This is a genomic window from Erwinia aphidicola (genome assembly GCF_014773485.1).
GTDB classification, from domain to species: Bacteria; Pseudomonadota; Gammaproteobacteria; order Enterobacterales; family Enterobacteriaceae; genus Erwinia; species Erwinia aphidicola.
Genome location: NZ_JACXBP010000001.1, coordinates 742,335 through 799,288 on the forward strand (window position 1 = coordinate 742,335; position 56,954 = coordinate 799,288).

The 56,954-nt window shown below is 58.6% G+C and carries 52 protein-coding genes and 1 pseudogene (2 of these 53 cut by a window edge); 36 read left to right on the forward strand and 17 right to left on the reverse strand.

Annotation, left to right across the window (positions count from 1 at the left end; all coding sequences use genetic code 11):
* Nucleotides 1-154: the 3' portion of an ABC transporter substrate-binding protein gene (locus tag ID864_RS03480; protein ID WP_048916037.1), read on the forward strand. Its footprint begins 1,439 nt before the window's first position; the window shows 154 of its 1,593 coding nt (coding positions 1,440-1,593); its start codon lies off the left edge, out of view; it ends in the stop codon at nt 152-154.
* 272 nt (nt 155-426) lie between these two features.
* On the opposite strand, the gene ID864_RS03485 is transcribed toward ID864_RS03480, so the two are convergent.
* Complete coding sequence (locus ID864_RS03485; protein WP_191149399.1) at nt 427-1,350, reverse strand: LysR family transcriptional regulator; 924 nt, start codon at nt 1,348-1,350, stop codon at nt 427-429.
* A 159-nt stretch (nt 1,351-1,509) separates the two neighbouring features.
* On the opposite strand from ID864_RS03485, the gene ID864_RS03490 reads away from it, so the two are divergent.
* Nucleotides 1,510-2,934: a M20 family metallopeptidase gene (locus ID864_RS03490; RefSeq protein WP_048916039.1), complete on the forward strand. Its 1,425-nt coding sequence runs from the start codon at nt 1,510-1,512 to the stop codon at nt 2,932-2,934.
* On the forward strand, nt 2,931-4,202 hold the full coding sequence (locus tag ID864_RS03495; RefSeq protein ID WP_191149400.1) for an MFS transporter: 1,272 nt from the start codon (nt 2,931-2,933) through the stop codon (nt 4,200-4,202). Before ID864_RS03490 ends, ID864_RS03495 begins: the two co-directional genes overlap by 4 nt.
* Before the next feature lie 93 nt (nt 4,203-4,295).
* Here ID864_RS03495 and ID864_RS03500 read toward each other — a convergent pair whose 3' ends face one another.
* Both ID864_RS03500 and ID864_RS03505 read right to left on the reverse strand, forming a co-directional pair.
* A complete protein-coding gene (locus ID864_RS03500; RefSeq protein ID WP_180276803.1) occupies nt 4,296-5,336 on the reverse strand; it encodes an acyltransferase family protein in 1,041 nt (346 codons plus the stop codon).
* Between the two features lie 455 nt (nt 5,337-5,791).
* The gene (locus tag ID864_RS03505; protein WP_099754982.1) at nt 5,792-7,684 is read right to left on the reverse strand and encodes an aliphatic sulfonate ABC transporter substrate-binding protein; all 1,893 of its coding nucleotides are present in this window, start codon (nt 7,682-7,684) and stop codon (nt 5,792-5,794) included.
* Between the two features lie 271 nt (nt 7,685-7,955).
* On the opposite strand from ID864_RS03505, the gene ssuD reads away from it, so the two are divergent.
* The 9 genes from ssuD (at nt 7,956) to ID864_RS03550 (ending at nt 18,533) form a co-directional block, all read left to right on the forward strand.
* On the forward strand, nt 7,956-9,134 hold the full coding sequence (gene ssuD / locus ID864_RS03510; protein ID WP_133623685.1) for an FMNH2-dependent alkanesulfonate monooxygenase: 1,179 nt from the start codon (nt 7,956-7,958) through the stop codon (nt 9,132-9,134).
* A gap of 12 nt (nt 9,135-9,146) precedes the next feature.
* Nucleotides 9,147-10,241, forward strand: a complete 1,095-nt coding sequence (sfnG, locus tag ID864_RS03515) for a dimethylsulfone monooxygenase SfnG (protein WP_048918380.1) — start codon at nt 9,147-9,149, stop codon at nt 10,239-10,241.
* A complete protein-coding gene (locus ID864_RS03520) occupies nt 10,234-11,616 on the forward strand; it encodes an FAD/NAD(P)-binding protein (RefSeq protein WP_191149401.1) in 1,383 nt (460 codons plus the stop codon). The genes sfnG and ID864_RS03520 overlap by 8 nt, the downstream gene beginning before the upstream one ends.
* An 87-nt stretch (nt 11,617-11,703) precedes the next feature.
* Nucleotides 11,704-13,113 carry an LLM class flavin-dependent oxidoreductase gene (locus tag ID864_RS03525; RefSeq protein ID WP_191149402.1) on the forward strand — a complete coding sequence of 470 codons (1,410 nt, stop codon included), beginning with the start codon at nt 11,704-11,706 and terminating at the stop codon, nt 13,111-13,113.
* Nucleotides 13,110-14,123 carry a methionine ABC transporter ATP-binding protein gene (locus ID864_RS03530; protein WP_099754580.1) on the forward strand — a complete coding sequence of 338 codons (1,014 nt, stop codon included), beginning with the start codon at nt 13,110-13,112 and terminating at the stop codon, nt 14,121-14,123. Before ID864_RS03525 ends, ID864_RS03530 begins: the two co-directional genes overlap by 4 nt.
* A 53-nt stretch (nt 14,124-14,176) precedes the next feature.
* Nucleotides 14,177-14,824: a methionine ABC transporter permease gene (locus tag ID864_RS03535; RefSeq protein WP_191149484.1), complete on the forward strand. Its 648-nt coding sequence runs from the start codon at nt 14,177-14,179 to the stop codon at nt 14,822-14,824.
* On the forward strand, nt 14,821-15,705 hold the full coding sequence (locus tag ID864_RS03540; RefSeq protein WP_191149403.1) for a MetQ/NlpA family ABC transporter substrate-binding protein: 885 nt from the start codon (nt 14,821-14,823) through the stop codon (nt 15,703-15,705). Before ID864_RS03535 ends, ID864_RS03540 begins: the two co-directional genes overlap by 4 nt.
* A gap of 166 nt (nt 15,706-15,871) precedes the next feature.
* Nucleotides 15,872-17,335: an MFS transporter gene (locus ID864_RS03545; RefSeq protein ID WP_191149404.1), complete on the forward strand. Its 1,464-nt coding sequence runs from the start codon at nt 15,872-15,874 to the stop codon at nt 17,333-17,335.
* The gene (locus tag ID864_RS03550; RefSeq protein ID WP_048918457.1) at nt 17,328-18,533 is read left to right on the forward strand and encodes an acyl-CoA dehydrogenase family protein; all 1,206 of its coding nucleotides are present in this window, start codon (nt 17,328-17,330) and stop codon (nt 18,531-18,533) included. The genes ID864_RS03545 and ID864_RS03550 overlap by 8 nt, the downstream gene beginning before the upstream one ends.
* A 70-nt stretch (nt 18,534-18,603) precedes the next feature.
* Here ID864_RS03550 and ID864_RS03555 read toward each other — a convergent pair whose 3' ends face one another.
* Entirely contained in the window at nt 18,604-19,515 is a 912-nt protein-coding gene (locus tag ID864_RS03555) for a sulfonate ABC transporter substrate-binding protein (RefSeq protein WP_224750400.1), read from the reverse strand.
* Between the two features lie 191 nt (nt 19,516-19,706).
* On the reverse strand, nt 19,707-21,146 hold the full coding sequence (gene aldA, locus ID864_RS03560) for an aldehyde dehydrogenase (protein WP_191149406.1): 1,440 nt from the start codon (nt 21,144-21,146) through the stop codon (nt 19,707-19,709).
* 381 nt (nt 21,147-21,527) lie between these two features.
* Here aldA and rhaT point away from each other — a divergent pair, with 381 nt between their 5' ends.
* Nucleotides 21,528-22,562: an L-rhamnose/proton symporter RhaT gene (rhaT, locus tag ID864_RS03565; protein ID WP_191149407.1), complete on the forward strand. Its 1,035-nt coding sequence runs from the start codon at nt 21,528-21,530 to the stop codon at nt 22,560-22,562.
* A 42-nt stretch (nt 22,563-22,604) separates the two neighbouring features.
* Here rhaT and rhaR read toward each other — a convergent pair whose 3' ends face one another.
* Both rhaR and rhaS read right to left on the reverse strand, forming a co-directional pair.
* Complete coding sequence (rhaR, locus tag ID864_RS03570) at nt 22,605-23,468, reverse strand: HTH-type transcriptional activator RhaR (RefSeq protein ID WP_099754575.1); 864 nt, start codon at nt 23,466-23,468, stop codon at nt 22,605-22,607.
* 11 nt (nt 23,469-23,479) lie between these two features.
* Nucleotides 23,480-24,304, reverse strand: a complete 825-nt coding sequence (gene rhaS / locus ID864_RS03575) for an HTH-type transcriptional activator RhaS (RefSeq protein ID WP_099754574.1) — start codon at nt 24,302-24,304, stop codon at nt 23,480-23,482.
* A gap of 304 nt (nt 24,305-24,608) precedes the next feature.
* Between rhaS and rhaB the strand changes: the two genes are divergently transcribed.
* From rhaB to rhaM, 4 genes are read left to right on the forward strand one after another with little or no spacing between them, the layout of a single operon-like run.
* The gene (rhaB, locus tag ID864_RS03580; RefSeq protein WP_048918452.1) at nt 24,609-26,081 is read left to right on the forward strand and encodes a rhamnulokinase; all 1,473 of its coding nucleotides are present in this window, start codon (nt 24,609-24,611) and stop codon (nt 26,079-26,081) included.
* A complete protein-coding gene (locus ID864_RS03585; RefSeq protein WP_048918451.1) occupies nt 26,078-27,334 on the forward strand; it encodes an L-rhamnose isomerase in 1,257 nt (418 codons plus the stop codon). Before rhaB ends, ID864_RS03585 begins: the two co-directional genes overlap by 4 nt.
* A 10-nt stretch (nt 27,335-27,344) precedes the next feature.
* On the forward strand, nt 27,345-28,187 hold the full coding sequence (gene rhaD / locus ID864_RS03590) for a rhamnulose-1-phosphate aldolase (RefSeq protein ID WP_099754572.1): 843 nt from the start codon (nt 27,345-27,347) through the stop codon (nt 28,185-28,187).
* The gene (gene rhaM / locus ID864_RS03595; protein WP_048918449.1) at nt 28,177-28,491 is read left to right on the forward strand and encodes an L-rhamnose mutarotase; all 315 of its coding nucleotides are present in this window, start codon (nt 28,177-28,179) and stop codon (nt 28,489-28,491) included. Before rhaD ends, rhaM begins: the two co-directional genes overlap by 11 nt.
* A gap of 115 nt (nt 28,492-28,606) precedes the next feature.
* Here rhaM and ID864_RS03600 read toward each other — a convergent pair whose 3' ends face one another.
* A complete protein-coding gene (locus ID864_RS03600; protein WP_191149408.1) occupies nt 28,607-29,791 on the reverse strand; it encodes a sugar transporter in 1,185 nt (394 codons plus the stop codon).
* Nucleotides 29,792-30,035: 244 nt separating this feature from the next.
* On the opposite strand from ID864_RS03600, the gene glsB reads away from it, so the two are divergent.
* The 3 genes from glsB (at nt 30,036) to ID864_RS23850 (ending at nt 31,430) form a co-directional block, all read left to right on the forward strand.
* Complete coding sequence (gene glsB / locus ID864_RS03605; protein WP_048916044.1) at nt 30,036-30,962, forward strand: glutaminase B; 927 nt, start codon at nt 30,036-30,038, stop codon at nt 30,960-30,962.
* A 175-nt stretch (nt 30,963-31,137) separates the two neighbouring features.
* Nucleotides 31,138-31,314 carry a hypothetical protein gene (locus tag ID864_RS03610; protein ID WP_166643179.1) on the forward strand — a complete coding sequence of 59 codons (177 nt, stop codon included), beginning with the start codon at nt 31,138-31,140 and terminating at the stop codon, nt 31,312-31,314.
* Nucleotides 31,308-31,430, forward strand: coding sequence for a hypothetical protein (locus tag ID864_RS23850; protein WP_263575952.1), 123 nt, complete (start codon nt 31,308-31,310; stop codon nt 31,428-31,430). The genes ID864_RS03610 and ID864_RS23850 overlap by 7 nt, the downstream gene beginning before the upstream one ends.
* Before the next feature lie 42 nt (nt 31,431-31,472).
* Here ID864_RS23850 and ID864_RS03615 read toward each other — a convergent pair whose 3' ends face one another.
* Nucleotides 31,473-32,891 carry an MFS transporter gene (locus tag ID864_RS03615; RefSeq protein ID WP_099754737.1) on the reverse strand — a complete coding sequence of 473 codons (1,419 nt, stop codon included), beginning with the start codon at nt 32,889-32,891 and terminating at the stop codon, nt 31,473-31,475.
* 117 nt (nt 32,892-33,008) lie between these two features.
* Here ID864_RS03615 and ID864_RS03620 point away from each other — a divergent pair, with 117 nt between their 5' ends.
* The 4 genes from ID864_RS03620 (at nt 33,009) to ID864_RS03635 (ending at nt 36,069) form a co-directional block, all read left to right on the forward strand.
* Nucleotides 33,009-33,863, forward strand: a complete 855-nt coding sequence (locus ID864_RS03620; RefSeq protein ID WP_048916046.1) for a helix-turn-helix transcriptional regulator — start codon at nt 33,009-33,011, stop codon at nt 33,861-33,863.
* Between the two features lie 61 nt (nt 33,864-33,924).
* A complete protein-coding gene (locus ID864_RS03625) occupies nt 33,925-34,803 on the forward strand; it encodes an NAD(P)-dependent oxidoreductase (protein WP_048916047.1) in 879 nt (292 codons plus the stop codon).
* Nucleotides 34,804-35,013: 210 nt separating this feature from the next.
* The gene (locus ID864_RS03630) at nt 35,014-35,475 is read left to right on the forward strand and encodes an Rrf2 family transcriptional regulator (RefSeq protein WP_048916048.1); all 462 of its coding nucleotides are present in this window, start codon (nt 35,014-35,016) and stop codon (nt 35,473-35,475) included.
* A gap of 252 nt (nt 35,476-35,727) precedes the next feature.
* Nucleotides 35,728-36,069, forward strand: coding sequence for a helix-turn-helix domain-containing protein (locus ID864_RS03635; RefSeq protein ID WP_048916049.1), 342 nt, complete (start codon nt 35,728-35,730; stop codon nt 36,067-36,069).
* Between the two features lie 39 nt (nt 36,070-36,108).
* Here ID864_RS03635 and ID864_RS03640 read toward each other — a convergent pair.
* Nucleotides 36,109-36,432: pseudogene (locus ID864_RS03640) on the reverse strand (ABC transporter permease); the annotation flags it as partial.
* 457 nt (nt 36,433-36,889) lie between these two features.
* Between ID864_RS03640 and ID864_RS23925 the strand changes: the two are divergent.
* The 6 genes from ID864_RS23925 (at nt 36,890) to ID864_RS03670 (ending at nt 41,085) form a co-directional block, all read left to right on the forward strand.
* Nucleotides 36,890-37,099: a hypothetical protein gene (locus ID864_RS23925; protein WP_336224347.1), complete on the forward strand. Its 210-nt coding sequence runs from the start codon at nt 36,890-36,892 to the stop codon at nt 37,097-37,099.
* Between the two features lie 87 nt (nt 37,100-37,186).
* On the forward strand, nt 37,187-38,206 hold the full coding sequence (locus tag ID864_RS03650) for an AI-2E family transporter (protein WP_048916051.1): 1,020 nt from the start codon (nt 37,187-37,189) through the stop codon (nt 38,204-38,206).
* 48 nt (nt 38,207-38,254) lie between these two features.
* The gene (locus tag ID864_RS03655) at nt 38,255-39,220 is read left to right on the forward strand and encodes an AEC family transporter (RefSeq protein ID WP_191149409.1); all 966 of its coding nucleotides are present in this window, start codon (nt 38,255-38,257) and stop codon (nt 39,218-39,220) included.
* 121 nt (nt 39,221-39,341) lie between these two features.
* On the forward strand, nt 39,342-40,259 hold the full coding sequence (locus tag ID864_RS03660) for a sugar ABC transporter substrate-binding protein (RefSeq protein WP_048916053.1): 918 nt from the start codon (nt 39,342-39,344) through the stop codon (nt 40,257-40,259).
* Between the two features lie 96 nt (nt 40,260-40,355).
* Nucleotides 40,356-40,817 carry a ribonuclease domain-containing protein gene (locus ID864_RS03665; RefSeq protein WP_048916054.1) on the forward strand — a complete coding sequence of 154 codons (462 nt, stop codon included), beginning with the start codon at nt 40,356-40,358 and terminating at the stop codon, nt 40,815-40,817.
* A 1-nt stretch (nt 40,818) separates the two neighbouring features.
* On the forward strand, nt 40,819-41,085 hold the full coding sequence (locus ID864_RS03670; protein ID WP_048916055.1) for a barstar family protein: 267 nt from the start codon (nt 40,819-40,821) through the stop codon (nt 41,083-41,085).
* A gap of 48 nt (nt 41,086-41,133) precedes the next feature.
* Here the strand turns inward: ID864_RS03670 and ID864_RS03675 are convergent, their stop codons facing one another.
* The 4 genes from ID864_RS03675 to ID864_RS03690 all read right to left on the reverse strand — a co-directional run bounded on the left by ID864_RS03675 (nt 41,134) and on the right by ID864_RS03690 (nt 48,767).
* On the reverse strand, nt 41,134-43,524 hold the full coding sequence (locus ID864_RS03675; RefSeq protein WP_191149410.1) for a virulence factor SrfC family protein: 2,391 nt from the start codon (nt 43,522-43,524) through the stop codon (nt 41,134-41,136).
* Nucleotides 43,521-46,505 carry a virulence factor SrfB gene (locus ID864_RS03680; protein ID WP_099754739.1) on the reverse strand — a complete coding sequence of 995 codons (2,985 nt, stop codon included), beginning with the start codon at nt 46,503-46,505 and terminating at the stop codon, nt 43,521-43,523. The genes ID864_RS03675 and ID864_RS03680 overlap by 4 nt, the downstream gene beginning before the upstream one ends.
* A gap of 2 nt (nt 46,506-46,507) precedes the next feature.
* A complete protein-coding gene (locus tag ID864_RS03685; RefSeq protein ID WP_048916057.1) occupies nt 46,508-47,914 on the reverse strand; it encodes an SrfA family protein in 1,407 nt (468 codons plus the stop codon).
* Between the two features lie 226 nt (nt 47,915-48,140).
* Nucleotides 48,141-48,767, reverse strand: coding sequence for a Vat family streptogramin A O-acetyltransferase (locus ID864_RS03690; protein WP_048916058.1), 627 nt, complete (start codon nt 48,765-48,767; stop codon nt 48,141-48,143).
* A 130-nt stretch (nt 48,768-48,897) separates the two neighbouring features.
* Here ID864_RS03690 and ID864_RS23930 point away from each other — a divergent pair, with 130 nt between their 5' ends.
* Nucleotides 48,898-49,620 (forward strand): hypothetical protein, encoded by a 723-nt coding sequence (locus ID864_RS23930; RefSeq protein WP_191149411.1) that lies wholly within the window; start codon nt 48,898-48,900, stop codon nt 49,618-49,620.
* Between the two features lie 74 nt (nt 49,621-49,694).
* On the opposite strand, the gene mqo is transcribed toward ID864_RS23930, so the two are convergent.
* Entirely contained in the window at nt 49,695-51,350 is a 1,656-nt protein-coding gene (gene mqo / locus ID864_RS03700; protein WP_048916059.1) for a malate dehydrogenase (quinone), read from the reverse strand.
* Nucleotides 51,351-51,937: 587 nt separating this feature from the next.
* Here mqo and ID864_RS03705 point away from each other — a divergent pair.
* The 4 genes from ID864_RS03705 to ID864_RS03720 all read left to right on the forward strand — a co-directional run bounded on the left by ID864_RS03705 (nt 51,938) and on the right by ID864_RS03720 (nt 53,880).
* The gene (locus tag ID864_RS03705) at nt 51,938-52,096 is read left to right on the forward strand and encodes a hypothetical protein (RefSeq protein ID WP_180276731.1); all 159 of its coding nucleotides are present in this window, start codon (nt 51,938-51,940) and stop codon (nt 52,094-52,096) included.
* A gap of 22 nt (nt 52,097-52,118) precedes the next feature.
* The gene (locus tag ID864_RS03710; RefSeq protein WP_191149412.1) at nt 52,119-52,640 is read left to right on the forward strand and encodes a sigma-70 family RNA polymerase sigma factor; all 522 of its coding nucleotides are present in this window, start codon (nt 52,119-52,121) and stop codon (nt 52,638-52,640) included.
* Nucleotides 52,637-53,437 carry an anti-sigma factor family protein gene (locus ID864_RS03715; RefSeq protein ID WP_191149413.1) on the forward strand — a complete coding sequence of 267 codons (801 nt, stop codon included), beginning with the start codon at nt 52,637-52,639 and terminating at the stop codon, nt 53,435-53,437. The genes ID864_RS03710 and ID864_RS03715 overlap by 4 nt, the downstream gene beginning before the upstream one ends.
* 167 nt (nt 53,438-53,604) lie before the next feature.
* Entirely contained in the window at nt 53,605-53,880 is a 276-nt protein-coding gene (locus tag ID864_RS03720) for a YdgH/BhsA/McbA-like domain containing protein (protein ID WP_191149414.1), read from the forward strand.
* A gap of 76 nt (nt 53,881-53,956) precedes the next feature.
* Here ID864_RS03720 and ampC read toward each other — a convergent pair whose 3' ends face one another.
* The gene (gene ampC / locus ID864_RS03725; RefSeq protein ID WP_191149415.1) at nt 53,957-55,105 is read right to left on the reverse strand and encodes a class C beta-lactamase; all 1,149 of its coding nucleotides are present in this window, start codon (nt 55,103-55,105) and stop codon (nt 53,957-53,959) included.
* A 135-nt stretch (nt 55,106-55,240) separates the two neighbouring features.
* On the opposite strand from ampC, the gene ampR reads away from it, so the two are divergent.
* Nucleotides 55,241-56,164 (forward strand): LysR family transcriptional regulator AmpR, encoded by a 924-nt coding sequence (ampR, locus tag ID864_RS03730; protein WP_191149416.1) that lies wholly within the window; start codon nt 55,241-55,243, stop codon nt 56,162-56,164.
* A gap of 159 nt (nt 56,165-56,323) precedes the next feature.
* Here the strand turns inward: ampR and ID864_RS03735 are convergent, their stop codons facing one another.
* Nucleotides 56,324-56,954 carry the 3' portion of an SDR family oxidoreductase gene (locus ID864_RS03735; RefSeq protein WP_048914692.1) on the reverse strand. 170 nt of this gene lie beyond the right edge of the window, so 631 of the gene's 801 nt are visible here — the last part of the coding sequence; its start codon lies off the right edge, out of view — the gene reads right to left on this strand; its stop codon occupies nt 56,324-56,326.

Below are 56,954 nucleotides of genomic sequence, written 5' to 3' on the forward strand. Positions count from 1 at the left end.
GATGTACCGGGAGGCGCAGCAGATCATGCACGACCAGGCCCCAGCGGTGATGATTGCGCACTCAACCATTTTCGAACCGGTGCGCAAAGAGGTGAGCGGTTACGAAGTCGATCCCTTCGGTAAGCATATTTTTTATCAGGTAGAGATGAAATAAATAGCGGCTTGAGCGAAAAGCCGCAGCGTCGCGGTTTAAGCCCACAGCGAGCACGATGATAGTGGGGGATGGGCTCGGCCTGAGGTAAGCCGGACGTCACGCGGCAGGGATGCCGCGTGCCGAGGCCCGCAGGGAGCGTCTTTTGCCGTTCCTGCGTGCTCAGGCTGAGCTCTGACCGGTTTGCGGACGTTTAGCGAAAGCAGTCATTTTCGGGGATCGCTCAGGAGGCGACCTTGTTTTTCGCTCGCCCCGCCAACGGCACTGCACCCACATCACAGACTAAACTGCGCTCTGATCTCCATATCCTGCTGCTTTAACTCCATTCGCACAAAATCCACAAACAGCGACAGCGCTGCCGACGGCTGGCGCCCAATTGCCGTCTGCATCTGCAGCGAACGCTGGCTCAACTGGTCCGGTCCCACCGATTTCAGCACCAGCCCGTGCTCCAGCGCCTGATACATCACGGTGAAGTGGCTACTGATGGTGATCGCCTGCGGTGTATGTAGCAGGAAGGTGTAAAGGGAGCTGAAGTTATTGCAGGTCAGTACCGGCTCGATAAAGGTGCCGCTCATACGGCAGGAGAGGTCGAACAGCTGGCGCACGGTGAAGTTGGCATTGGGCAGCGCCAGCGGGTACGCCAGCAGGTCACTCAGCTTCACCTCCTGCTGCGCCAGCGGGTGGCTGCTATGCAGCACCAGCAGAACCGGAGCAGGCCAGGATGCCGCCACCTCGACACCGCGCTCCGGGTGCAGGCTGAACTGGAACGCCACGTCACACTCGCCGCGCCGCAGGATCTCCGCCACTTCCAGCGAGCTGGCTACCGTGAGCTGGAAACTGACCCCGGGGTGCAGCAGGCGAAACTGGGTAAACAGCATTGGCAGCAGGCTGAAAGCCATTCCGTCGGTGCAGGCTACCCGCAGCGCAGTGCGCCTGACGGCTTTTAGCCCTTTAATCTCTGCAATCGCGTGCTCCATATCCATCATGCTTTTTCGCACGTGGTTTTCGAAAATCTGCCCGGCATCGTTCAGCACCATGCCGCGCGCGTGGCGCTCAAACAGCGGAGCGCCAACGCGCTCTTCCAGCCGCTGGATCTGGCGGCTGATCGCCGATACCGCCACAAACAGCTGCTGGCTGGCGGCGCTGAGTGAGCCGCAGTTCACCACCGCCAGAAAATAGCGGATTTCACTGCTGTGCATGGTAGTGCCTCCTGCTGGTGCATGTGCTTTTAAGGTGCAGCGCATCGTTGCTTTAAAAGCAAAGCCCGTTTGATATTTTGATGATTGTAGCAAAGCACGATTGTCGCTTAAAACTAAATGGCAAACACAAAAAATAAACAGATAAAACGGACAACTATCATGACAGGTGAACAGGCAGTCGCGCAGGCTACGGCGTATTTTGACAGTGGGGAATTTAAAACGGTGCTGGCACGGCGCGTGGCGCTGCGCAGTGAAAGCCAGCGCGACGACCGTGATGCGCTGATCCAGAGCTATCTTGATGATGAGATGGTCCCCGCCATGCAGGCGCTGGGCTTCAGCACGCAGCAGCTGGCGAACCCGCAGGCGCCGCAGCGCCCCTTCCTGCTGGCAACCCGCATTGAAGACCCGCAGCTCCCCACGCTGCTGTGCTACGGCCACGGCGATGTGGTGTTTGGTGACGATGAAAACTGGCGCAGTGGGCTGAATCCGTGGCAGCTGCTGGAAGAGGGCGACCGCTGGTACGGGCGCGGCAGCGCCGACAACAAAGGGCAACACTCGGTGAACATTGCCGCGCTGGAGCAGGTAGTAGCCGCGCGCGGCGGTCGTCTTGGCTTTAACTGCAAGTTTCTGTTTGAGATGGGGGAAGAGATCAGCTCCCCGGGCCTGAAGGAAGTGTGTCAGCGCCATGCCGACCTGATGAAAGCCGATATCTTTATCGCCTCCGATGGCCCGCGCCTCAGCGCGGAGCGGCCAACGCTATTCCTCGGTTCGCGCGGTGCGGTGAACTTCCGCCTCAGCATCCACGCGCGCGATCGTGATTATCACTCCGGCAACTGGGGCGGTCTGTTGAGCAACCCGGGTACCCAACTGGCCAACGCGCTGGCCTGCCTGGTTAATCAGCAGGGCCAGCTGCAGGTTGCCGCCCTGAAGCCGCCAGCGATTAGCGCCGCAGTAAAAGCGATCCTCAGCGATATTGATGTCGGCGAAGGCGACGGACCGGCCATCGATCCCAGCTGGGGAGAATCCGGCCTGACGCCAACCGAGCGCCTGTACGGCTGGAACACGCTTGAAGTGCTCTCTTTCCTCACCGGCAATCCGGCGCGGCCGATGAACGCCATTCCCGGCAGCGCGACGGCGGTCTGCCAGCTGCGTTTTGTCGTCGATACCGACTGGGAAAATATCGCCAGCCACCTGCGCACACATCTGGATGCGCACGGCTTCCAGCAGGTTGAGGTCGAGGTGCTGCGCGGCTCTCCGGCCACGCGCCTTGACCCGACCGATCCGCTGGTGGGCTGGGCGCTCGGAGTGATGGCGCAGACCAGCGGTAAAAAACCGGCGCTGCTGCCCAACCTTGGTGGTTCACTGCCGAATGATGTCTTTGCGCAGACGCTCGGCCTGCCGACGCTGTGGGTGCCGCACTCTTATCCCGCCTGCGGTCAGCACGCGGTGGATGAACATATGCTGAAATCGATCGCCCGCGAGGGGTTACAGATGATGACGCGCTTATTCTGGGATTTAGGCGAGCAGGGCAGCGATCTGCTGGCGCGCCATCGTGCGCACCGTGCACAGGGGGCAGGCCAGTGAGCAGCTTAGTTCAGCCTCAGGCGGCGGCGCAGCCGAACCTGTATAAAACGCTGTTCGCGACCTGCGTCGGCAATGCGCTGGAGTGGTTTGATATTGCGGTGTACGGCTTTTTCGCCAGCTATATCGCCCACGCGTTTTTCCCTACTGAAGATCCGTCAGTCTCCATGCTGCTGACTTTCGGCAGCTTTGGCGTATCGTTTCTGATCCGTCCGCTGGGGGCAATTGTTCTCGGTGCCTATGCAGACCGCGTCGGGCGTAAAAAAGCGCTGCTGATGTCGATCATGTTGATGATGGTCGGTGGGTTAATCATCACTGTGATGCCGTCTTATCAGAGCATTGGCCTGCTGGCACCGCTGATGATTTTGCTGGCGCGCCTGATTCAGGGCTTCTCGGCGGGCGGCGAATTCGGCAGCTCTACCGCCTTTCTGGTGGAGCACTTTCCCGAGCGTCGTGCCTTTATCGCCAGCTGGCAGTTTGCTACCCAGGGGGCAAGTACGCTGATGGCCTCGGCGTTTGGCTTAGGGCTGACCTCGTGGCTGACTGAAACGCAGATTCAGGACTGGGGCTGGCGCATTCCGTTTGCTTTCGGCCTGATTATCGGCCCGGTTGGCCTGTATATTCGCCGCCACGTGCATGAGCCGGCCAGCTTTGTCGCCCAGGAAAAGTCCCACGCGCCGCTGAAAGACCTGATGAGCCGCCAGAAAACGCTGCTGCTGCTGGCAATGGGGCTGATGGTGATCTCCACCGGGGTCAACTATATGCTTAACTATGTGCCGACGTATGCCACCAAAACGCTGCATCTGCCGGGTTCTGCGGCCTTTACCGCAACGCTGGTTGCCGGAATTATTCTGACGGTGGTGACCCCGCTGATGGGGCTGTGGGCGGAGAAAGTCGGGCGCGTGCCGCTGATGTGGGGGTCATTAATCCTGCTGGCGCTGACCATCTATCCGGCTTTCCGCATGGTGGTGAATAACACCACGCCGACCACCTTGATTCTGCTGGTTGGCTGGATGGCGCTGCTGAAATCGGTCTACTTCTCTACCGTGCCGTCGATGATGGCCGATCTGTTCCCGATTACCACCCGCGCCAGCGGCATGGCAATCAGCTATAACGTGGCGGTCACGGTGTTCGGAGGTTTTGCGCCGCTGATCTGTACGCTGTTGATCAGCGCAACCGGCAGCAGCCTGGCGCCGAGCTACTATCTGATCCTGCTGGCGTTATTCAGCGCGGTGGCGTTGATAAACAGCCAGCGCCGGGTAGGGCGCTAAAACAGCAGGGGCGACTGAAATGCTCGCCCCTGTCACAAACCCTAAACCTGTAGGGGTTGACCCTTTTTTTCGGTCAACCCACATTGCAGATACCTAGGAGGTTTTCACTCTGAACACCATGGTGGCGCGCTTCTCAATCAGCCAGTAGATCATATAACCGACCACCGCTGAGGCCACGCTGAGGATCACCATCGCCAGATACATCGTGGCGGTACTGGCCGCGGGCATAAACACATGCAGTACCTTCTCCAGCGCCCCCATAAACAGACGGTGGCACAGATAGATAGAGTACGAAGCCAGACCCACGGCACTCACCACTTTGGTCATGGTGGTTTGGCGAACCGCATTAAACTCCAGTCCGGTCAGCAGGAAGAAGCTCAGCGTCAGCACCAGCAGCTGAAGCACGCCCTGCAGCCACAACGTAGAGAAAGTCAGCAGGGCGACAATCAGCACCAGCGACAGCGCGCTATGGGCATAACGCTCCGGCATGCGCTTTTGCAGCATAAAGCACATAATCCCGCTCAGGAAATAGAGCATGATATCGTTAGTATAAAACAGGAAGTAGCTCTGTTGAGAACTGCCCAAATATCCCATCAGCATCAATACAGCAATGGAGACAAAAATAAAGATCAGGCCGGTACTGCGGCGGAATAATAGCCCGATGGCAAACACCAGATAAAACAGCATTTCGTAGCACAGCGTCCAGCCAACGGATAATACCGGCGTGAGCGTATCGAGTTCTTTAATGTAAACCGAAGGAATAAATAACAGAGAAAGAATATCATCCAGCGGCGTTAACACAGTTGATGGGAACCAGCCGGGATTAATTACCCATGCGATAATCGTCAGCAGAGTAAACAGATAATACATCGGCAGAATACGCACCAGCCTTTTCTTGACAAACATCGCCATCTTACCGCGGCCAAAGTCCTCCCAGTGCACGCACGCCATCAGGTAGCCGCTGATCATAAAGAACAGCAGTACGCCAAGCTTGCCTACCGCGCCGCCATAGCCGAACAGCCCGGAAAAATAGCCCGGACTTAATTTGGCCGCAAAGCTTTCTGCATGACAGACGACCACCAGCATACAGGCCACGGCCCGTAGATAAGTAATCGACAGGATATTAGTTTTCACAGCCATTCCCCCTTGGGATTTAATCCCCCCTGCATAAATGATGCAAGGGGGATTAAAGTAACGATAGAAAAAATAAAGAAGAAAAACGAAAGGGTATTAATATTTTCAGGTCTTATAAGGAAATAATTTCCCTGGTGTTGTAATCGCTCGTACGACAGTTAACGTGCTGTTGTGTAGTGTCTTGCGACGATGAAACATTACCCAATATTGAGGTAAACACCTAACATAAATTAATCAATTCCTCATCTTTAGGAATTTCCTTTTTTTGTAAAAATAATAACATTAGCGTAGCTGACGCGATGTTCAGTTAAACTTAATAAACGATAAAGCGCTAACCGGCGTTTACGCCAGGTAATCTGTGGTCTCTTCATTTAGCGGCATGAAAATTTGATTAGCGCGGCAGGAGTGGCAGTTCCAGAAATGTCAGCAATGCGTCAGCAAACGTAAAGGTTACATTAATCCTGCCACACGGCATCACGCACATTGATAGCACGCGGCAGTAATCCCAGCGCATAGAAGCGGTCGGCAATGGTTTGCTGCGCACGGATCACGCTCAGGTCCATGCGCTGCGTCTGGTGGCTGCGGCGCAGCAGAGCGTGCGACAGCGCCTCAGGTCCCAGTCCCAGTTCGGCGGCCAGCAGGGCGGTGGCCTCTGCGTGGTTAGCATCAATGAAGCGCCCGGTCTGCTCCAGCGCCCGTATCACGCTGTGCAGCAGGTCCGCCGAGTGTGCGGCAAAGTCACGATGCGCGAGGTAAAACTGATGATTGCTCACCCGGCCGCACCCGTCAGCAATCACTCTTAAGCAACCGTTCTGCTCGGCGTCGCTCAGCAGCGGGTCCCACATCATCCAGGCATCGACCGCGTGATAATCGCTGGGCGTCAGCGGGTATTTTGGCGGTGCATAGAGCACGCGCACGTCGTTCAGCGTCATTCCGGCTTCATCCAGCATCTGCACCAGCAGATAGTGCACGTTAGATCCCTTATTCACTGCGATACGTTTGCCGCGCAGGTCGGCAAGCGTTTGAATCGGGCTGTCCTGCGCCACCAGCAGCGCCACGCTCTGAGGCGCGGCGGGTTCCCAGGCAACGTACAGCAGGGGATTGTTCTCGGCCTGGGCAAAGACCGGCGGCACTTCCCCGGTGGTGCCGAAATCAATCTCACGGCTGCTGAGTGCGTGCAGCAGCTGTGGTCCGGCGGGGAACTCGCTCCACAGCACGCTGATGCCCGTTCCGGCAAAGCTTGCCTCCAGGCTCTGCCGCGCTTTAAGAATGCCGAGGTTGCCAAATTTCTGGTAGCCGATGCGCAGTTCGCGATCGCCCCCAGGGCGCTGGGCACTCTGGCGCGCATCGCCGCTCGCCAGCTTGCGGCGCGCCTTGATCAGCCCAAGATGGCCGAGATGAGTGCGCAGCGTATTGCGGCTGACGCCCAGCAGCGTGGCGGCCTGGAGCTGATTCTCACCGCTCAGCTCAAAAGCATTGCGCACTAAGGCGTCGATCACCCGCTGGTAGATTGGCCCGCTCTCCTGCTGCAGCTGCTGGCGCAGAAACTGGTCCAGCGCCTGCTCACCCGCCGCGAAAGCTGGCCCTGGCGCGACCGGGTTGAGGCGTAGCTGCTGCGGAGCGATCAGCGGCTCGCGGCTCAGCAGCACCGCATTGTGCAGGGTATTTTCCAGCTCACGCACGTTGCCCGGCCACGCATACTCCATCAGCGCCGCAAGGCTGTCATCGGTTAAACGCAGCTGCGGGCGCCCCAGGCGGCGGGCGTACAGCGTGAGAAAATGCTCGGCCAGCAGCGGGATATCTTCGCGGCGCTGGCGCAGCGGCGGCAGGGTGACCGCCGCCACATTGAGGCGATAAAACAGATCTTCGCGAAAGCGGCGTTCACGGATCGCCACCGCAAGATCCACGTGGGTGGCAGCGATCACTCGTACGTTGACCTTTACCGGGCGGCGCGACCCGACTCGCGTCACTTCGCGCTCCTGCAGCACGCGCAGCAGCTTAACCTGCAGCGGCAGGCTCAGCTCGCCGATCTCATCCAGCAGCAGCGTGCCGCCCTCCGCCGCTTCAAACCAGCCCTGATGGCGTTCACCCGCGCCGGTAAACGCGCCTTTCTCATGGCCGAACAGCTCGGATTCCGCCAGGCTTTCGGTCAGCGCACCGCAGTTCACCGCAACAAAGGGCTGCGTCCGGCGCGGGCTGTGATGATGCAGATAGCGCGCCACCACCTCTTTGCCGGTGCCGGTCTCACCGACAATCAGCACGGTAGCATCGGTTGGCGCAAGGCGGTCCAGCACGCTCTGAAAAGCGAGGGAGGCAGGGTCAATCAGTAACGGGCCGGAATGCTGCATAGTGTGCTCCTTATACTCAGAGCAGGCAGATTACCCTGGCGTACGCCAGCTAACGACCCGCTGGCGAGCCGCCTTGCTGCAAATGAAGCAGCCTGTGGTCAGTGACTGCTGCAAATGCAGCAGAAAGAGTGGCTGGCATTACTTTTCAACGTCATGAAAAATAAGGTTTTTAACAGAATCAGACTCTGGCACGTTTCCTGCTAACTGGTTTATAACCAAAGCGTAACTTTCTATCGAATAAATTCAGATATAGTTATATAGGAAACGAATAATGAGCGACTCAGCGCAGAAAAATATCAACGTATTCTGGTTTCTCCCGACCCACGGCGACGGGCGCTATCTTGGCACCACCGAGGGCGGGCGCGCCGTCGACCTGCCGTATCTACAGCAGGTCGCGCTGGCCGCTGATAACCTCGGCTATTACGGGGTGCTGATCCCGACGGGTAAAAGCTGCGAGGACTCCTGGCTGGTGGCTGCGGCGCTGGCACCGATCACCAAACGCCTGCGCTACCTGGTGGCGGTGCGCCCCGGACTGCAGCCGCCAAGCCTTGCGGCGCGCATGGCCGCCACGCTTGACCGTTTGTCAGAAGGGCGACTGCTGATCAATGTGGTGACCGGTGGCGACCCGGTGGAGAACAAAGGCGACGGTATTTTCCTCAGCCACGCCGAGCGCTATCAGGTGACCCGTGAGTTTCTCGAAGTCTATTCACGCCTGCTGGCGGGGGATAAGGTCGATTTTCACGGTGAACATATTCACGTTGAGGGTGCAGAAATTCTGTTCCCTCCGGTGCAGGAAAACGGCCCACCGCTCTATTTTGGCGGTTCATCCGATGAGGCGATAGACGTGGCCGCCAATCAGGTCGATACCTATCTCACCTGGGGTGAGCCGGTGGCTCAGGTCGCGGAAAAACTGGCGGTAGTGCGTGAACGCGCCGCGGCGCGCGGGCGCACGCTCGACTACGGTATTCGCCTGCATGTCATCGTGCGCGAAACCGAAGAGGAAGCCTGGGCCGCCGCCGACCGCCTGATCGCCCACGTTGACGATGACACTATCGCCGCCGCGCAGAAGATTTTTTCGCGCATGGATTCCGCAGGCCAGGCGCGGATGAGCGCGCTGCACAGCGGTTCCCGCGACGGGCTGCGCATCGGGCCAAACCTGTGGGCCGGTGTCGGGCTGGTGCGCGGAGGCGCGGGCACCGCGCTGGTTGGCAGCCCGCAGCAGGTGGCGGACCGCATTCGCGAATATCAGGAGCTGGGCATCCAGAACTTTATCCTGTCCGGCTACCCGCATCTGGAAGAGGCGCACCGCTTTGCCGAGCTGGTGATGCCGCTGCTACCGCTGGCGAGCAATGGCGATAAAAAACAGCGCACGGTAAACACCGGGCCGTTTGGCGAAACCATCGGTGGCGATCTGCGCCCGAAAGCGCAAAAGCAGACCAGCGCAAGCTAAAGGGGATTTTCCATGAGTCAGTCAACGCCGATTAAATTTGCCTACTGGGTACCGAATGTTTCAGGTGGCCTGGTCATCAGTAATATCGCACAGCGCACCAGCTGGGATTTTGACTATAACCGCAAGCTCGCGCAGATTGCCGAGCAGGCTGGTTTCGAGTATGCGCTGACGCAGATCCGCTTTACCGCCGGATACGGCGCTGATAATCAGCATGAGTCGGTTAGTTTTTCCCAGGGCCTGTTGGGGGCCACCGAGAAGCTGAAGGTGATCGCCGCGCTGCTGCCAGGCCCCTGGAATCCAACGCTGGCGGCGAAACAGATCGCCACCATCAGCCACCTGTCGAATGCGCGCATCGCGGTGAATATCGTCAGTGGATGGTTTCGCGGCGAGTTCAAAGCGATTGGCGAGCCGTGGCTCGATCATGAAGAGCGCTATCTGCGATCCGAAGAGTTTATTCGCTGCCTGAAGGGCATCTGGCGCGAACCGACCTTCAACTTTGCCGGCGATTTCTACCGCTACCGCGACTACTCGCTGAAGCCAAAGCCACTGGACCCGCAGCCGGAAATTTTCCAGGGCGGCAGCTCGCGTGCCGCGCGTGATATGGCCGCACGCGTCTCCGACTGGTACTTCACCAATGGCAATACCGTGGAAGGTATTCGCCAGCAGGTTGAAGATATCCGTCACAAAGCAGCAGCCAATCAGCATCAGGTAAAAATTGGCGTTAACGGTTTTGTTATCGCCCGTGACAGCGAGCAGGAAGCGCAACAGGTGCTACAGCAGATCCTCGACCACGCCAACCCTGATGCGGTAAAAGGCTTCCAGCATGAGGTTAAAAATGCCGGCAGCGCCTCGCCGGAAGGGGAAGGTAACTGGGCAAAATCCACGCTCGAGGATCTGGTGCAGTACAATGATGGTTTTAAAACTAACCTGATCGGCACTCCGCAGCAGATTGCCGAACGTATTATGGCGCTAAAACAGGCCGGAGTGAGCCTGATGCTGCTGGGCTTCCTGCATTTCCAGGAAGAGGTCGAATTCTTTGGCCGTGAAGTGATCCCGCGGGTGCGTGAGCTGGAGCGGCAACAACAGCTGGAGTTGAGTCATGGCTGAGCGTCATATCGTTATCGTCGGCGGCGGGTTTACCGGCACCGCCACGGCCATCCATCTGGCCGGGCTCGGTGACGCCGGGCTGACGGTAACGGTGATTGAGCCACGGCCGCAGCTGGCCTGCGGAGTGGCTTACGGCACGCGCGACCCTGCACACCGCATCAACGTTCCGGCCGATCGCATGCAGCTCTCGGCGGCGCAACAGGGCGATTTTGACCGCTGGTTCCGCGCCTCGCAAGCGTTTGAGCAGGATGCCGATGCGCAGTGGCATGACGGTAAAGTTTACCCGCAGCGCGGGCAGTTTGCCGCCTGGGTTGCTGAGCAGTTCACCCAGGCACAGCAGAGCTCGGCGGTGACATTACGCCATATTTGCGGCCGGGCGGTGGCGCTGGAAGCGGGAAGCATTGTGACGGACTCGGGGCAGCGCGTGGCCGCCGATGACGTGGTGCTGGCGATCAGCCATCCACCGCCCGCGCTGCCGCGCCAGATTGCCGAAGCGCTGGAGGGGCACCCCGGCCTGATTGCTAACCCGTGGTGTGAGGGCGCGCTGAGCGCTATTGCGGCGGATGAGCGCATCGCGATTATCGGCAGCGGGCTGAGCATGTCGGATGTCGTGGCAACGTTACACCGTCACGGGCATCGCGGCCCGGTCAGCGCCTTTTCACGCCGTGGCCTGCTGCCACGGCCAAATCTCAGCGGTGCTTATCAACCCACGCCGCTGGATTACCAGCAGCCGCAGGCCAGCACGGTGCTGGCGTGGCTGCGGCGTATTCGCCGCGAGATTGCGGCCAGCGGGCTGCCGTGGCAGCTGGTGCTCGACGATATTCGCCTGAACGGCCAGCGCATCTGGCAGCAGCTGACTCTTGACGAACAGCGCCGCTTCCTGCGCCATCTGCGCCCGTGGTGGGATGTGCACCGCTACCGCGTCGCTCCTCAGGTCAGTCAGGTGCTGGAGCAGTGGCTGACTAGCGGGCAGCTGACGGTGACTGCCGCCAGGCTGGGCGCGGTGCGGGCCGCCGGGCAGCAGATTGAGTTGACGCTGCAGCCGCGCAGAGCGCCGGCGCGGCAACTTACCGTTGACCGCGTAATTATTACCACCGGCCCGGCGCACGGCAGCCTGTTGAGCAGCGACGCGCTGCTGCATCAGTTAACTATCGCTGGCATCATCCAGCCCGATCCGCTGGCGCTGGGTATTGCGGTGAATGCCCTGTCGCAGACCCTTAACCGCAGCGGGCAAGCCAATCCGCATCTGTATGTCGCCGGGCCGGCTGCCCGTGGCCGCTTTGGCGAACTTATGGGGCTGCCGCAGGTGGCGGAGCATGCCGAAAGCGTGGCGCGCCAGCTGCTCGGCCTCGATGCGGAGCGATGTCCCGCCTGACGCCGTAACTCACCGTTGATTCACCCTTAAAAACTATCACCTGCAGCGGGCGGGCTGGATCCGGCCGTGTAAAATTCGGAGTGTGCTATGTCTTCACAACGTGAAATTCGTCTTAACGCCTTTGATATGAACTGCGTGGGCCACCAGTCTCCGGGCCTGTGGGCGCATCCGCGCGACCGCTCCTGGCAATATAAGGATCTGAGCTACTGGACCGAGCTGGCATGTCTGCTGGAGCGCGGCAAGTTCGACGGCCTGTTTATTGCCGATGTCCTTGGCGTCTACGACGTGCTGAACGGCGATAATGCCGCCGCCATCCGCAACGCTACCCAGGTGCCGGTTAACGATCCGCTGGCGCTGATCACCCCGATGGCGCTGGTGACCGAGCATCTCGGCTTTGGCCTTACCGCATCGCTGTCGTTTGAGCATCCTTACCCGTTTGCCCGCCGCATCTCCACCCTGGATCATCTGACCAAAGGGCGCATCGGCTGGAATATTGTCACCTCCTATCTGGAGAGCGGTGCGCGCAATATCGGCCACCAGGCGCAGACCGATCACGATGCACGCTACGACTACGCCGATGAATATTTGCAGGTGGTGTACAAACTGCTGGAAGGCAGCTGGGAGGAGGGAGCCATCCTGCGCGATCGCCAGCGCCGCATCTTCAGCGACCCAACGAAAATCCATCCGATCAATCACCAGGGCTCCTTCTTCCAGGTGCCGGGCATTCACCTGTGTGAACCGTCGCCGCAGCGCACGCCGGTGCTGTATCAGGCTGGAGCATCCAGCCGCGGCAAGCAGTTCGCCGCCGAGCACGCCGAGTGCGTATTTGTGGCCGCGCCGTCGAAAGTGCTGCTGAAGAAGACGGTCGCCGATATCCGCCGACGCGCCGCAGAGGCCGGGCGCGATCCGCGCAGCATTCTGATCTTCAACCTGCAAACGGTAATCGTTGACGAAACCGATAAAGCGGCGCAGGCGAAATGGCAGGAGTACAAAAGCTACGTCAGCTACGAAGGCGCGCTGGCGCTGATCTCCGGCTGGACCGGCATCGACTTCGGCCAGTATCAGCCGGACCAGGTGCTGAAACATCTGCACACCAACGCTATCCAGTCAGCGGTGGAAACTTTCTCCACCGCCGATCCAAATCGTCAGTGGACGGTGCAGGGGCTGGCGGACTGGGTGGGGATTGGCGGCTTTGGACCGCTGCTGGTCGGCAGTGCGCAGACCGTGGCAGACGAGCTGCAAAGCTGGGTCGAAGAGACAGATGTTGACGGCTTCAACCTCGCCTACGCGGTAACGCATGAAACCTTTAGCGACGTGGTGGAGCACCTGGTCCCGGAGCTGCAAAAGCGCGGGGTCTACAAACAGGATTATCAGGCGGGTACGCTGCGCGAGAAGCTGTTTAAGCAGGGGCCGCGCCTGGAGTACCCGCATCCGGGGGCCGGATACCGCCGCGCTGCCACCGCTGGGGTGCCCCATGCCGATGAGGTCACGCCATGATTGAAATTGACAGCCTGCGTAAATACTACCCGACGGCGGGCGGTAAGACGGTGGAGGTGCTGAAAGGCCTCTCTCTCACCGTGCCCGCAGGGTCGATTACCGCCGTAGTGGGGCCAAGCGGTGCCGGGAAATCGACGCTGGCGAAATGCATCAGCCTGCTGGAACGCCCCAGCTCCGGCAGCATCCGCGTTAACGGGGAAGATCTGTCGCGCCTGTCGGGAGAGGCACTGCGCCGTGAGCGACGCGCAATCGGCACGGTCTTTCAGTCTTCGGCGCTGCTGGCGCGTAAAACCGCCTGGGAAAATATCGCGCTACCGCTGCAGTGGCTGGGCGTGGTGCCGGGACAGGTTAAGCAGCACGTTGACCAGCTGCTCGATAGCGTTGGCCTGAGCGATAAAGCGGGCTATTACCCGGCGCAGCTCTCCGGCGGCCAGCGCCAGCGCGTCGGGATTGCCCGGGCGCTGGCGCTGAAGCCCTCGGTGCTGCTGGCGGACGAAGCCACCTCCGGGCTGGACCCGCAGGCGACGGCCTCCATCCTGCTGCTGTTGCAACAGCTACGGCAGCAGTTTGGCCTGGCGATTGTCCTGATCACCCATGAGATGGACGTGGTGCGCAGCACGGCGGATGCGGTGGCAGAGATCCGCGACGGTCAGCTGGTACAGCAGGGCACGCTGCGCGACTTGCTCAGCACGCCAGGCTCGGCGCTGGGAGAGCAGCTGTTTCCACTGCGCCCACTTTCAGCGTCAGCCGACCTGCTGCTGCAGCTGACCTACGCCACGCCGCTGGCCACTGACTGGATCGGGCGGATCGGTCAGCAGTGTCACTGCCAGATTGATCTGCTGGCCGCGCATGTGGAAGAGGTTGGCGGGCAGCTGGCCGGGCGTATGCAGATTGGCGTGCGTTTCAATCAGCGCCCGCTGGAAGCCAGGGCGCTGATCGCGCAAATGGCCGAGCTGGGAATTATTGCCCAGCTGATTGAGGCGCGTCCGCGCCTGCAGGAGGCCGGATGAAAGCGTAGGATGTGATAAGCCAGGACACGCCATGGAGCCAGATACACCGGCTGATGCTGCCTGCTTACGGTGAAACCTGGCTGATGGTCGGTATTGTGATGCTGTTTGTGGTGTCGCTCGGCGGGATGCTCGGCGTGGTGCTGTTTAATACCTCAGCGCGCGGGCTGTTTTCCCACCCGGCGGCCCATCGCAGCCTGAGCTGGCTGGTAAACATTGGGCGCTCACTGCCGTTTCTGGTGCTGATGGCGGCGATTATCCCCTTCACCTTCTGGCTGACCGGCACCACCATTGGTATTCCGGCGGCGGTGATCCCGATGATCGTCGCCGGAACGCCATTTTTTGCCCGGCTGGTCGAGAACGCGCTGCGCGAGCTGCCGGCGGAAGTGACGGCCGTCGGGCTGGTGTCCGGCGGTTCGCGCTGGCAAATCATCTGCGGCGCGCAGCTCAGTGAGGCACTGCCGGCGATTGTAGCCGCCATCACGCTGAACCTGATTTCAATGATCGAATATTCGGCTATCGCCGGCACCATCGGCGCGGGCGGCATTGGTTATCTGGCGGTGGTGTATGGCTATCAGCGTTTTGATAATCACATCATGATCGCCACCATTGTCGTGCTGATCGCCACTATTCAACTGATTCAACTGATTGGCGATCGCGTGGTTGCCAGACTTCAACACTCTCAGGGAACGCACACATCATGACGCAGCAAACTTTTGAACTGAAAAAGAAGAAAACCTGGCCGTGGCTGGTGGCCGTGGTGCTGATTGCGCTGATTGCGCTGATTGCGCTACTCGGCTGGCACTTCAGCCGCCAGCAGCAAAATAGCGTGACCTTTGGCACCACCCTGAAGGTGCACTTCGAGCCGGCCATGGCGGGTGAACAGAAGCTGATCGAGTACGTGGCGCAGCATATTGCCCCGGATTACGGTATTCAGCTGGAAGCGGTAGGGTTGCAGGATCCGGTGCAGGCCGACCGCGCCGTGGCGGCAGGGCAATATGCTGCCACTGTGTATCAACACCAGTGGTGGCTGAAGCAGGTAGTGGATGCCAATAAATTCGAACTCAGTTCAACGCTGCCGCTGTTCCAGTGGGCGTTTGGTATCTACTCGGACCGCTATAAGGCGATTGCCGATCTGCCCAACGGCGCGGAAATCGTGGTGCCAAACGACGGGGCTAACCAGGGACAGGCGCTGTGGCTGCTGCAGCGCATTGGTTTGATTGGCCTGGATCCCAACGTTGAGCCGCGCACCGCCAAAATTAAAGATATTGTGAAAAACCCGCATAACTTTAATTTTAAAGAGCTGGATTTATTAACCATGCCGCGTGCCTTAAATTCTGTCGACGCCGCAATCGGTTATGTTTCACAGTTTGATGCCGGTAAAGTCGGGCGTGATAAAGGCATATTATTCCCACCCGCGCCGCGTACCTTCGCCTCACAGTTAGTCATTGGTACACCCTATTTAAATGATGAGAATATTATCAAGTTAAAAAAAGCCTTTGCCGATCCACGCGTGCAGCAGTGGCTTAAAGAGACTCAGGATCCGCAGGTGCAGGGCGTATTAGTGCCGGTATCGGCAGATTAAATTAACACGCATCAACAGGCCGGGCATATTGCCCGGCTTTTGGCGTTGGAAAAATATATTCAATTGATTTTAAAGCATAATAAAATCATTTTTCCTTGTTTGTTATTACAGCGCTTCCTCTTTATAAATGCAGTGTTACCTGCTAATAAAATAATATGAGGATACTATGAGTACATTAAATATTGACGATGGTGTTATTTCACCCCCCTCGTCCTCAACACCGGTGCGCTCTGTCAGTGATGTGGCGCAGTTAATTAACACCAGTACCAGCAAAAACAGTTACGCCCGCTGGATTGTCTTTCTGGCACTCGGCGGGGTGTTTTTAGATGCCTACGATCTCACCACGCTCTCATACGGTATTGATGATGTGGTTAAAGAGTTCGGCTTAACCCCGGCAATCACCGGGCTGGTCACCTCATCGATTATGATCGGCACCATCGTTGGCAACCTGCTGGGCGGCTGGCTGACCGATAAATATGGCCGCTACTCGGTATTTATGGCCGATATGCTGTTCTTTGTGGTCTCGGCGATCGCCGCCGGGCTGGCGCCAAACGTCTGGGTGCTGATCGGTGCGCGTTTCCTGATGGGGATCGGCGTGGGGATCGACCTGCCAGTGGCGATGGCTTATCTGGCTGAGTTCTCCAAATTTACCGGCAAGGGCAATAAAGCCGCACGTTTAGCCGCGTGGTGCCCGATGTGGTACGCGGCGTCGTCGGCCTGCTTCTTTATTATCTTCGCGCTGTATTTCCTGCTGCCGAAAGAGCACGCCGACTGGCTGTGGCGTGCCTCGCTGCTATTTGGCGCGGTGCCAGCCCTGCTGATTATTGCGGTGCGCAGCAAATTTATGAATGAGTCCCCGCTGTGGGCGGCGAACCAGGGCGATCTGGAAGGGGCGGCACGTATCCTGCGCGACTCTTACGGCATCAGCGCCCACGCGGCGGAAGCCCACGAACGCGAGCCGGTAAAGAAAGCGCCGCCGAAAGTCAGCTTCCGCGTGCTTTTTCACCAGCCGTATCGTGAGCGTACTATTGTCACGGCGGTGATGAATATCTGTATCTCCTTCGAATACACCGCCATCGCCTTCTTCCTGCCGTCGATCCTCGCGCAGTTCCTCGGCGCTGGCGTATTTGAAACTATCTCCGCTTCGCTGGGGCTTAATGCGCTGTTCGCCTTTACCGGTGGACTGCTGGGGATGCGCCTGGCATGGAAATTCCCGTCGCGCCACGTGGCGATTGCCGGGTTCGCGCTGCAGTTTATTGCGCTGATCTCGCTGGCGCTGATAGGCCACCCAACCGCCACGCCTGGCGTGGTGTTTGCCATTCTGATGCTCGGTCTGTGGCTGTTTGCCGAAGGCTTCGGTCCCGGCGCGCAGATGATGATCTACCCGGCGCTCTCTTATCCCACTCATATTCGTGCGACCGGCGTCGGTTTTGGCCGCTCGCTGTCGGGGGTTGGCAGCGCGCTGGCGCTGTTTATCCTGCCAATTTTGCAGGCTGCCTACGGCACCAATATGTTCTGGATCGTCTCGCTGGCCGCGATTATCCCGATTATTTTCCTGCTGATTATCCGCTTTGAACCGACCAGGCAGGATATTGACGACCAATCTGAAACCGGAGGATCCCATGTCTGATATTCACCCTGACTATGCTGCGCTGGCGGCAGCCTTTCGCCCCATTTTCGCGCGTATTGCCGAGGGCGCCGTAGAGCGTGAAACCACGCGCACGCTGCCCACGGAAGCGATCCGCTGGCTGAAAGAGGCCGGATTTGGCACCCTGCGCATTCCGCAACAGCAGGGCGGATTCGGCGCCACGCTGCCGCAGCTGTTCCAGCTGCTGACGGAGCTGGCCGAAGCCGACTCAAATCTGCCGCAGGCGCTGCGCGCGCATTTTGCCTTTGTCGAAGACCGCCTGAATCAGCCAGATAGCGCGCAGCGGCAGAGCTGGTTCCGCCGTTTTGCCGATGGCGAACTGGTGGGCAGCGGCTGGACTGAAATCGGCACTGTTAAGCTGGGCGAGGTGATCACCAAAGTTAGCCCGGTGGAACACGGCTGGCAGCTCGACGGGGAGAAGTTCTACAGCACCGGCTCACTGTATGCCGACTGGATCGATGTTTACGCTCAGCGCAGCGATAACGGCCGTGATGTGATTGCGCTGGTGAATACCCATCAGGCGGGAGTGGAGCGTGATGATGACTGGGATGGCTTTGGCCAGCGTCTGACCGGCAGCGGCAGCACGCGCTTTCGTCAGGCGCGGGTGGAGCAGGCGCACGTATTTGATTTCAGCGAGCGCTTCCGCTATCAGACCGCGTTCTACCAGCACGTGTTACTGGCAACGCTGGCCGGTATCGGCAGGGCGGTGAAGCGTGATGCCGCCGCGGGAGTGGCAAACCGCACGCGCACCTACAGCCACGGCAATGCCGGACGGGTCAAAAATGATGCGCAGGTGTTGCAGGTGGTGGGGCAGATATCCAGCTGGGCGTGGGCGGTGGAAGCCACGGTCCAGCGCGCCGCCCACTCGCTGCAGCTGGCTTATGAGCTGCACAACAGCGGGGATGAAGCGCGTATTCAGCAGGCGAACGTCCTGGCCGAGCTGGAATCGGCGCAGGCGCAGGTGGTGGCGAGCGAGCTGGTGCCGCGTGCCGCCAGCGAGTTGTTTAATGCGCTCGGCGCATCGGATACCCGGGTCAGCAAGGCGCTGGATCGCCACTGGCGCAATGCCCGCACGGTAGCCTCACATAATCCGGTGATTTATAAGATCCGCAACGTCGGGGACTGGGAAGTCAACGGCAAAGAGCCGACGTTTATCTGGCAGATTGGTAACGGGGAATAACAAGGTGTGGGTGGAGGGGCGATCGAAGAAGATGATCGACCCCTACCGTTTTGGTCGGCCCAGATTTACACTATTTATCCAGCGACCAGGTCGCGGAGCTGACGTTCACTTTGACCGGCAGCAGGCCGATTTGGCTGAATTTATCCGCCAGTGCCTGCTGCTCTTTAAACACCGCCGGGGTCATTCGCTCGGCGCCATAAGGCATTCTCGCCAGCGCCCGCTGCCAGATAGGCTGCGGCAGGCCGGTCGAAGTAGCGAGAATTTTCGCCGCATCCTCAGGATGTTTATTCGCCCAGTCGCTCAACGTTCCCAGCTCATCCACGACCTGCTTCGCCGTCTGCGGATAGGTATCAGCAAACTTGCGGCTGGCGAGATAGAAGGTGTAGTGGGGCACCAGCCCTTCGGCATTTTTCACCAGCCGCGCTTTGGCGTTAGTTTCCACTTCCGCGTAGTACGGGTCCCATATCACCCATGCATCGACCGCACCGCGCTGGAAGGCGGCACGCGCATCGGCGGGCGGCAGGTAAACCGGCGTAATGTCTTTGTAGCTCAGCCCGGCATTCTCCAGCGCGCTGACCAGCAGATAGTTCACGTCAGAGCCTTTGTTCAGCGCGACGCGCTTGCCTTTCAGATCGGCGACGGTTTTGATGGTGGAATTCTCAGGCACTACAATGGCTTCGGTTTTTGGGTTAGCCGGAGAGTGGGCCAGGTAGACCAGATCGGCCTGCGCCGCCTGGGCGAAAGTCGGTGGCGCGTCGCCCGTTGCCGCCAGGTCGATACTGCCGACGTTCAGCCCTTCCAGCATTTGTGGCCCGGCGGGAAACTCGACCCAGCGCACGGCGATACCCTGCTTTTTGAACTGCTCATCCAGCGTGCCGCGGTACTTCAGCAGCGCAAAAATATTGGCTTTCTGATAGCCGATATTGACGGTTTCCGGTGTGTTTTCGGCGGCATTGGCAGCAAAAGTGCTGCCGATGGTCATTGCGCCCAGCAGTGCGCTGAATAGCGTTTTTTTCATGTTATATCCCCTGGTAATCAATCCGCTGGGAAAAACATATCAAAATGGCAGAAGGGGGCTTAACGAGTTGATCTGATAACGATATGCACAGAATGGATAACGCCTCAGCGCTGTGGCTGACCCTCTGTTCCGGTCAGCCATTTATCTATATCCGCCTACTGATATTGCAGATAAGCAACGTGCGTTTGCAGATACTCTTCCAGCCCGTGACGACCGTCCGCACCGCCGATGCCGGATTTACGCCAGCCCGCATGGAAGCCCTGCATCGCTTCAAAGTTCTCGCGGTTAATATAGGTTTCGCCGAACTTCAGCTTCTTCAGCGCCAGCATCGCGGTGTTGATATTCTGCGTGAAGATCGACGAGGTCAGGCCATATTCGCTGTCGTTGGCCAGCGCGATCGCCTCATCCAGCGTGCTGAACTTCATCACCGGCAGCACCGGGCCAAAGGTCTCCTCCTGCATGATGTTCATTTTCTGCTCAACGTTAATTAGCAGAGTCGGTTCGAAGAAGAAGCCGGTGCTGCCCGCGCGCTTGCCGCCGGTAACCACTTTCGCCCCGGCGGCAACCGCATCCGCCACCTTCTGCTCAACGCGCTGCAGCGCCGCAGCGGTGATCAGCGGCCCCATATCCAGCCCTTTCTGCGTAGCCGGGTCGCCGAAGGTAACCTGCTTAAATGCAGCGCTCAGGCGCTCCACCACCTGGTCGTAAACCCCTGCCTGCACGTAGAGGCGCTCCGCGCAGTTACACACCTGCCCGCTGTTGATCATGCGCGAGGCGACAATCGCTTTCACCGCTAAATCGAGGTCGGCATCATTCATCACGATAGCCGGGGCTTTGCCACCCAGCTCCAGTGACACTTTGGTGACGTTTTTCGCCGCTGCCTGCATCGTGGCAATCCCGGCGCCGACGCTGCCGGTCAGGCTCACCATGCCCACTTTCGGGTTGGCGGCCAGCTCCTGGCCAATCACCGGGCCATAGCCGGTGACCAGATTAAACACGCCCGCAGGCAGGCCGATCTGATGCACGATTTGGGCAAAGATAATCGCATTGTTTGGCGTCAGCTCGCTCGGTTTCACCACAATGGTGTTGCCGGTCAGCAGTGCCGGGGCGGCTTTACGCGCAATCAGAAAGAACGGGAAGTTCCACGGCAGGATCCCGGTGGTCACGCCAATGGCTTTCTTGAACACCAGAATGTTCTCCTGCGCGCGGTCGCTCTGCACAATTTCGCCCTCATAGCGGCGCGCCCACTCGGCCATATAGTCGAGGTAGTCTGCGGTGAACAGTACCTCGGTTTCTGCCAGCTCCTGAGTTTTGCCGCCCTCGGCCACTATCGTCGCGGTTAACTCTGCCGCCCGGCTGCGCACGCCGGCCGCTATCTTATGCAGCCAGGCCCCACGCTCCACCGCGGGTAAGGCTTCCCAGCCCGGCTGCGCGGCCTCTGCCGCATCAATCGCGCGCTGCGCGTCTTCCACGCTGCCTTCAGGAATACGCGACAGCAGCGCCTCAGTTGCCGGATTGATCACGTCGATCCAGCGGTCAGCGCGATTTTCGACAAACTCACCGTTGATATACATTTGTTGCTGTTCAGGCTTCATGGACGCTTCTCCGTGACACATTTGATAGGGGATTGTTAACTAACAGCGTGTTTGCTGTTACAGGCCTTTGACGGTGCATCAGCGCGCGTTGAATCACCTTGATCTGATTGCCACCCATGAGAGCAGGCTGGCAAAAATCGCAAGAAGCCTCTGCTGGCGCTGGCATTTTCGCGATTTAGTGAAGAATATGAGTGGTTTAGTAAAGACCAGTCTTTTCACCCTGTGGGATCGTCGAGATGTATGATTTGTGATCCTACAAAGGCAAAGGCGCTGAATTTTGCCAGATTGCTGCCAGGCCCGGCAGCCAGCGTAAGGTTGAACCGGATGGCTTGTCCGTAGACTCAAACCACACAGGGCAAACAACAACCAAGGTAAATAACAATGAGTGAAGCCATCCTCTCAGGCATTCTCTGGCATCTGGTCGGTGCCGCCAGCGCCGCCTGCTTCTATGCTCCGTTTAAAAAAGTGCGTAACTGGTCATGGGAAACCATGTGGTCGGTCGGCGGCATAATGTCGTGGATTGTGCTGCCGTGGGCGGTAAGCGCGGTGCTGCTGCCGCATTTCTGGGCTTACTACAGTTCATTTTCGCTCTCCCAGCTGCTGCAGGTGTTCCTGTTCGGCGCGATGTGGGGCGTGGGCAACATTAACTATGGCCTGACAATGCGCTACCTCGGGATGTCGATGGGTATCGGCATCGCAATCGGCATTACGCTGGTGGTCGGTACGCTGATGACGCCGCTGATCCAGGGGCGTTTTGTTGAGCTGTTCAGCTCCGCCGGTGGCCGGATGACGCTGCTGGGCGTGCTGGTAGCCTTGATTGGCGTGGCTATCGTTTCACGTGCGGGTCTGTTAAAAGAGCGCGCAATGGGCATTACCGCCGAAGAGTTCAACCTGAAGAAAGGGCTGGTGCTGGCGGTGATGTGCGGCATCTTCTCCGCCGGCATGTCGTTTGCGATGGACGCCGCCAAACCGATGCATGAAGCCGCCGCTGCGCTGGGCATCGACCCGCTATACGTGGCGCTGCCCAGCTATGTGGTGATAATGGGGGGCGGGGCGCTGGTTAACCTTGGCTTCTGCTTCTTCCGCCTGGCGACAAAGTCGAACCTGTCGGTAAAAGCGGACTTCTCGGTGGTCAAACCGATGCTGATTGCCAATATTGGTCTCTCGCTGCTGGGCGGCACCATGTGGTATCTGCAGTTCTTCTTCTATGCCTGGGGCCATGCGCGCATTCCGGCACAGTACGACTTTATCAGCTGGATGCTGCACATGAGCTTCTACGTGCTGTGCGGCGGCCTGGTCGGCCTGATATTGAAAGAGTGGAATAACGTAGGGCGCACGCCGGTGCGCGTACTCAGCGTCGGTTGCTTTGTGATTATCCTCGCGGCAAATATCGTGGGGATGGGGATGGTGTCGTAGCACCTCTGCGCAGGGTAAAAGGGCTGACCCGTGGTCAGCCCTTTATGCTTTCACCGTCGGGGCAGCAATCGGGCCGCGAGGAATAAAGCGCTGGCGCCACGCGCTGGGCGTCAGCCCGGTATCGCGGGTAAACACCACGGAAAAATAGTTGCTGTCATCAAAACCGCAGCGGGCGGCCACTTCACCGATCAGGCACTCGCTGGTACGCAGCAGATACTTGGCACGGCACAGCTGGAGCTGGCGCACGTAGTGGCTAATGGTCATACCGGTCTGCTGGCGAAACAGCTGCTTCAGCGCCCGTTCAGACAGCTGGTGTTGATGGCAGAACAGCGCCAGATCGAAGGAGGTGGCAATCTGCCCCTGAATAGCGGCCATCAGCAGGTCGAGCTGCTCCCCTTCAGGCTGCTGATAAGCGCGATCCGAGGCGTAGCGGTGGCGTTGCAGGATCAGCGCCAGCTGCAGGAACAGCGCTTCGGTTAGCTGGCGTGACAGCAGGTCGCTTTTGCGGCTCTCCTGCTCCAGCTGCTGGATCACCCCACGCGCCAGCGCCATGCCGCGCGTGGTTAAGCGCCACGATCCCGCATCCTGCGAGGGCAGCAGCTGTTGCCAGTCCAGCGCCAGCTGAAAACGTTCCGGGCAGTAGATAATGTTGTCGAGCGCCAGATCGTGTACCGACTCATAGCTGTGACAGTCGTCGGCGCTGACGTAAAAGATATCACCGCAGGTCACCAGCCACGGCCGGTCATTCATCACGTGCAGGCCGTTGCCGCGCCACACCAGCACGATCTCATTGAACTCGTGCACGTGCGGCGGGAAGGAGGGTTGCGAGCTGCGCTCGGCCACCGCCACGGGCATCTGTTCAGACGGAAAATAGTCAGCTTTTGCCAGGCGCAGGGGAGCGGTCACGGTTCACCTCATCAGTTATTTTGTCGCAGTGTACGCGGCGAGCAGCCAAATTCCCGCTTGAACAGGGTAGAAAAGTGATTGCTGTCACCAAATCCGCACTGAAAAGCGATATCCGTCACGCGCATTTCGCTGTGGCGCAGCAGATGACGCGCCTCCAGCAGGCGCAGGCGGTTGAGATAGCGCTGCGGCGTGCTGCCGGTTTGCTGTTTCAGCTGGCGGTGCAGAGTGCGCAGCGATAAGGAGAAGCGGTCGGCTAAACCTTCCCAGTCCACATCTTCGCTATAGTGGTCGGCCAGCCAGTCGAGCAGGGCGCGCAGGCGGCTGTCCTGATCGTCACTCTGCGCCGCGCTGCACCCCTGGCGCAGCAGCACCAGCAGCTGCATAAAGTGCATCTCCTGCTCCGCCTGGCTTGCCAGAGAATCGTTGGCGGGGCGCTGCTCCAGCTGGCCGATAAGCTGCCGCGCCTGCGCCAGCACTTTATTACCGATGCGCCAGTGCGACGGATAGTGGCCATCCTGCTCCTGCGGCAGCAGATGCTGTAAGCCGGAGAGAAAACGGAATGACTCCGGCCCGCGGTACAGCACGTTGGTCAGGCAGAGATTATCGGTCTGCTCATACATATGGCGGTCGTGATCGCGGACGAAGCAGACACAGCCACTGCACAGCGGCTGCGACTGGCCGTTAAATACGTGGATACCGGAACCCTGTTCAACAATCACGATCTCATGAAAATCGTCATGATAATGCTCGGGGAAGGCGCCCTGCGGCGCACGCGGTTCGATTGCTACCGGGCAATGCCCGCCTGAGAAGAAATCAACGCTGTGTAACACGGTCATGATAACCCCACTCTTCATTTACATATTGGTAACAGAGTCTACCCAGCGCCGCGCTGTGCCACCTTGAATTTTCGACAGCGGAATATCACTACCCCGGTGATTTTTTTAAGAAACGGGCGAATAACGGTGAGATTTGCGGGCAGGGTCACATCGCGTAAATAAACCCGCAAGCTACCGAACTGTGAGCTGCTTCACGTTCATCTTTGCCTTGCTGCCAGCGCGCTAATTTCGCTGGCAGTGGCGAGAAGGTAGCGGAATCCGGCTCTTTTACACTGGTGACATTGAATCATCAGGAAGCTATTTCATGAGCCAACGTCATTATGTCGCCGTCGATCTCGGTGCCTCCAGCGGCCGCGTGATGCTGGCCAGCCATCATCCGCACACCGGGGCGATAACGCTGGAAGAAGTCAGCCGCTGCGTGAATCAACTGGTGACGATTAACCATCGTCAGTGCTGGGATCTCGACGCGCTGGAAGCCTTTATTATTGCCGCCTTAGAGAAGATCGATCGGCGCGGCATCGTGCCGCAGAGCATCGGTATCGACACCTGGGGCGTGGACTACGTGCTGCTGAATGCGCAGGGCGAGCGCGTCGGGTTGCCGGTGGCCTATCGTGACCATCGCACCGACGGCGTGATGGCTGCCGCCTGCCGTGAGCTGGGGCGCGAGGGAATTTATCAGCGAACCGGCATCCAGTTTTTACCCTTTAACACCCTCTATCAGCTGCGCGCTCTGTGCCGCGACAATCAGCCCGAACTGGACCAGGTGGCCCATGCGCTGCTGATCCCGGACTATCTGCACTATCGGCTGACCGGGGGGCTGAACTGGGAGTACACCAACGCCACCACTACCCAGCTGCTCAATATTGCCAGCGGTGAGTGGGATAGCGAACTGCTGCGCTGGAGCGGTGCAGATCCTGCCTGGTTTGGCGCTCCGTCGCAGCCGGGTAAGCAGGTCGGCTGCTGGACAGCGCCTTCGGGGCAGTCGATTGCGGTGGTGGCCGTCGCCACCCACGATACCGCCAGCGCAGTGCTGGCCACGCCACTTCACGGCGATAACGCCGCCTACCTCAGTTCCGGCACCTGGTCGCTGATGGGCTTTGAGAGCCGCCAGCCGTTTACCAGCAGTGCGGCGCAGCAGGCCAACATCACCAATGAAGGTGGGGCCGAGGGGCGTTTTCGCGTGCTGAAAAACATCATGGGCTTATGGCTGCTGCAGCGCGTGTGCGATGAGCTGGCGATTCAGGATCTCTGTCAGCTGATTGCCGACGCGCAGCAGCAGAGGGCGGCGGCGTGGCTGATCAATCCCAACGACGAGCGCTTTATTAATCCCGCCAGCATGGTGCGCGAAATTCAGGACGCCTGCGCTGAACAGAATGCCCCGGTGCCCAGCAGCCCGGCCGAGCTGGCGCGCTGCATCTTTGACAGCCTGGCGCTCTACTACCGCCAGGTGCTGCAGGAGCTGGAGCAGCTGCGCGGTAAGCCCTTCAGCCAGCTGCATATTGTTGGCGGCGGCTGCCAGAACCAGTTTTTAAACCAGCTGTGCGCCGATGCCTGCGGTATTCCGGTGTATGCCGGACCGGTGGAAGCCTCCACGCTCGGCAATATCGGCTGCCAGCTGATCGCCGCTGGCGCGGTAAAAGATGTGACCCAGTTCCGCCAGCAGATCGCCCAGCACTTCCCACTTATCCGTTTTGACTCTCACGGCAGTGACGCGTTTCGCCGCAGTCTGGCGCGCTTTCAGTCACTGACCCAAACAGCGAAGGAGCTTTGTATATGACTCAGGCTATCGAACAGGCATATGCCTTGGCAAAACAGCGTTTTGCCGATATCGGCGTCGATGTGGAAGCCGCACTGAAGCAGCTGGATCAGCTGCCGGTTTCCATGCACTGCTGGCAGGGGGATGACGTGCGCGGCTTCGAAAACCCGCAGGGCGCGTTGACCGGCGGTATCCAGGCAACCGGTAACTATCCGGGACGTGCGCGCAATGTCGAAGAGCTGCGTTCGGACCTCGATCGGGCGATGGCGCTGATCCCTGGCCCGAAACGCCTCAACCTGCATGCTATTTATCTGGAAAGTGAGCAGCCGGTGGCACGCAATGAAATTAAGCCGCAGCACTTTGCCGGCTGGGTCGACTGGGCGAAGCAGCGCGGTTTAGGGCTGGATTTTAACCCGAGCTGCTTCTCGCACGAGCTGAGCGCCGAGGGGTTTACCCTGGCCCACGGTAACGCGGAGATCCGCCAGTTCTGGATCGAACACTGCCAGGCCAGCCGCAAAGTCTCGGCCTATTTCGGTGCGCAGCTGGGCACGCCGTCGGTGATGAACATCTGGGTGCCGGACGGCATGAAAGATCTCACCGTGGACCGCCTGGCACCGCGCCAGCGCCTGATGAATTCGCTGGATGCCATCATCAGCGAGAAGCTCGACCCGGCGCACCATATTGACGCTGTGGAAAGCAAGCTGTTCGGCATCGGGGCGGAGAGCTACACCGTCGGTTCCAACGAATTCTGCCTCGGCTATGCCGCCAGCCGCCAGACCGCGCTGACGCTCGACGCCGGGCACTTCCATCCGACCGAAGTGATCTCCGACAAAATTTCTACCGCCATGCTGTACGTGCCGCGCCTGCTGCTGCACGTCAGCCGCCCGGTGCGCTGGGACAGCGACCATGTGGTACTGCTGGATGATGAAACTCAGGCAATCGCCAGCGAAATCGTGCGTCAGCAGCTGTTCGATAAGGTGCATATCGGCCTCGACTTCTTTGATGCTTCCATCAACCGTATTGCCGCCTGGGTCATCGGCACGCGTAATGCGAAAAAAGCGCTGCTGCGTGCGCTACTGGAGCCGGTAGAAACGCTGAAAAAGCTGGAAAACAGCGGGGACTACACGGCACGACTGGCGCTGCTGGAGGAGCAGAAATCCCTGCCGTGGCAGGCGGTATGGGAAGCGTGGTGCCTGCGTCACGATGTGCCCGCCGGGGCCAGCTGGTTAGGCGATGTGCGCCATTACGAACAACAGATTCTCAGCCAACGTTAAGGGTAAACAGATGCAACAGATTCTCAACTCCTGGTTTGTCCAGGGCATGGTGAAAGCCACCACCGATATGTGGCTGAAGGGCTGGGATGAACGCAACGGCGGCAACGTGTCGCTGCGCCTGCTGGATGAAGAAGTGCAGCCCTTTGCCGCTGATTTTTACCGCGAGCCACGTACCCTGGAACTGAGCCAGCCCGCGCCTCAGCTGGCGAATGACTGGTTCCTCGTCACCGGCTCCGGCAAGTTTTTCCGCAATGTGCAGCTCGACCCGGCAGACTGCCTGGTGCTGCTGCGCGTCAGCGCCGACGGTCGGGCCTTTACCATTCACTGGGGCCTGAGCAACGGTGGCGTGCCGACCTCTGAGCTGGCTTCCCACTTCCAGTCGCACAGCGTGCGCAAAACCGTCACTCACGGCGCCGACCGCGTGATAATGCACTGTCACGCTACTCACTTTATGGCGCTGAGCTACGTCGTCGATCTCGACTCCGCCAGCTTTACCCGCCTGCTGTGGGAAGGCAGTACCGAATGTCTGGTGGTGTTCCCGGACGGCGTCGGCATTGTGCCGTGGATGGTGCCGGGCACCGACGGTATCGGCACGGCTACCGCCAAAAAGATGGAGTCACATACGCTGGTGATGTGGCCTTTCCACGGCATTTTCGGCGCGGGGCCAACCCTTGATGAGACCTTTGGCCTGATCGATACCGCCGAGAAGTCATCCGAAGTGGTGGTTAAAGTGCTGTCAATGGGCGGGATGAAGCAGAGTATTACCACTGAAGAACTGGTGGCACTGGGCGAACGCTTTGGTGTGAAACCCTGGCGCGCAGCGCTGGAAGCGAAGCATAACCATGTTGCGTAAAGCCTTTGTCATGCAGGTACACCCGGATAAGCACCGGGAGTATCAGCAGCGGCATAACCCCATCTGGCCAGAGCTGGCGCAGACGTTGAAGGCGCACGGGGCGCATCACTACAGTATTTTTCTGGATGCACCGCGCAACCTGCTGTTTGCCACGGTGGAGATAGAGTCGGAGGAGCGCTGGAACGCGGTGGCACAAACAGAGGTGTGCCAGCGCTGGTGGCAGTCGATGAGTGAACTGATGCCGTCCAATGCCGACCACAGCCCCGTCAGTGCAGAGTTGCTATCCGTGTTTTATCTGGCGTAAAAAAAGGGTCAGGCATGCCTGACCCCTACGATTTATTAGCAGGCCGTGCCTGCACACACAATATATTGACGAGTTGCGTAGGGGCGAGGCATGCCTCGCCCGGCTTTTCCCGGCTTTACCCATTCAACCGCAGCTGCGGATAACGCTTCATACTCCACGCACACCACAGCAGTGATACCAGGCCAATCGCGCCACCCACATAGCCTACGCTGGCCATATTCAGATGCAGACTCACCTGGTTACCCAGCAGCGCACCGCCGCCGATACCGATATTGTAAATCCCTGACAGCAGCGACATCGCCACGTCGGTGGCATCCGGTGCCAGCGCCAGCACGCGTACCTGCACCGCCAGCCCGATAATCATCATCGCCATGCCCCAGATAATACACAGGGTGGAGATCGCCAGCATATGCGTCGCCGCAAGGTAGAGTGACAGCATGCACAGCGTAATTAACGCGATGGCACCCAGCAGGAAAGTCGCCGGATATTTATTGCCAAACATGCTGAACAGCACGCTGCCGACAATGCCCGCCGCGCCAAAAATCAGCAGCAGGAAGGTGGTAAACCCGGCGCTCAGCGCGGCGACGCCCTGAATAAACGGTTCGATATAGCTGTAAGCGGTGTAGTGCGCCGTCACCGTGACCGCAATCAGGATATACAGCGAAACCAGCGCCGGGCGGCGGAACAGCATCGGCACGCTTTTCAGCGACCCGGTATGTTCACTTGGCAGCTTAGGCAGCAGCTTCATCAGTAGCAGCATGGTGACCAGCGCTACCGCACCAATCACCGCAAAGGTAATGCGCCAGCCCAGCAGCTGACCAATCATGCGGCCAATGGGCAGGCCGAGCACCATCGCCAGCGCGGTGCCGGTTGCCAGCATGCTCAGCGCCTGAGTTTTCTTGCCCGGCGGCGCCACGCGGATCGCCAGCGACGCGGTGATCGACCAGAAAATGGCGTGCGAGAAGGCGATGCCGATACGTGAGATCACCAGCGTATTGAAATCCCAGGCAATGGCAGAGAGCCCGTGGCTGGCAACAAATAGCACAAAAATCACAATCAACAGCAGGCGGCGCTCGACATTACGCGTCAGCAGCATCATTGGCAGCGACATCAGGGCGACTACCCAGGCGTAGATGGTCAGCATCAGCCCGACCTGCGCCGTTTGCATATAAAAACTGGCGCCAATGTCCGACAGCAGCCCCACCGGCACAAATTCAGTAGTGTTAAAAATAAACGCAGCAATGGCGAGCATCACCACGCGCAGCCATGCGGTCTTGCGGGAAACAGTAGTTGATTGCATTGAGATTAACGCTGTGGTTGAGGAAAGATTACCCGTTACGCCGGGCCACAGAACAAGTCGGGATATTGTCTTTTATTTAGTCGTCAGATGAAATAGAAAATTCAAAATAATTGTAAAGCAGATTTTTCGAACAATGTGATCCAGAAGCAATTTTTTTTCGCATGCGGATATTTGACCTGCGTGCCGTCAGGCGGCAAAATCGCGCGATAATTCAGCCCGTAATGGCGACAGCAGGGGAAGGGCAGTGGAAAGCGTTCTGAATAATGAGTTACTGGCAGACATTGTGCAGCAGGTGCGGCCGTTAATTGGCCAGGGCAAGGTCGCCAGCTATATTCCGGCACTGGCAGAGGTGCCCGCCGACCGGCTTGGCATTGCCGTCTGCATGCTGGACGGCACGGTTTATCAGGCCGGTGACGCGCAGGAGCGTTTCTCCATCCAGTCGATCTCTAAAGTTCTGTCGCTGACGCTGGCCCTGACGCGCTATCAGGACAGCGAAATCTGGCAGCGCGTGGGCAAAGAACCCTCCGGCCAGCCGTTTAATTCGCTGCTGCAGCTGGAGCTGGAGCAGGGCAAACCGCGCAACCCGTTTATCAATGCCGGGGCGTTGGTGGTGTGCGATATGCTGGAAACGCGCCTGACCGCCCCGCGTCAGCGCATGCTGGAAGTGGTGCGCAGCCTGACGCAGGAAGCGGAAATCAGCTATGACCGCCATGTGGCACGCTCTGAATATGAGCATTCGGCGCGCAACGCGGCCATCGCCTGGCTGATGAAGTCGTTTAATAATTTTGCCAACGACGTACCCACCGTGCTGCAAACCTATTTCCACTACTGCTCCATGACCCTGAGCTGCGTTGAGCTGGCGCGCTGCTTCCTCTATCTGGCCAATCACGGGCGCGGATTGGGGCAGGGGGAAGCGCTGCTCACGCCGAAACAGACCCGCCAGATAAATGCGCTGATGGTGACCAGCGGGATGTATGACGGAGCGGGGGAGTTTGCCTGGCGCGTCGGAATGCCGGGGAAATCGGGCGTCGGCGGTGGGATTATCGCGATAGTGCCGGGCGAAATGAGCATCGCCGTCTGGTCGCCAGAGCTGGACAGCCAGGGCAACTCGCTGGCCGGTACGGCGATGCTGGAATTACTCTCCGAGCGCATCGGTCGCTCAATTTTCTGACTTTCAGTCACACGGCAGGTCAGTTTACTGGCCTGCCAGAACGCCCCATCAATCAATCACCGCAACTAATTATTGATCCACGTCAATCCCCGTCAGTGGACTGCCTGGTAATATTTCGCGTAGAAAATTAAATTTACATTTCACGCATTGATACCTAACCCACCGAGGGTAAATCATGACTATTCAGGCAAAACAGTTAACCCTTAACCATCAGCTGCGTCAGTTTGGCGGGTTGGTCAAACTGGCAATGATCCGCACATCTCCACAACTTATTGAAGTCTGGACCATGAGCGGCAACCGCCTGCGCTTTACACCCACTCAGCGCGTCGAGGCCCAGGTCATCCTATGCTAAACGTTCGCCTGCTGTTGATCGCCACGCTGGTGATGCTGTTAGTGACGGTGTTTTGCGTGCTTAGCCAGCCGTCGGTGACGGTGCATCTTCGCCAGGATATTCGGAAACTGTTGTAAAGATGATGGGTCAGGCGCGCCTGACCCTTTAGCGCGGGCAAATTACCCCGCCTGAACCGCCATCCTGCGCCGGGACATCAGCGCCCGCACCACCAGAGCCAGCATAATCAGCCACTCGGCAACCAGCGCAGCCAGTACCGCATGCTGATAGTTGCCGTGAGGTTGCAGCACCTGGCTGAACACCGTTCCCAGTACCATCGGACCCAGGCCGAATGCCGCCTGCTGTACCGTGGAGAGCATCGCACTGCCTGAGCCAGCGTGGTCTTTCGGCACTTCCGCCAGACCAATACGGAAAAAGCAGCTGACGATAAACGACTGCCCCAAGCCAATCAGCGCCGTAGCCGGCGCCAGGCTCAATATGCCCATCTGCTGCCAGCTGCTGTTGAAGGTGATCATCAGCCCGATCAGCCCGGCCATCTGGATCGCGCAGCCGGTCAGCAGCGTCGGCAGTTTACCTATGCGTTCCACCACGCGGGCGGACAGCAGCGAGCCGATAAAGTAGGCCACGCCCAGCGCAATAAAAGCATTGCCCGACTGGAAGGCGCTCATGCCGAGGCCCGACTGCAGCGTCAGCGCCACGACAAACATAAAGCCACTCCAGCAGGAGAAGAACAGCACGGCGATCGACAGACCGAAGCGCACGCCGTGCAGCTGCATCAGCGAGGGCGGTAACAGAGGGGCACCGCCCTGTTGCTCGATGCGTTTTTCCACCTGCCACAGGCGCTTAAGCAGCAGTGGAAAGGCGGCGAGCAGGGCGATGCACGGCCACGACCAGTGGAACAGCGGCCCTAACGCCAGTGCAACCAGCAGGCAGCCAATGGCTCCGGCGAGATAAAAGGTTCCTGCCCAGTCGATGGGGACGCGCTGCTGCTTTTTCGTTTCCGGAATGGTGCGCGGCGCCAGCAGCAGGACTAGCAGGCAGAGCGGGATATTAATCAGGAACACGCTGCGCCAGCCGTAGCCGCCGGGATTAGCATTAATCAGGAAACCGCCCAGTACCTGGCCGATAATAAACGCCATTCCACCGATACCACCGTACAGGCCCAGCGCCCGCGAATGTTCACGACCGTGCAGCGAGACATGCAGCGTGGCGAGGATCTGTGGCACCACCAGCGCCGCGCCAACGCCCTGTAAGGCACGCGCCAGCAGCAGCGTCCAGACACCGGGGGTGATACCGCACAGCAGGGAGGCGATGCCAAACAGCAGCACGCCGATGCTGAAAATGCGGCGGCGGCCGAAGTTATCCCCCAGGCGGCTGCCCATCGCCAGGCTGACGGCGAAGGCGATACCGTAAATGGCGACAATCAGCTCCAGCTGGATCGGGGTTGCATGTAAGGTGGCGGACATGGCATCCAAAGCCACATTCACGATAGAAAAATCAATCATCGGCAACAGCTGACCTGCTAACAGCACTGTCAGACCGCTGCGGCCGAGAGTGGTGCAATCATAACCGCTTTTCATGGTGTGTAACCCTTGTGTTTAACCGTAACCGGGCATAGCATCAGTGAAATCCGAAACGGGTACCAGTTCTTGATTATACTGGTACCCGCACTACCTGCCTGACTGGAGTCACCCCCGATGAGCGAGACGCCGCTGCCGCTGAGCATCAGCGAAAAAAACCGCCAGCTGCTGGCGACATTTTTACGCAGCCGCCGTGAGAGCATTGATCCGTCGCGACTGGGCCTGCCGCATCACCGCTCGCGGCGCACGCCGGGTTTGCGGCGGGAAGAGGTGGCTCAGCTGGCGGATGTTGGCGTGACCTGGTACACCTGGCTGGAGCAGGGGCGCGAGATTAAAGCGTCGCCAAAAACGCTGGCTTCGATTGCGACAGCGTTACAGTGTAACGAAGCGGAAACGCAGCACCTGTTTCGGCTTGCGGGCCATCCCACCCCGGTGATGGCAGCGGCCAAAGCCTGTGCCAAAGTGTCGGCGCACGGGCAGATCCTGCTCGACAGCCTTAACCCGCTGCCGGCTATTATCCAGACGCCGCGCTTCGACATTCTCGGATACAACCCGGCGTGGTGCCGCCTGATGAATGTCGACCTGGAGACTATTCCCCCGGAGGATCGCAACTGTATTCTGCTGGCATTCACCCATCCGCAGTGGCGGCAGGCGGTGGCCGATCAGGAACAGCTGATGCCGCATATGGTGGCGCTGTTTCGCACCCAGATGGGAGAGCATCTTGACGATCCGCGCTGGCAGGAGCTGCTGGAACGGTTATTGTCGGAGTCAGATGAGTTTCGCGCCATGTGGCAGCGTTACGAGATCCGCGCCATCGACAACCACGTTAAACGCTTCTATCACCCTGAAGTCGGCATCATCACCCTGCGCCAGAATAACTGGTGGTCCGCACCGCGCAACGGGGATCGCCTGCTGGTGTATATCCCTGATGATGAACAGAGCGCTGCGGCCCTAAAGCGCATTACCGATTGAACTTGTCGGGCTCAGGCGTGCCTGAATCTATCTGAATCGTTAAAAAACAAGGGATCACGCTATGAATCAACTGCCAACGGTTGCGGTACTCGGTCTGGGTGCCATGGGCCATGCCTTCGCTGCCAACCTGTTAAAAAATTCTTTCAGCGTCAGTGCCTGGAACCGCACGCGCTCGCGCGGAGAAGATCTCGAGTCCGCCGGGCTAACACTGTGCGACAGCCCGCAGGAAGCGGTGGCCAATGCGGACGTGGTGCTGGTGATGCTGGCCGACGGCGCCACTACGCTGGCGGCCTGCGAACTTATCCTGCCGGCGCTGAAAAATGGTGCGGTGCTGTGTCAGATGGGCACTATCGGCATTGAGGCAACGGAACAGCTGCTGCAAAACATCCAGGCGCAGCGTCCGGATGTGGTCCCGGTCGATGCCCCGGTTTCCGGGACTAAAGCTCCAGCTGAGCAGGGACAGATTCTGGTGCTCGCCAGCGGCGATCGTGGGCGTGCTGCCGCAGTTGAACCGGTGTTTGCTGCAATTTCGAAAGGGGCGAAATGGCTGGGTGAAGCAGGAGCCGGTTCCAGAATGAAGCTGGTGGCTAACGCCTGGCTGGTGTCTATGGTGCAGGGGCTGGCAGAAAGTACGCGTCTGGCCGAGCAGTTAGGTTTCTCGCCGGACGATTTCTGGCAGGTGCTGGATGGCGGCCCGCTGGCTGCGCCCTACGTTAAGGGCAAGCTGGCGATGATTGCAGAAGGGGAGTACCCGGCGCAAATGCAGCTGACGTGGGCATTAAAGGATGCTCGCCTGGCGCTTGATGCTGCTGGAAACCAGCCGCTGCCGGGCCTCAAGGCGATTGCCACCCAGTGGCAGGGCGCGGTGGATGCCGGTTACGGGGATAAAGACCTGTCGGTGGTGTATCGCTATTTGCAGGACGGCGCTAAGAAAGCCTGAGCAGACTTAAGGCACTTGCGGGTGCCTGTTAATAAAGCCCCGTAAATCATCATGATATCGCCAATAGCCCATATCGCTTAGTGGGTGGCTTCAAAAATGCAACAATGTTTGTTATATTATCGAAATAATGTTTTTATATTTGACTGATTTTTAATGCTTTTATTACCGTTATTCATCCGCAGATGAACAGCAAAAAGCAAGGATCACATCATGCTTGATATTCGTTTTCCTACCGCCCTGCAGATGGTGTTATGCATTGCTAAGGCGGATCGCGAAGGGCTTCGCTGCACCAGCAAAATTCTGGCTGATGGTCTTAAGGCCAACCCGAGTTTTGTGCGCAAAATGATGGTGCCGCTGACCCGCGACGGTATTATTGTCTCTACGCTGGGGCGCTGTGGCACCACGCGCCTGGGCCGCCCGGCAGAAGAGATCACCCTGTGTGATATCTACACTTCGGTGATTGAAGATAAGCCGCTGATGGCGGGGCGCCCGGAAGTGGAGCCATGCTGTGTGGTGAGCGCCAATGCCTGCTGGTACTTTAAACAGCTGGCGAAAGAGGCTGAACAGGCCTCGCTGGACGTGCTGGCTAAACGCACCGTAGCCGATGCTCTGCATGACATTCTGCAACGCAGCGAAGTGAGCGAACCAGAACCGCAGCGCTGCGCCTCCTGATTTAACTCCCTGACTCATCCTTCCCGAATCCCGTTGGGGTGACCCGTTTGCTGGTCGCCCCTGAGTTCTGCCAGATCGCACTTATTCCTAAATTTAATGCAACAATAAAACTTGCATTATAGCCGTTCCTGTCTTAACTTTATTAAGTGCATTCGTCAAAGTTACCTTTTACACCTGGCAGTGAGACAGGTCAAGGAAACGCAAAGGTCGATAAAAAAAACCGCGTCAAAAAACAGAATCAGGGGAACACCGATGAGCCATGATGATTTTATTAGCGATCTGGTTAAGTGGATCGACACTCACATTGAAGGGAAGATGGATTTAGACACCGTGGCCACGCGCGCCGGCTACTCGAAATGGCACCTGCAGCGCATGTTCAAACAGCATACTGGCTATGCCCTTGGTGAATATATCCGTGAACGCCGTCTGAAAAAATCCGCTGAACGCCTCGCACGGGGCGGTGAGCCGATTCTGGATGTGGCGATCAGTTTTGGTTTTGACTCCCAGCAGTCCTTTAACCGCAGCTTCAAGCGCCAGTTCGGCCAGTCGCCGGGTGCATGGCGCCGCCAGGTGCAGATTGCTGCACATGCCTGACAGATTGGGCCGATGGTAAGAAGGTCGGCCCTGTTATCTCTACCATTTCACCGCGCCACGCTGCCATGCCAGCGCACGGTCACGGACGGCAAACAGGAGGGTAATCAGCGAAGAAAAAAGCAGCGCCATCACCATCAGCGCGGCGTACATATTGGCGTAAGCTGCCCAGCCCTGCGCCCACTGTAAATACCAGCCCAGCCCGGATTTCACCCCCATCATTTCCGCCGCCACCAGCACAGAAAACGAGGCTCCCAGCCCCATAAACACTTCGACAAAGACGTGCGGCATCGATGCCGGTACCGCTACGCGACAGACCAGAAACAGTGTGCTGGCCCCGAGCGTTCGGACCACGTCGTAACAGCGTGGGTCGACGCTGGCGAAGGGAGAAAATTACGGCGTGAAATCGTCATATCGCTTATCCCTGTTGACTGAGTTATCGCCGCACTATGGCAATATTTATCCCGCGCTGAAAATAACAATCCTGCATTAATAATTGCGGATTATCGTTATTCGCCACGCTGTAAACCTTTGCCAGTATTGATATTTTACCGCCAGGTCAAAAGGCGGAATATGTCATCTACATGCAAAGAGGAGAGATGATGTCATTAGCGCAACAGAGAGAGACCGCCGCCGGGCTGGCACTGACCATCGAACGCCTTACTCGATCCCGACCGCCGAGAATGAAGAAGCGGCTGAAATCACCGGTGTACATGCCTTCAGCGACATTCTGCCTGAACGCGTCCCGCTGACGCTTGACCGCAGCATCTATAATGAGGCCATCGCCGTAGAAGCCTGGCAGGCGACCTCCGCAGCGCGCGAAGTGGCGTTAAGCGACGGTATTTTGATTGGTGAATCTGCCGGGGCGGTGCTTTTTGCGGCGCGTGAAGTGGCAAAGCGCCCGGAAAATTACGGTAAGCGCATCGTCACCGTACTGGCGGACAGTGGGCTGAACTATCTGAAAGGGCGACTTCGCTCCCATCCCGACGTCGCCGCGCGCTGGTATCAGGATCTGCTGCAACATCAGTCCTAAACCCGCGCTTAGTTCAGCCAAATCCTGGTATGGCATAGTATACTGTCTGAATTCGCTTCATTTTTTTCCTTTAAGACAGGACTTGTCATGGAAATACGGAATGTTAATCGGTCGCAGCTCTGTCAGGCCGCCAGTTATGGCCTGATTTTTATCGCGCTGTTCGCCATCTTCCCCCTGCGTTTACTGCCCTGTTTTCTCGCCGGGTTTATCGTCTATGAAACTATCCTGGCCCTGACTCCGCTGGTTGAGCGGCTGGTGAAAGGGCAGATAGCCCGCTGGATCAGCATCCTGTTCCTCAGCGTGGTGGTTATCCTCGCGCTGGTGACCGGCATCACCAAACTGATTGGCTTCCTGCTGCACGATTTCCAGAACCCCGCCGCTTTCCACGCTACCGCCACCAAACTGCTTGAAGATGCCCAGCGCACGCTGTCCCCGGTGATTGTGCGCTATCTGCCTTCAGACATCGACGAGTTGCAAAATCAGGTCGTCACCTGGCTGCGTGAGCATCTGGTGGTGGTGCAGACCTTTGGCCGCACGGCGGCGCATACCTTTGCCACCATGCTGATCGGCATGCTGCTGGGGGCGATTATCTCGCTGCGTAACAGTAGCGGCCAGCGCCCGGAAGCGCCGCTGAAGCAGGCGATGCTTGACCGCCTGACTACGCTGGCTGCCGCCTTCCACAACGTGGTGTTTGCGCAGATCAAAGTCTCGCTGGTGAATACCGTGCTGACCTGCGGTTTCCTGTTTGGCATCCTGCCGCTGTTCGGGCTGCATTTCCCGTTTGCCAAAACCGTGGTAGTGCTGACCTTTATCGCCGGGCTGCTGCCGATTATTGGTAACCTGATTTCCAATACGGTGATTGTGCTGATCGGTCTCTCGATTTCGCTGGAAGCGGCGCTGATCGCCCTGATTTACCTGATCCTGATCCACAAGCTGGAATACTTCATTAATGCGCGCATCTTTGGCAGCCGCATCAGCGCCAAGACCTGGGAGATCCTGCTGGCGATGCTGGTGTTTGAATCCGCTTTTGGGCTGGCTGGCGTGGTGGCTGCGCCGGTTTATTACGCCTATCTGAAAGCTGAACTGCGTATCGCTCATCTGATTTAATCCTGAACCATTTCGGCCGGATGCTTCCGGCCGCGAGACGGAGTTTTCATGCCGCTGATAGCCACGCTGCTGCACCAGATGCTGATTGCCATGCCGCTGTTTGTCCTGATTGCACTGGGTTGGCTGCTGGTGCGCTGGCGTCACTGGCCGGAAAGCATTACCGAAGCAATTAACCGCCTGGTGTTTCGCGTCGCGCTTCCGGCGATGCTGTTCCGCCTGATGTGCGACTTCAGTAAGGGCCCGCCGGTTGATGGACGCCTGCTGATTGCCTTTTTCGGCGGCTGCCTGCTGGTGTTCGCACTGGGTAGGGTAGTTGCTTCACGCCTGTTTAAGCTTGATGGTATTGCCGGTTCAGTATTCGCGCTGGGCGGAATTTTTTCCAATAATGTGCTGCTCGGCTTGCCCATTGCCCGCGTCATGCTGGGGGATGCGGCTATCCCATCGGTTGCGCTGGTGCTGGTGTTCAACGGCCTGATCCTGTGGACGCTGGCAACGGTTTCGGTAGAGTGGTTTAAACACGGCGCGCTGAATCTCAAAGGCTTTGATAATACCGCGAAAAGCGTGCTTAAAAATCCGCTGATTATTGGCATCCTTTCCGGCACCGGGTTTAGCCTGAGCGGGCTGCCGCTGCCGCAAATGGTTGACCAGCCTGTCACCATGCTCGGCCAGATCGCCGTGCCGCTGGCGCTGGTCGCGCTGGGGATGAGCCTGGCCGGCTACCGCATCAAAGAAGGGCTGGCCATCAGCTACGCGCTAAGCACCATCAAGCTGATTGTCCAGCCGCTGGTAGTCTGGGGGCTGGCATGGGCGATCGGGCTGCCGCCGCTGGAGAGCAAAGTGGTGGTGCTGCTGGCTTCGATGTCGGTCGGGGTCAATGTCTACCTGATGTCGCAGCAGTTCAACGCGCTGACCGGCCCGGCGGCTACCAGCATGCTGCTCACCACGCTGTTTTCCGCGCTGACCACGCCGCTGTTTATGCTGTTGATGGAGCTGGCCTATCACGGCAAAGCGTGATGGATGTTACGGAATCGTTAAAATCAGATTGCATTCAAACCGTTCATTTCATTAACCTCCAAATGCGGTTGTGATGTTTCATTTTATCCACCGCAGTCACCTTTGCCTCTGGAGAATGATAATGAAACATTTTAAAAAACTGCTGCTGGTGGCCGCGTTAAGCTGCTCCGCTTCCTCACTGGCCGAAACCATTGGCGTGTCGATGGCCTATTTCGACCAGAACTTCCTTACCATTATCCGCCAGGCGATTGATAAAGAGGCCAAAGAGCGCGGCATCAAGGTGCAGTTTGAAGACGCGCGCGGTGATGTCGGGCGCCAGACCGACCAGGTGCAGAGTTTTATCAGCGCCGGGGTGGATGCGATCATTGTTGATCCGGTCAATTCCGCCGGAACTCCCGTTATGACCCGGCTGGTTACCCAGGCTAAAATCCCGCTGGTCTATGTTAACCGTACGCCGGGCGACCCGAAACTGCCACCGGGCGTGGTGTTTGTCGGCTCCGATGAGAAGCAGTCGGGTACTTTGCAGATGGAACAGCTGGCAAAACTCGCCAACTATCAGGGCAAAGTCGGCATCATGATCGGTAACCTGACCGATGCCGGGGCACTTCAGCGCACCAAAGATGTTGAGCAGGTGGTCGCAAAGTACCCGAAAATGAAAGTTGTGCAGAAGCAGACGGCGAACTATTCGCGTAGCGAGGGCATGGACCTGATGCTCAGCTGGCTGAGCAACGGCGAAGAGATTAATATCGTCGCCGCCAACAACGATGAAATGGCGATTGGCGCTGCGATGGCGCTGCAGCAGTCAGGCATTAAACAGAATAAAGTGCTGGTTGGCGGCATTGATGCCACGCCGGATGGTCTTAAAGCGCTGGCCAGCGGCAAGATGCAGGTCACCGTATTTCAGGACGCTGTTGGCCAGGGCAAAGCCTCGGTAGATGTCGCCCAGCGTATGATCAAAGGCGAAAAGCTGGATTCTTACCACTGGATCCCATTCGAACTGGTGACGCCGGAAAACATGAAGCAGTACGAGAATAAATAGCCATAACGGCAAAATCTGGTGGGAATAGCGCAGCTACTGGCTTTCCCGCCACGCTTTTCTCTACGCCCCACATCCTGGCTTTGCTAAACTGCGCCCATGAACAAAAAACTTCTTATTGCCGCGATCTTCGCGATTGCCGCCGCGGCGGCCGGGCTGCATCATCCGGCGAAACCGCCGACTTCATCAACACAGTCCACTCCGACTGCGCGTCAGGGTGCCAACGATATCAGTACGCTCACCGCTCAGCAGCGAGTGGCGGACTATCTGCAACAGCATCAGCGGCTGCCGGACTACTACCTGCGCAAAGGTGAGGCGCGTAAACTGGGCTGGGACCCGTCAAAAGGTAACCTGTGCAACGTGCTGCCGGGGCGGGCCATCGGCGGCGATCGCTTCAGCAACCGCGAAGGGGGGCTGCCAGATAAAGCAGGGCGCCGCTGGTTCGAAGCCGACGTCAATTATCAGTGCGGGCGGCGCGGCAGCGATCGCATGCTCTACTCGAGCGATGGCCTGATCTACGTGACGAGCGACCATTACCGCCATTTTCAGCAGGTAAATTAATATGCAACTGGTGAGTTTTGACTTACAGCAGGTGGAAGATCGCGCCGACTTTTATCGCCAGTTCGCCGCCAGATTTGCGTTGAGCGAGTTCGGCAGTAATCTCGATGCCTTATGGGATGTGCTGACCGCTGGCGTGGCGCTGCCGTTGAGGATCACCCTGCGGCATCTGCACAGGCATCCTCAGCAGGCGGAACTGCAGGGCATCATTGAGGTGATGCAGGAAGCTGAACAGGAAACGGGCGGCGCATTTAGCGTACGGGTTTATTGAGCTTCTCCGGGTCGACCGAAAAAAAAGGTCGACCCCTACGCGGAATCATTAGCGGCGGATCACGCTCAAAATCTTCGCCAGCCTTTCACGCTCTTCGCCGCTGATTTCGCGCGATGCCGCATACCCGGCATTCTGCACTATCATCTCATTCAGCCCCACCAGCCAGTCGTAGATATAAAACGCGGCGTGGTTATTTGGCTTCAGCGCCAGACGCGTCAGGCGCTGACCGGGCCCCAGATTAACCGTCTGTGCTTCCGGCTTGGCGAAAATCTTCTGCCCGCGATTGATGCGGCTGTCCGGGCGCTGCGCTTCCGGCAACTGCTGGAACCCCAGCCAGGCGACGAAATCACCCAGCACGCTCAGCGCACGCGACACCTGACGATCGGCGATCTGCTCAGCGGGCAGGCCCGCCGCATCGCTGTCGGCCAAAATGCGCAGCAGCGCCGCTTCAATCTCCTGGCGCACGCTGGCGGTGATCAGCTCTTCGGTCAGCATCTCCAGCGTCGGTTTGGTCACGCCAAGCAGCTCCAGCAGCGGGCCGTTATCCGGCAGCAGGCGTAGCTGATTGATCCAGTGGCGATAGACGTTCTGGGCAAATTCGGCTTCCTGATCCACCACCGGCGCGCTGTGATAGCTGGTCTGTACCGCCGTCAGCGGCTCATCGCTCAGCAGATCGATAGTCATACCAATGCCAAACGGATCGTCCTCGGAGATGCTGTACTCGTCAGCGGCAGTTCGTTCACTGCGCTGATACTGGCGCTGCAGGAACAGGTGACGCAGGGTATCGCGCACCGGCACCAGGCGCTCCAGCAGTTCGCCGTGCACGCCGGTGCGGGTCTGAAGCGCTTTCAGCAGCGTTTCGGCGGTGCGCAGGCGCTCGGCCGGATCTTCACCTTCCGCCGCCTGATACCAGCGCCCGAGCAGGTTTTCACTCAGCTCGCGCTGGATCTCGGCGCGGCAGGCGGCAATGCGCTCCAGCTTGCTGTCACGACGCACTTCATTGACCAGGTACCCGGCCATACGCTGCACGCCTTTTTCATCCATCGCCAGCATGGCACCCCAGGCATCGCCCGGATTGCCCACGTAGCGCTGCACTGCCGCATCGTGGTTGTGGCCGTGGGTAATGCGTTGATCAAACGGCGTCATCGCCCAGATCAGCCCAGGCTTGCGGCCGCTGCGCTGCACGCTGGTTTCGCCCTGAGTTTGCTTCACCCAGAAGTCGAGCAGGCGGCCAACGTGGCGCGTTTCATTACGGTGTGCCGACGCGCTGCACACCAGCAGATGAGTGACATCCTGCTGTACCGCCGCACGCTGCAGCAGGAATGGGCGCCGCGCCTGCAGGAAGCTCAGCGCCAGCGCATGCTGATCGTCGTCCGGCAGCACCGGCAGGCTGACAAAACCAGGGTAATCGAGCAGGTCGACTTCGCTAAACAGCTCCTCGCGCGGCGCGCTGTAGAGCGGCAGCAGTACTTCGCGGCTTAGCAGCGTCAGTTCTGCCAGCGCCACGCTGACCGGGGCCAGAGAACGGCCACCGTGGCGCGGTACCACCTGCAGCGTCAAATCGACGGTGGCATTAAACTGGCTGACGCCGGAGCTGTTAAGCAGGCTGTAAGAGGGTTCGTCCAGCACGCTGAGCGGGGCCAGAACGTCGCCCACGCAGGAGAGGTGGTGCAGCACGTGCGCCAGCTGGCGATACAGTGCCGTCAGCTGGCGATCCTCGCCCCACAACAGGGAGAACAGGCGGGCGCGGTCGTCCACGCCGAGGAACGGAGCCAGCTCCACCGCCTGCTGCCAGAAATGGCTCTCCAGCGCGCTGTTGCGCGCCAGGCTGAAATGCAGGGCATCCCACAGTGCCACCATCTGATGACGGTTGATGCCGTCAACCGCTTCCGGCTGGCGGTACATCGCCACGTTCTGCATTTTCTCGCCAAGCTGCGATTCATCAAAGGTGACAGTGTCACCCACGCGCTGCGCATACTGGAGCGCCAGCACCGCAACCAGCTCGCTTTCACTGAGCAGAGTGAGCTGCACCGGCCAGCTGCTGTCGCTGCTCTGCTGCTGACCGCTGAAGCGTAATACCAGATTACTGGTGTGCTGCTGCGGGTTAAGCTGGCCGGCATAATCCAGCACGCTATTGCCAAATGCGCACTCCAGGCGGCCCTTGTCGCTGGCGGCCAGGGCGCCAATCAGATAAGACTTGCCCGCCTGCGCCAGACCGAACAGGCCAATTGCCGGGTTGATCGGCGTGTTGCGGGCCAGTACGCTGGCCTTGTTGTGCTGGCGCAGCAGTTTGACCGCCAGGCGATCTGCTTCCATATTCAGGCGCGGCGCCTGCTGGCGGTTATCCTCCAGCCACTCCAGCGCCTGCTCAATACCCTGCGTCAGAGCATCACGTTTTTTGTTCGCCTGGGCGGTGAGGATCTTATTTAACGATTTCATTTCTTGTAGACGCTCCCGCTGTCAATCCAGTAATGCGCCATGCCCGATCCGCTGCTGGCAAGGGTGTTGAGGCGCAGACGCAGATGTTCAAGCGGCACCTGGCTGCCGTCATCAAGCGTCGCATCGGCAATATCAAAACGCTCCGGCCCGAACTCGCCAAACGGGCGGCTGACCGCCAGCTTAATGCGCAGCACTTTATCCCCGGCCACGCTGCGCGCCAGCTGCGAATCGACAATCGTCAGGGTATACAGCGGTGACGCAGGCCAGCGGTCATTGTCCAGCTGGCGGAACCCTAAGGTTAACGCGCCGCGCACCTGGAATCGGCTACGCACTTCCAGATTAAAGTTCTGCTGGTCGAGGTCAATATCGCTGTACCAGACGTTATCCGCCGTCAGCGCGCCGGTGCCGTCGAGCATCCCGAGATAGCGAATGGTCGAGTACGGCTGGAAGTCCCCGGCCTTGAACCAGAAGTTCGCCAGGCGCAGGTCCAGCGACAGCAGGCACAGCATCGCGCCGACCGCAGCGGTAGATTTCGGGTTCTCGATTTTTCCCTGCTTGTTGAACGGATACCAGTCATTGGTGTGATAGCCGTCCAGTGAAACAATGCGGCTCACCGGCAGCGGTTGCAGGTGGCGGAACAGCGCCTGCACGCCGGGGAAGCGTGAAGGGCGGCCGGTCAGCAGCAGCACATCGCAGTCGTATACCGCCACCACTTCCGACATTGAACGCAGGCTGTGGGTAATGTTCATGCGCGGCGAGAGGAACTCAGCGTGCAGCTTGCTGAGGCGCACAATCAGCGCCACATCGAGAATATCGAAGGCAGCCGCATCGCCCGGCAGCTCGCGCTGGATCTCGCGGTTAATATAGTCCAGCAGTTTGCTGGTCGGCGCCTGCGCCAGCAGCTCACCAAAGCGGGCGTCAATCTCTGCCGTCAGGTCAAGCGGGTCGAAGGTTTCATAGGCTTCCAGCACCGCCTGGCCCAGCGGAATAAACAGCTGCAGCGTCACCTGCTGGCGCAGGGTTGAGTGCCCGTCAAGGCGGCCTTCATGACCGAACAGGCGCGTCATGACCGCTTCAGGGTTGACCATGCCAGCCTGCTTAAAGGCCGCCTGCAGCGCGGGCAGTACGTACAGCTGAATGACGTCGAGCAGGATATCGTCGCCCGCCAGCTTAAAGCCCTCGCGGAACAGCAGGCGCGGCATAATTTTTACGTTATTACCTACGCCGTCATCGAGGCGATATTGAGTAATTGCCAGGTCGGTGGTGCCGCCGCCAATGTCGATGGAGGCGATGCGCAGCGTCTTGCCCGCCGGTTCATCGGCAGCACGGGCGCGGTCAGGGCGTACCATGCTGGCGAAGAAGGCTTCAGCACGGCCACCAAAGTTGACCTGGGTTTCGTTATAGAGATAAACCATCTGGCCGCAGGTGGCTTCATCCCACTCCATCTGCACCTCCGGCACCGGCACGCTGCTTTTGGCTTTATCCTCGGCGCGGGTGAAATCATCATCCGCCGGGTGCCAGCCCATGGCTTTCCACACCAGCGCAATGGCCTCCAGCATGCGGCGGCGGAAGATCTCACGCTCCGGCTTCGGCATGGCGGAAGGCAGGGTGAGAATGATATTACGCAGCTGGCGCGGGGCGCTGCTGTGCAGCATTTTCTGGCGCTGCATCGGGCTGTTCATCTGCAACAGCGCCTGCGCCAGCAGCTCGGACAGCATCAGGCTCATCACCGAGCTGCGGCTGTAGTGCGGGGAGAACACCGGCAGGCGCTCATCCAGCGGTATGCTGTACAGCGGCTGGCCTTCATCATTAATCAGGTAGGTCAGCGGCAGCGCGGTCGCCAGCGGTTCCTGCTGCTGATTGCCCGGGGTACGGCTGAAGCGCCAGCCCGGCGTGTAGCTCTCTTCATCCCACAGGTAGCGGCGCGGGCTGGAGAGCCCGGTAGCACCTTCGGTGCCGAGGCGCTGCAGCGCCAGATTGCCGGCTTCGCGCCCGACGCGGACGATCGAAGGCCAGGTAAACGCCTCATCGCGGCCGCTTTCCAGCGAGAAATTCTGCTTGCCGAAGCTGGCCTGGGCGAACTCGACGCGGCTTTCAAACAGTTCGTTATACAGCGCATGGGGATGGCTGAGATTACGCATCTGTAGTTCGTAGGTGTGCTTCAGGCCCTGGTGATCGTCAACGTGATCTTCCACCATAATGCCGCAGGTGTGGGAGTTACCGACGTCGAGGATCAGATCCACGGCAATAGCCGGCTCCTGCAGCGTCGCCGCGCTGATTTTCAGCTCCGGCACTGACAGCTGCTCGCCGAGCATATGCAGGATGTTGAGATAGTGCGCCTGGTACTCAAACTCGCGCAGGGCGGCTTTAATATTGACCTGCGGGCGCTGTTCAAGGGTGGAAGCGCTGTCGCTAAATACTTCGCGCAGCCAGCCGTCAATCCAGGTGTGGTCAAGGAACTCGCCCAGCTCGTCGCTGCGGTGGGCCAGCGCGAAATTGACGCCGTTCTTCACATCATTTTCATTCAGCGCCAGCGACTCATCTTCGCCATCGGCCCAGACTTTGGTGTCAAACGCCAGCACGATGCGGTGGGTATGGCCGCTGGCATCCGGTTTATCCAGCGCCACAACCTGGACGCGCGCCCAGTTATCCGGGCCGCCGATAAAGGTACGCGGTGGGTTGAAGCGGAAGAACGGCAGCGGCAGCCACTGGCCGCACAGCAGGCTGAGCGACTGCGCCAGCGGGAAACTGAACTCCGGCTTGACCACTTCGGCAGGGGTGCCCGCCGCCTGCGGCAGCAGGTACTTGGCGCTGGGCGCGTGATAGTTCAGGCGCAGCAGCGGGCCATTCGCGGTCTGGCGGACAAATTTACCCGGCCAGTCGTTGTTCAGGTCCGGCGTCAGCGCAAAGTCGAGGAACTGGATACCACTGTTCTGGACCAGCGTCATATTGGGTTTAAAATCAGCAATCGTCGCCAGCATCATTATTTACTCTCACGCTTCATGGTCATCGGCAGCACCGTGTCGGCATTGTAGCTGCCGCTGCACTCGGCAGGCCCGCTCAGGCCCTGTTTACACACCAGTTCCGGCATCTGATAGCGCGAACCATCGCTGCATCGCGCTTTCGTGCGGCTGTTAATCACCAGGTTGCCGGAGGACATCAGCCCGGCGAATACCTCCACCTTACAGCTAACGCCGTCGCCCTGGGTGATACGCGCCGTCCCTTTGCCATTTTTCAGCTGATATTTCAGCATCGGCGGGGTGCCGGTTGGCAGATTTTTCTGCACCAGTACGCGCCAGTTACCGTTAAGGAACTTGGTCGAGCCAATTTTGACCGCATCGGCAGGCAGCACCAGATCGTCTTTCGCCACCGGGCGCGCGTCTGCGACAGCTTCCACCGCCGGTTCAGCCGCGGTCGCTGCTGCCGGGGCCGCAGCGGGTGTAACGGCAGCCGGGGCGATAATCGCCGGTGCCAGTGGCAGAGTAGGTGCAGCAGCCGGAGCGACCGGTGCGGCTGGCGCATTCGCAGCTTGCGGTGCGGCAGGCTCGGGCTGTGCGGCGGGTTCAGGCGCTTTCACCTCTTCAGGCGCTTTATCGCTACAGCTTTTCAGCTGCACGCCAAAGGCAATCAGCAGCACCACGGCCGGAACAACCCAGCTGTAGCGCAGCCAGGCTTTCATCGGTGGTTTTGCCGCAGGCGTAGCGGGGACCGCCGGGGCTGGCTCAGGTGCGATTGCCTCCGGCTCGTCAATAATTTCCAACGGCGGAATAGTGGGCATCACTCGCGGCGCGGCGGCGGGTTCAGGGGTAATCAGCGGAGCAATAACCGGCGATACCGTAGCCGCAGCGGGTGCAGGGGCTGCCGCGACGGGTGCAAGGCGCGACAGGCCGAGCTGCGGCTCATCATCTTCCACTGCGCGCAGGCAGTCGAAAGCGTCCTGGCGGGATTTTTTATCCAGGCTGACAAAGCCCCAGAAGGTGATCACCGGTTTGCCGCCCACCAGGTAGACATAGTTCTGGTCGGGGAACTGTAACGCCTTGCTCAGCAGGGCGCCGAACAGCTTCTGGCTCGGCTTATCGGACTGCTGGGCGCGGTCGCTAATCTCTGCCAGCGTGCTCTGGCAGGCGAGCAGGTCATTCAGCGCTGCCTTGCGTGCGCTGTTGCTGGCGGCGGCCCACGAACTGACTTTGCCATTCACCGGCGAGTACCAGTCCAGGCGGTCGCCCGCGTCGTTAGGCTGCGGGATCGCCAGGCAGTCGGCCAGCGCAGACTGTTTTCTCAGGCGCAGGGTTTCGCGCAGTTGCAGAGCGGAGAGATAGACCGGTTGCCCGTTCTCCCCCAGAGCGAGCACAGCATCAAGATTGCCACTGCGTAAGAAGATTTTTGCCACGCAAAAGACCTTATAGTCAGAGTTCGGAAGAAAAAAGCGTGTGTAATCAGAATATTTTAACGCTTTGCGACTTAAATCAAATGCGCAAATAAGCGGTGAAACGCAACAGTACTCAGGCTATAGCCGGGCAGGAGCTTGATATCCGGGAGAATGAAATGGCGAAATGTGACACGGGTAGTGACAGTGTCACATCAGATAATTGTTAATGGGTCAGGCAGGCCTGAGCCTACCCTTTAAGCGCTGCAATATCACCCGCCGTAATTCCAGCAAGATGGGCAGTAATCTTCTCCACTGGCCAGTCCCACCAGGCTAGCGCTTCCAGTTCGGCAATCACCTCATCACTAAAGCGTTTGCGGATCGCTTGCGCCGGGTTACCGCCCACTATGCTGTACGCCGGGACATCGGAAACCACTACGGAGCGTGAAGAGACGATCGCGCCGTTGCCGATGCTCACGCCCGGCATAATCAGGCAGTCATAGCCAATCCAGACATCGTTGCCGATGCAGGTATCGCCTTTGTAAGGCAGGTCGCCGGGTTGCGGAGCTGCGCTTTCCCAGCCGTTGCCGAAAATAAAAAAGGGAAAGGTCGATATACCAGAGGTCTTATGGTTAGCGCCGTTCATAATGAACTTCACGCCGCGAGCCAGCGCACAGAATTTGCCAATAACCAGCTTATCGCCGATAAACGGATAGTGATAAAGGACGTTGCGCTCGAAGTTCTCCGCGTCATCAGGATCGTCGTAGTAGGTATAGTCGCCGATGATGATATTGGGGTTGGTCACGCAATTTTTGATAAAGCAGACCTGGGGAAAGCCAGGGAGTGGATGTTTCTCGCTGGGGTCGGGTCCGTGCATATATTCTCCTGAAGCAGTAGCGTAAAGAGAGTGTAATTCAGAGGAAACCGAAGCGCCTCACGCTGTATTCAAACGGGCAGTGACGCTATGATAGCAGCGCGCCAAATTCGGCAGAGGAGAATTCGCCATAATGTTTTATCGTTTTACGCTGGCAGCGGTTGTTGCCGCCACCACATTGACAGGTTGCGCTGCCTTTAAATCTAATACTGCCGTGGCGCCCGTTAGCCAGGCGACGCAGACCGCTGATGCCCCCGCTGCAACAGCCCAGCCCGAACAGCCGGTGCAAACAGAGCAAACCGCGCCAGCCGAACAGCCGGTGCAGACTACGCCTGTCACTGCGCCCGGCGCCGTCACCGAAGGCAGCCCTGAGGCGACGACAGCTGAGGCAGCAACCGCTCCGGCAGCGACCGCACCTGACGCGCCAGTAGAAACGGCCAGCGCTCCGACCCCGGCCGAAACGGCCACGCCAACTGCACCTGCCGAACCGGCTAAAGAAGAAAAGGTCACGGCGGCGCAGGGGACAGCAGCAGTAGCACCGTTCAGCAGCGGCCCAACGCAGATTGATGTTTCGCATATTGTCACCCGCGCGGATGATGGCTCCTCCATCACGCTGACCATCGACGGTACTGAAGCGGGCATTCTTAAGCGCGGCGAAAAGCGTGCGCTGTTTGTCGAGCCGGGCAAACACAAGGTGGGCGGCTACGTCCAGACGCTGTTCGGCTTAGGGCGCGTAACCATTCCGGCGGTGGAGATCACCACGGTACCGGGCAAAGTGAAACATGTGGCCTACTCGGTTACCCGAACCAAGCCTGCATTTGCTGAAGCGCCAGACACCACCAAAACCCCAGGCTGATATTACTCTCAGCGGAGTGAACAGCAAAAAAAAAGGCCGATCCTCAGGATCGGCCTTTTTGGTTGGCGGGGAACTTACAGCGCCATATCGTGCTGCGGGTTCTCTGCGCGTTTCTCAGCGGGAGCAGCAGCAGGGGCGTTCTGCTCACCGTTCATGTTGATCACCGGCGGCTTCACCAGCTGCAGGGTGGCTGCGGTGTCATCCCACACTTGCTGGGTCAGCGGCGTGTTGCCGTTCAGCTGCTGGCCATAGCTCGGCACGATAGTGCGGATTTTGCTCTGCCACTCAGGAGAGTTGAACTGCTCCGGGAACAGCTTTTTGATCACGTTGAGCGCGATAGGGGCCGCAGTGGACGCGCCCGGTGAAGCGCCCAGCAGGGCCGCGACGGTTTTCTGCTGATCGGTCACAATTTCCGTACCCAGCTTCAGCACGCCACCTTTATCGGCATCCTTCTTGATGATCTGCACGCGCTGACCTGCCTGGATCAGTTTCCAGTCCTCTTTACGCGCGTCCGGGTAGTACTCTTTCAGCGCGGCGAAGCGGTCGTCGTCATTCAGCATCACCTGACCAATCAGGTATTTCACCAGGTCAAAGTTATCCAGGCCGACGTGCGTCATTGGCATGAAGTTGCTGGTGGTGGTGGTGCCCAGCAGATCGAAGATCGAACCATTTTTCAGGAACTTGGTAGAGAAGGTGGCAAACGGCCCGAACAGCACCACGCGCTTACCGTCAAGGTAGCGGGCATCCAGGTGTGGAACGGACATCGGTGGTGCGCCCACTGAAGCCTGACCGTATACTTTTTCCTGATGCTGTTTAGTAATTTCCGGGTTTTCAGTGACCAGGAAGGAGCCGCCCACCGGGAAGCCTGCATAGTTATCCGCTTCCGGAATACCGGTTTTCTGCAGCAGCTTCAGCGCGCCGCCGCCGGCACCGATAAACACATATTTCGCATCGATGCTGTGCTCTTCACCGCTGTTAACGTCTTTAACCGTCACATGCCAGGAGTTATCGGCATTGCGCTTAAATTCGGTAGCCTCGGTCGAGGTTTCAAGGGTGAAGTTTTTATCTTTCTTCAGGCTGCCGATCAGCTGACGGGTGATCTCGCCGTAGTTGACATCGGTTCCCACCGGGGTCCAGGTAGCGGCCACTTTCTGCTGTGGGTCGCGACCGGCAATCACCAGCGGTGCCCACTGCTTGATCTGGTTCTGGTCGGTAGAGAACTTCATGCCCTGGAACAGGGTAGTCTGCTGCAGTGCCTGGTAGCGCTTGGTCAGATACTCGACGTTCTTATCACCCCAGACGAAGCTCATATGCGGCGTCGAGTTGATGAAAGAGTGCGGGTCGTTGAGCACGCCGCGTTTCACCTGAGCGGTCCAGAACTGGCGCGAGATCATAAACTGTTCGTTGATATCCAGCGCTTTGCTGACATCAATTGAACCATCAGCACGTTCCGGCGTGTAGTTCAGCTCCATGTTCGCAGAGTGGCCGGTCCCGGCGTTGTTCCAGCCGTTCGATGATTCGAGTGCGACACCATCCAGCTTCTCTACCATCAGCTGTTTCCAGCCTGGCTGAAGTTCCTGTAACCAGGTTCCTAAGGAAGCGCTCATGATACCGCCGCCAATCAACAGCACGTCGGTTTTCTGTGGAGCAGGGGTTTCAGCATGCAGTGCAGTAGATACCAGCAGAGCAGACAGAGAAAGCAGGGGAATTGTTTTTCTAAATTTAGACATAGCAGTGAGAGATATCTATATAGGTTTCAAAATTGAGGCGATATTTTAACGAACTTAGATGAAAAGTTAAGAATTATTTGCAGCTTTTAATTTAAACACGATTGATAGGGTTAAATTTAACAATTCAATTATTCGGCTAAATTTTAAAAAGCGTTAATTATCAATGCCATGCCTCGATTTTAAATAGGCATGCTATCGTTACTGCTATCTGCAGGCTTTAACTGAATTAGTGGTTACTCTAATTACATAACGCTGACTATAATTAATAAACCGTGCCACTTTTATAACTAAGCCATTAATTGGTCGACTAATTATCCGGTTGAGAAAATCGCTTCAGTCAGCATAATTATCATTAAGTGCCATATCCCGGCATTTAATTTCCTCCGGCCAGACCCGGTGTCGCGATTTTCCCGCCGCCGTTTGATGCCGAAGGTGTTTATAATTTGAGTTAACTCAGTAGCGTGACTCACGATAAACTTCACTGGGTCAGGGTTAAGCGCAGAAACAGCGAAATTTTTTTAAAATTTCCGAATAAAAGTGGCGATGGCGCGTTAACCGATCAACATCCACAAACGGAAACCTACTGTATGTCTGCCATTGCCACTTCCCGCGCGCGTCAGCGCTATGATGCTTTCACCCTGACGCTGCACTGGCTGACCGCTGCCAGCGTGATCTTCCTGTTAGTTTCTTCGGCCTGTTTGATATTCCGGGCTGGATTACCGTCGATCCCGCGCTGCGCCGTATGATGCCTCAAGCTGCCCGGAGGGCGTGAAAATTACCCATAGTGAAGTACGGCAACAGCTGGCCGCCCATCTGTCGCGCCTGTGGCGTTACGGTATGGTGCTGTCCCGCAATCGCGACGTCGCCGAGGAGCTGGTGCAGTCCACCTGCGTGCGGGCGCTGGAGCGCAGCGCGCAGTATCAATCCGGTACACGCATCGACAGGTGGCTGTTTACCATTCTGCACTCGGTATGGATCAGCGACCTGCGGGCGCAGCGGGTGCGCGCCGGGCAGGGGTTCGTCGACAGCGACGATCTGCACGCGCCTGGCAGTCAGCCGCAGGACGAGCAACGCAGGCAGTATCAGAAGGTGATGCAGCGCGTCGGGCAACTGCCGGAAGCCCAGCGCAACGCCGTTTTTTTGGTCTATGTCGAAGGATTTACCTATCAGGAAGCCGCCGAAACGCTGATGGTGCCTGTCGGGACGATCATGAGCCGTCTGGCGGCCGCCAGGGCCACGCTGGCCAGGCAGACGTCGCAGGCGGCGCCCGTACAGGAGAAACACCGGTGAAGAGAGAACATATTACCGCGCCCTACAGCGATGAGGCGATCGTCGCCTGGCTGGATGGCGAAATGAGCGCGGCAGACTCTGCGGCATTTGAACAGCAGCTAAAGCGCGATGAACCGCTGTCAGCCCGCACCGCTGAACTGATGAGAAGCAATCAGCCGTTTGCAGAAGCATTTGAAGGCTTGCTGGAAGCCGCACCAGAGGAGAGGATGGAGCGGCATCTGGCACAACTGCTGGCCCGGACGCCCCCCGCGCCTGCGCAGCACAGGGGACAAGTCAGCCGCCGCGCGCTGATCGCCGCCTCACTCAGCTTTTTGTTTATCGGTTCCGGTATCGGTTATTTCGCCCGTCCGGAAAGCGCCTCGCGCCGCGAAAGCGGCAGGATCCGCGACCTCGAAGCGCAATATATGTCGTTGTACAGCACTCAGACGCTGGCGGATGTCGATAATTCGCCGCCGGTGATTGCGCGCTCGCTGGAGAGAACCGCCCGCGAGATGGGCCTGCGGCTCAGCGCACAGCAGCTGGCGTTACCCGATGCTGAGCTAAAAAGCATACGCCTGCTGCGCTATGACGACGCTTCAATCGCGCAGATCGTCTGGGATCGCGCCAGCGAGGGTCCGATGGCGCTGTGTATTTCCCGCGAGCAGCATCAAAATCTCACCCCGGTGCAGGATGAAAAGCGCCACGGTATGAATCTCGCCTGGTGGTATGCCGAAGGTTATCAGTACGTATTGATTGGCCGCAGCCCGACGCAGCAGATGCAGCAGCGGGCAGGGCAGCTGCGGCAGAGTCTCTCGTAGCGGTCAGGCATGCCTGACCCGACGCGTAGAGTAGGTAGCAATCCCAGGATAATGCCAACCTTATTGCTTTCCGCCTGCCGTGAACTACGCTTTTCAGGTAGGACACGGCTGCGCTTGTTAGCCGACTAATTAAAAACATAATATTCGATAACTCTGAGGATTTAACCATGATGCTTAAGACTAAGCTGGCCACTGCTGCGGTATTGTTATTCTCACTTAATGCTTATTCAGCGGAGCTGATGACGAAAGTCGACTTCGACAAAGTTTCTCTTCAGTATGAAAAAGTGGGGGATATCTCTGTTGCGGATGAATCTTCCACAATTGATGCAAGAGAGGCACTCAAGGCAGAAGCGGAAAAACTGGGGGCGGATATTTACGTCATTACCTCTGCCAATGAGAAAAAGAAAGTGCGTGCTACTGCAGTCGCTTACAAGAAAAAATAATCGGTCATGTCGGGGTCGACCTTTTTTTTCGGTCGACCCGCTATTGACGATGACGCTCAAGGCATATAAAACTCTGTTAATGCTGCGTCAGAGTCTGGATGATCTTATTCGCCGCTTCCACCCTTGCCGGGTTTGGATAAGTTTTATTTGCCAGCATCACAATCCCGACTTTCTGCTGCGGAATAAAGGCAATATAGCTGCCGAAGCCGTTGGTGCTGCCGGTTTTATGCACCCAGGATTGCGCTTCAGCCTTTCCGGCTGGCGTTAACACCTCGACGGCGTGCGGCTTGAGCGCCACCCCATTGTCGCTGGCAGCAATCACTTCTTTGGCATCCACCGGCCAGTGATAGATTTCCCACCCTAAGCCCTGATACCCGTTGCCCACGCGCAGATAGCGCGCCTGGCTGGTGAGGATTGCCTGCTTCACGGCGGGCGTGCTGTCCGGGTCGATATTCGCCTGCAGATATTTCGCCATATCCTGCACGCTGGTTTTCACTCCGTAGGCTTCCGCATCCAGCATGCCCGCTGAAACGCGCACCGGCTTACCGTCGCGATATCCCCACGCGTAATTTTTCTGCTGCGCCGCAGGCACATCAATATAGGTGTGCGTCATCTTCAGCGGTTGCAGCACGTTGTTGTGCAGATAGTCGGCAAAGCTCAGCCCGCTGTTTTTCACCGCCAGTAAACCAAACAGCCCGATGCTGGCGTTGGAGTAGCTGCGCATCGTGCCGGGCTGCCATTCAGGCTGCCACTGCTGATAGTAGTGCCACAGCGCCTGCTGGTCGGTCACCGCATCCGGCACCTGCAGCGGCAGCCCGCCCGCGGTGTAGGTGGCGAGGTTTAGCATAGTGATGTGCTGCCACTGCGGCGTGTTGAGCTGCGGCGCGTATTTCACCGCCGGGTCGGTGAGCTTCACCAGACCGCTGTTAATCGCTGCGCCTGCGGCGATACCGGTAAAGGTCTTGCTGACGGAACCCAGCTCGAACAGGGTATCCGCCGTGACCGGGCGCTTGGCCTCGATGTCGGCTTCGCCGTAGCTATAGAGATGGCTTTTGCCCTGATACACCACGGCGACGGCCATGCCGGGGATCGCCTGCTGGGCCATTAAGGGTTTGATGGTGTCATTGACGATCTGGTCGAGCTGCGCGTTATTCAGCGGGGCCGCTAACAGCGAAAAGCTGGAAAGGGTGCCAGCAATCAAGATCGGGAGAAGGTTTTTTTTCATGCTTAATAGTTCCATAGGCTGATTGATGCAAACAGTGTTGCTCCTTGTGACCTGGAATAGTCTGAAGAGATTGCACGGATCTGACAAACGATTATATTTAGCATCTGACAATAGAAAATCTTACACGAGAGCACCATGAGCCGCAGTTATCTGCCGTTAAATTCGCTGCGTGCCTTTGAAGCCGCGGCCAGACAGTTAAGTTTTACTAAGGCTGCTATCGAACTCAATGTGACCCATGCCGCCATCAGCCAGCAGGTTAAAGCGCTGGAGCAGCATCTGAACTGTCAGCTATTTATCCGCATCTCGCGCGGGCTGGTGCTGACGCCAGAAGGGGAGATCCTGCTGCCCACGCTGAGTGACGCCTTCGATCGCATCGCCGAATCGCTGGACCGTTTTTCTGCCGGCCGCGTCAGGGAGAAGGTGAAAGTTGGCGTGGTCGGAACCTTTGCCACCGGCTATCTGCTGCCGCGGCTGGCGGCATTTCGCCTGCGCTATCCGCATATCGATCTGCTGCTCTCCACCCACAATAATCGCGTCGACAGCGTGGCTGAGGGGCTGGATTACGCCATCCGCTACGGCAACGGCGCCTGGCACGGTACGGAGTCACAGTTTCTGTGCGATGCCCCGCTGGCGCCGCTGTGCACGCCGGAGCTGGCGCAGCAGATCCAGCAGCCTGCCGATTTGAACACCTTTACGCTGCTGCGATCCTTCCGCCGCGATGAGTGGACAACGTGGTTTGCGGCAGTGGGGGAGCCGGCGCCTTCGCCCGCGCAGCATATTATGGTGTTTGATTCGTCGGTGAACATGCTGGAGGCGGCACAGGCCGGGGCGGGGATTGCGCTGGCGCCGCCGGTGATGTTCAGCCATCTGCTGCAAAGTGGGAAGATCGTGCAGCCATTTGCCACCACTATCAGCTTAGGGGGGTACTGGCTGACGCGGCTGCAGTCGCGCCCGGAAAGCGCGGGGATGCGTGATTTTGCGGACTGGCTGCTGGGGGAAGCGGGTGCGCCCGGCCATCCCGGGCCGACCAGAAAAGCGGTCGGCCCCTACAACAGATGATGCGTCATTCATTCCTGATGATGCCCCGGTACTTCCTGTAGGGGCCGACCCTTTTTTTCGGTCGGCCCGAAGTCCCTTGATGATGCGCCATTCATTCCTGATGATGCCCCGGTACTTCCTGTAGGGGCCGACCCTTTTTTTCGGTCGGCCCGGACCCCATCACCCGTTATCCTGAAAACCCGGATAAAGCGTCATGCCGCCATCGACAAACAGCGTGGTGCCGTGCACGTAATCGGACAGATCGCTGGCCAGCCAGACGACCGCGTTGCCAATATCCCGCGCTTCGCCAATGCGGCCATAGGGGATCAGCTCCAGTAGCTTGCGCCCCGCGTCACCCTCGGTACTCTCTTTGTTGATCGCGGTGGCGATGGCGCCGGGCGCGATCGAATTGACGCGTATACGCTCGGCGCCAATCTCCTGGGCAAGCGAGCGCATCAGCAGGTCGACACCGCCTTTGGAGGCCGCATAGTTCACATGCCCGGCCCACGGGATCACCTGGTGTACCGAGCTCATATGGATAATTTTCCCCAGCGCGCGGCTGACCTCCGGCCGCGCACCCTGCTGGCGAAACTGGCGCAGCGCCGCACGGGCGCAGAGGAACTGCCCGGTCAGGTTGACATCCAGCACTTTGTTCCAGTCGGCCAGCGACATCTCGCCAATCGGCGCGTCTTTTTGCAGCCCGGAGTTCGCCACCAGAATATCCAGCGCGCCAAAAGCGTCGATGGTGCGGGCAAACAGGTTGTCGACGTCGTCCTCTTTTGACACATCGCCGCCGACGGCAATGGCTTTG

What these genes read in the sequence shown, in the direction of transcription:
- ID864_RS03485 (WP_191149399.1), bottom strand. Translation starts at nt 1,350, where the DNA reads ATGCACAGCAGTGAAATCCGCTATTTTCTGGCGGTGGTGAACTGCGGC.
- ID864_RS03490 (WP_048916039.1), top strand. Translation starts at nt 1,510, where the DNA reads ATGACAGGTGAACAGGCAGTCGCGCAGGCTACGGCGTATTTTGACAGT.
- ID864_RS03505 (WP_099754982.1), bottom strand. Translation starts at nt 7,684, where the DNA reads ATGCAGCATTCCGGCCCGTTACTGATTGACCCTGCCTCCCTCGCTTTT.
- ssuD (WP_133623685.1), top strand. Translation starts at nt 7,956, where the DNA reads ATGAGCGACTCAGCGCAGAAAAATATCAACGTATTCTGGTTTCTCCCG.
- sfnG (WP_048918380.1), top strand. Translation starts at nt 9,147, where the DNA reads ATGAGTCAGTCAACGCCGATTAAATTTGCCTACTGGGTACCGAATGTT.
- ID864_RS03520 (WP_191149401.1), top strand. Translation starts at nt 10,234, where the DNA reads ATGGCTGAGCGTCATATCGTTATCGTCGGCGGCGGGTTTACCGGCACC.
- ID864_RS03525 (WP_191149402.1), top strand. Translation starts at nt 11,704, where the DNA reads ATGTCTTCACAACGTGAAATTCGTCTTAACGCCTTTGATATGAACTGC.
- ID864_RS03530 (WP_099754580.1), top strand. Translation starts at nt 13,110, where the DNA reads ATGATTGAAATTGACAGCCTGCGTAAATACTACCCGACGGCGGGCGGT.
- ID864_RS03535 (WP_191149484.1), top strand. Translation starts at nt 14,177, where the DNA reads ATGCTGCCTGCTTACGGTGAAACCTGGCTGATGGTCGGTATTGTGATG.
- ID864_RS03540 (WP_191149403.1), top strand. Translation starts at nt 14,821, where the DNA reads ATGACGCAGCAAACTTTTGAACTGAAAAAGAAGAAAACCTGGCCGTGG.
- ID864_RS03545 (WP_191149404.1), top strand. Translation starts at nt 15,872, where the DNA reads ATGAGTACATTAAATATTGACGATGGTGTTATTTCACCCCCCTCGTCC.
- ID864_RS03550 (WP_048918457.1), top strand. Translation starts at nt 17,328, where the DNA reads ATGTCTGATATTCACCCTGACTATGCTGCGCTGGCGGCAGCCTTTCGC.
- ID864_RS03555 (WP_224750400.1), bottom strand. Translation starts at nt 19,515, where the DNA reads ATGACCATCGGCAGCACTTTTGCTGCCAATGCCGCCGAAAACACACCG.
- aldA (WP_191149406.1), bottom strand. Translation starts at nt 21,146, where the DNA reads ATGAAGCCTGAACAGCAACAAATGTATATCAACGGTGAGTTTGTCGAA.
- rhaT (WP_191149407.1), top strand. Translation starts at nt 21,528, where the DNA reads ATGAGTGAAGCCATCCTCTCAGGCATTCTCTGGCATCTGGTCGGTGCC.
- rhaS (WP_099754574.1), bottom strand. Translation starts at nt 24,304, where the DNA reads ATGACCGTGTTACACAGCGTTGATTTCTTCTCAGGCGGGCATTGCCCG.
- rhaB (WP_048918452.1), top strand. Translation starts at nt 24,609, where the DNA reads ATGAGCCAACGTCATTATGTCGCCGTCGATCTCGGTGCCTCCAGCGGC.
- ID864_RS03585 (WP_048918451.1), top strand. Translation starts at nt 26,078, where the DNA reads ATGACTCAGGCTATCGAACAGGCATATGCCTTGGCAAAACAGCGTTTT.
- rhaD (WP_099754572.1), top strand. Translation starts at nt 27,345, where the DNA reads ATGCAACAGATTCTCAACTCCTGGTTTGTCCAGGGCATGGTGAAAGCC.
- rhaM (WP_048918449.1), top strand. Translation starts at nt 28,177, where the DNA reads ATGTTGCGTAAAGCCTTTGTCATGCAGGTACACCCGGATAAGCACCGG.
- ID864_RS03600 (WP_191149408.1), bottom strand. Translation starts at nt 29,791, where the DNA reads ATGCAATCAACTACTGTTTCCCGCAAGACCGCATGGCTGCGCGTGGTG.
- ID864_RS03610 (WP_166643179.1), top strand. Translation starts at nt 31,138, where the DNA reads ATGACTATTCAGGCAAAACAGTTAACCCTTAACCATCAGCTGCGTCAG.
- ID864_RS23850 (WP_263575952.1), top strand. Translation starts at nt 31,308, where the DNA reads ATGCTAAACGTTCGCCTGCTGTTGATCGCCACGCTGGTGATGCTGTTA.
- ID864_RS03615 (WP_099754737.1), bottom strand. Translation starts at nt 32,891, where the DNA reads ATGAAAAGCGGTTATGATTGCACCACTCTCGGCCGCAGCGGTCTGACA.
- ID864_RS03620 (WP_048916046.1), top strand. Translation starts at nt 33,009, where the DNA reads ATGAGCGAGACGCCGCTGCCGCTGAGCATCAGCGAAAAAAACCGCCAG.
- ID864_RS03625 (WP_048916047.1), top strand. Translation starts at nt 33,925, where the DNA reads ATGAATCAACTGCCAACGGTTGCGGTACTCGGTCTGGGTGCCATGGGC.
- ID864_RS03630 (WP_048916048.1), top strand. Translation starts at nt 35,014, where the DNA reads ATGCTTGATATTCGTTTTCCTACCGCCCTGCAGATGGTGTTATGCATT.
- ID864_RS03635 (WP_048916049.1), top strand. Translation starts at nt 35,728, where the DNA reads ATGAGCCATGATGATTTTATTAGCGATCTGGTTAAGTGGATCGACACT.
- ID864_RS03650 (WP_048916051.1), top strand. Translation starts at nt 37,187, where the DNA reads ATGGAAATACGGAATGTTAATCGGTCGCAGCTCTGTCAGGCCGCCAGT.
- ID864_RS03655 (WP_191149409.1), top strand. Translation starts at nt 38,255, where the DNA reads ATGCCGCTGATAGCCACGCTGCTGCACCAGATGCTGATTGCCATGCCG.
- ID864_RS03660 (WP_048916053.1), top strand. Translation starts at nt 39,342, where the DNA reads ATGAAACATTTTAAAAAACTGCTGCTGGTGGCCGCGTTAAGCTGCTCC.
- ID864_RS03665 (WP_048916054.1), top strand. Translation starts at nt 40,356, where the DNA reads ATGAACAAAAAACTTCTTATTGCCGCGATCTTCGCGATTGCCGCCGCG.
- ID864_RS03670 (WP_048916055.1), top strand. Translation starts at nt 40,819, where the DNA reads ATGCAACTGGTGAGTTTTGACTTACAGCAGGTGGAAGATCGCGCCGAC.
- ID864_RS03675 (WP_191149410.1), bottom strand. Translation starts at nt 43,524, where the DNA reads ATGAAATCGTTAAATAAGATCCTCACCGCCCAGGCGAACAAAAAACGT.
- ID864_RS03680 (WP_099754739.1), bottom strand. Translation starts at nt 46,505, where the DNA reads ATGCTGGCGACGATTGCTGATTTTAAACCCAATATGACGCTGGTCCAG.
- ID864_RS03690 (WP_048916058.1), bottom strand. Translation starts at nt 48,767, where the DNA reads ATGCACGGACCCGACCCCAGCGAGAAACATCCACTCCCTGGCTTTCCC.
- ID864_RS23930 (WP_191149411.1), top strand. Translation starts at nt 48,898, where the DNA reads ATGTTTTATCGTTTTACGCTGGCAGCGGTTGTTGCCGCCACCACATTG.
- mqo (WP_048916059.1), bottom strand. Translation starts at nt 51,350, where the DNA reads ATGTCTAAATTTAGAAAAACAATTCCCCTGCTTTCTCTGTCTGCTCTG.
- ID864_RS03705 (WP_180276731.1), top strand. Translation starts at nt 51,938, where the DNA reads ATGTCTGCCATTGCCACTTCCCGCGCGCGTCAGCGCTATGATGCTTTC.
- ID864_RS03720 (WP_191149414.1), top strand. Translation starts at nt 53,605, where the DNA reads ATGATGCTTAAGACTAAGCTGGCCACTGCTGCGGTATTGTTATTCTCA.
- ampC (WP_191149415.1), bottom strand. Translation starts at nt 55,105, where the DNA reads ATGAAAAAAAACCTTCTCCCGATCTTGATTGCTGGCACCCTTTCCAGC.
- ampR (WP_191149416.1), top strand. Translation starts at nt 55,241, where the DNA reads ATGAGCCGCAGTTATCTGCCGTTAAATTCGCTGCGTGCCTTTGAAGCC.